At 71.4% G+C, this 55633-nt stretch carries 55 protein-coding genes and 2 pseudogenes (1 of these 57 running past the window's edge); 36 read left to right on the top strand and 21 right to left on the bottom strand.

The window, feature by feature from the left end:
• Positions 1-172 precede the first annotated feature (172 nt).
• The 4 genes from Q8791_RS07100 (at position 173) to Q8791_RS07085 (ending at position 3532) form a co-directional block, all read left to right on the top strand.
• Complete coding sequence (locus tag Q8791_RS07100) at positions 173-487, top strand: hypothetical protein (protein ID WP_330090784.1); 315 nt, start codon at positions 173-175, stop codon at positions 485-487.
• A 52-nt stretch (positions 488-539) separates the two neighbouring features.
• Positions 540-1445, top strand: a complete 906-nt coding sequence (locus Q8791_RS07095) for an NADP-dependent oxidoreductase (protein ID WP_330090783.1) — start codon at positions 540-542, stop codon at positions 1443-1445.
• Positions 1446-1496: 51 nt separating this feature from the next.
• Positions 1497-2219: an alpha/beta fold hydrolase gene (locus Q8791_RS07090; RefSeq protein WP_174546726.1), complete on the top strand. Its 723-nt coding sequence runs from the start codon at positions 1497-1499 to the stop codon at positions 2217-2219.
• A 170-nt stretch (positions 2220-2389) separates the two neighbouring features.
• On the top strand, positions 2390-3532 hold the full coding sequence (locus tag Q8791_RS07085) for a Gfo/Idh/MocA family protein (RefSeq protein WP_330090782.1): 1143 nt from the start codon (positions 2390-2392) through the stop codon (positions 3530-3532).
• 64 nt (positions 3533-3596) lie between these two features.
• Here Q8791_RS07085 and Q8791_RS07080 read toward each other — a convergent pair whose 3' ends face one another.
• Positions 3597-3818: a hypothetical protein gene (locus Q8791_RS07080; protein WP_330090781.1), complete on the bottom strand. Its 222-nt coding sequence runs from the start codon at positions 3816-3818 to the stop codon at positions 3597-3599.
• 38 nt (positions 3819-3856) lie between these two features.
• Here Q8791_RS07080 and Q8791_RS07075 point away from each other — a divergent pair, with 38 nt between their 5' ends.
• The 3 genes from Q8791_RS07075 (at position 3857) to Q8791_RS07065 (ending at position 5663) form a co-directional block, all read left to right on the top strand.
• The gene (locus Q8791_RS07075; protein ID WP_330090780.1) at positions 3857-4153 is read left to right on the top strand and encodes a hypothetical protein; all 297 of its coding nucleotides are present in this window, start codon (positions 3857-3859) and stop codon (positions 4151-4153) included.
• A 143-nt stretch (positions 4154-4296) separates the two neighbouring features.
• Positions 4297-4731 (top strand): SDR family NAD(P)-dependent oxidoreductase, encoded by a 435-nt coding sequence (locus Q8791_RS07070; RefSeq protein WP_330090779.1) that lies wholly within the window; start codon positions 4297-4299, stop codon positions 4729-4731.
• Positions 4725-5663, top strand: a complete 939-nt coding sequence (locus Q8791_RS07065) for an AraC family transcriptional regulator (RefSeq protein ID WP_330090778.1) — start codon at positions 4725-4727, stop codon at positions 5661-5663. Before Q8791_RS07070 ends, Q8791_RS07065 begins: the two co-directional genes overlap by 7 nt.
• 175 nt (positions 5664-5838) lie before the next feature.
• Here Q8791_RS07065 and Q8791_RS07060 read toward each other — a convergent pair whose 3' ends face one another.
• Positions 5839-6396, bottom strand: a complete 558-nt coding sequence (locus Q8791_RS07060) for a nuclear transport factor 2 family protein (RefSeq protein ID WP_330090777.1) — start codon at positions 6394-6396, stop codon at positions 5839-5841.
• A 41-nt stretch (positions 6397-6437) separates the two neighbouring features.
• Positions 6438-6773: a hypothetical protein gene (locus tag Q8791_RS07055; RefSeq protein WP_330090776.1), complete on the bottom strand. Its 336-nt coding sequence runs from the start codon at positions 6771-6773 to the stop codon at positions 6438-6440.
• A 173-nt stretch (positions 6774-6946) separates the two neighbouring features.
• Here Q8791_RS07055 and Q8791_RS07050 point away from each other — a divergent pair, with 173 nt between their 5' ends.
• Positions 6947-7744 carry a helix-turn-helix transcriptional regulator gene (locus Q8791_RS07050; RefSeq protein ID WP_330090775.1) on the top strand — a complete coding sequence of 266 codons (798 nt, stop codon included), beginning with the start codon at positions 6947-6949 and terminating at the stop codon, positions 7742-7744.
• Between the two features lie 98 nt (positions 7745-7842).
• The gene (locus Q8791_RS07045) at positions 7843-8124 is read left to right on the top strand and encodes a YiaA/YiaB family inner membrane protein (protein WP_330090774.1); all 282 of its coding nucleotides are present in this window, start codon (positions 7843-7845) and stop codon (positions 8122-8124) included.
• Positions 8125-8147: 23 nt separating this feature from the next.
• Here Q8791_RS07045 and bioB read toward each other — a convergent pair whose 3' ends face one another.
• Complete coding sequence (gene bioB / locus Q8791_RS07040) at positions 8148-9209, bottom strand: biotin synthase BioB (protein WP_330090773.1); 1062 nt, start codon at positions 9207-9209, stop codon at positions 8148-8150.
• Between the two features lie 304 nt (positions 9210-9513).
• Between bioB and Q8791_RS07035 the strand changes: the two genes are divergently transcribed.
• Positions 9514-10941 (top strand): sugar porter family MFS transporter, encoded by a 1428-nt coding sequence (locus Q8791_RS07035; RefSeq protein ID WP_330090772.1) that lies wholly within the window; start codon positions 9514-9516, stop codon positions 10939-10941.
• Positions 10942-11235: 294 nt separating this feature from the next.
• Positions 11236-12594 carry a sugar porter family MFS transporter gene (locus Q8791_RS07030; protein WP_330090928.1) on the top strand — a complete coding sequence of 453 codons (1359 nt, stop codon included), beginning with the start codon at positions 11236-11238 and terminating at the stop codon, positions 12592-12594.
• Positions 12595-12622: 28 nt separating this feature from the next.
• Here the strand turns inward: Q8791_RS07030 and Q8791_RS07025 are convergent, their stop codons facing one another.
• Complete coding sequence (locus Q8791_RS07025; RefSeq protein WP_330090771.1) at positions 12623-12871, bottom strand: SHOCT domain-containing protein; 249 nt, start codon at positions 12869-12871, stop codon at positions 12623-12625.
• Between the two features lie 468 nt (positions 12872-13339).
• Here Q8791_RS07025 and pabB point away from each other — a divergent pair, with 468 nt between their 5' ends.
• From pabB to helR, 4 genes and pseudogenes are all read left to right on the top strand, one after another.
• On the top strand, positions 13340-15439 hold the full coding sequence (gene pabB / locus Q8791_RS07020; protein WP_330090770.1) for an aminodeoxychorismate synthase component I: 2100 nt from the start codon (positions 13340-13342) through the stop codon (positions 15437-15439).
• A 78-nt stretch (positions 15440-15517) separates the two neighbouring features.
• A complete protein-coding gene (locus Q8791_RS07015) occupies positions 15518-16132 on the top strand; it encodes a serine hydrolase (RefSeq protein WP_330090927.1) in 615 nt (204 codons plus the stop codon).
• Between the two features lie 85 nt (positions 16133-16217).
• Positions 16218-16832, top strand: coding sequence for a DUF4291 domain-containing protein (locus Q8791_RS07010; RefSeq protein WP_330090769.1), 615 nt, complete (start codon positions 16218-16220; stop codon positions 16830-16832).
• 257 nt (positions 16833-17089) lie between these two features.
• Positions 17090-19242, top strand: a pseudogene (gene helR, locus Q8791_RS07005) (RNA polymerase recycling motor ATPase HelR).
• 14 nt (positions 19243-19256) lie between these two features.
• Here helR and Q8791_RS07000 read toward each other — a convergent pair.
• Positions 19257-21038 carry a bifunctional metallophosphatase/5'-nucleotidase gene (locus tag Q8791_RS07000; protein ID WP_330090768.1) on the bottom strand — a complete coding sequence of 594 codons (1782 nt, stop codon included), beginning with the start codon at positions 21036-21038 and terminating at the stop codon, positions 19257-19259.
• A 409-nt stretch (positions 21039-21447) separates the two neighbouring features.
• Here Q8791_RS07000 and Q8791_RS06995 point away from each other — a divergent pair, with 409 nt between their 5' ends.
• Together Q8791_RS06995 and Q8791_RS06990 are read left to right on the top strand one after the other, a co-directional pair.
• Complete coding sequence (locus tag Q8791_RS06995) at positions 21448-22401, top strand: ABC transporter substrate-binding protein (RefSeq protein ID WP_330090767.1); 954 nt, start codon at positions 21448-21450, stop codon at positions 22399-22401.
• A gap of 59 nt (positions 22402-22460) precedes the next feature.
• Positions 22461-24089: a thiamine pyrophosphate-dependent enzyme gene (locus Q8791_RS06990; protein WP_330090766.1), complete on the top strand. Its 1629-nt coding sequence runs from the start codon at positions 22461-22463 to the stop codon at positions 24087-24089.
• A 189-nt stretch (positions 24090-24278) separates the two neighbouring features.
• Here Q8791_RS06990 and Q8791_RS06985 read toward each other — a convergent pair whose 3' ends face one another.
• Together Q8791_RS06985 and Q8791_RS06980 are read right to left on the bottom strand one after the other, a co-directional pair.
• Positions 24279-24782, bottom strand: coding sequence for a GNAT family N-acetyltransferase (locus tag Q8791_RS06985; RefSeq protein ID WP_330090765.1), 504 nt, complete (start codon positions 24780-24782; stop codon positions 24279-24281).
• Positions 24783-25058: 276 nt separating this feature from the next.
• Positions 25059-25571, bottom strand: a complete 513-nt coding sequence (locus tag Q8791_RS06980) for a MarR family winged helix-turn-helix transcriptional regulator (RefSeq protein WP_330090764.1) — start codon at positions 25569-25571, stop codon at positions 25059-25061.
• 211 nt (positions 25572-25782) lie between these two features.
• Here Q8791_RS06980 and Q8791_RS06975 point away from each other — a divergent pair, with 211 nt between their 5' ends.
• Both Q8791_RS06975 and Q8791_RS06970 read left to right on the top strand, forming a co-directional pair.
• Positions 25783-26856 (top strand): alkene reductase, encoded by a 1074-nt coding sequence (locus tag Q8791_RS06975; RefSeq protein WP_330090763.1) that lies wholly within the window; start codon positions 25783-25785, stop codon positions 26854-26856.
• Between the two features lie 97 nt (positions 26857-26953).
• A complete protein-coding gene (locus tag Q8791_RS06970) occupies positions 26954-27421 on the top strand; it encodes a nitroreductase/quinone reductase family protein (RefSeq protein ID WP_330090762.1) in 468 nt (155 codons plus the stop codon).
• Positions 27422-27563: 142 nt separating this feature from the next.
• Here the strand turns inward: Q8791_RS06970 and Q8791_RS06965 are convergent, their stop codons facing one another.
• Positions 27564-28511 (bottom strand): LysR family transcriptional regulator, encoded by a 948-nt coding sequence (locus Q8791_RS06965; protein ID WP_330090761.1) that lies wholly within the window; start codon positions 28509-28511, stop codon positions 27564-27566.
• 97 nt (positions 28512-28608) lie between these two features.
• On the opposite strand from Q8791_RS06965, the gene Q8791_RS06960 reads away from it, so the two are divergent.
• Both Q8791_RS06960 and Q8791_RS06955 read left to right on the top strand, forming a co-directional pair.
• Positions 28609-28815, top strand: coding sequence for a hypothetical protein (locus Q8791_RS06960; protein ID WP_330090760.1), 207 nt, complete (start codon positions 28609-28611; stop codon positions 28813-28815).
• Between the two features lie 85 nt (positions 28816-28900).
• Positions 28901-29605, top strand: a complete 705-nt coding sequence (locus Q8791_RS06955; protein WP_330090759.1) for a metal-dependent transcriptional regulator — start codon at positions 28901-28903, stop codon at positions 29603-29605.
• 204 nt (positions 29606-29809) lie between these two features.
• On the opposite strand, the gene Q8791_RS06950 is transcribed toward Q8791_RS06955, so the two are convergent.
• Together Q8791_RS06950 and Q8791_RS06945 are read right to left on the bottom strand one after the other, a co-directional pair.
• Positions 29810-31318, bottom strand: coding sequence for a carboxylesterase/lipase family protein (locus Q8791_RS06950; protein ID WP_330090758.1), 1509 nt, complete (start codon positions 31316-31318; stop codon positions 29810-29812).
• The gene (locus Q8791_RS06945; protein ID WP_330090757.1) at positions 31315-32229 is read right to left on the bottom strand and encodes an MBL fold metallo-hydrolase; all 915 of its coding nucleotides are present in this window, start codon (positions 32227-32229) and stop codon (positions 31315-31317) included. Before Q8791_RS06945 ends, Q8791_RS06950 begins: the two co-directional genes overlap by 4 nt.
• Before the next feature lie 134 nt (positions 32230-32363).
• Between Q8791_RS06945 and Q8791_RS06940 the strand changes: the two genes are divergently transcribed.
• The 3 genes from Q8791_RS06940 to Q8791_RS06930 all read left to right on the top strand — a co-directional run bounded on the left by Q8791_RS06940 (position 32364) and on the right by Q8791_RS06930 (position 36527).
• Positions 32364-33224 carry a helix-turn-helix transcriptional regulator gene (locus Q8791_RS06940; protein ID WP_330090756.1) on the top strand — a complete coding sequence of 287 codons (861 nt, stop codon included), beginning with the start codon at positions 32364-32366 and terminating at the stop codon, positions 33222-33224.
• Between the two features lie 459 nt (positions 33225-33683).
• Positions 33684-34508 (top strand): class I SAM-dependent methyltransferase, encoded by an 825-nt coding sequence (locus tag Q8791_RS06935; protein ID WP_330090755.1) that lies wholly within the window; start codon positions 33684-33686, stop codon positions 34506-34508.
• Positions 34509-34628: 120 nt separating this feature from the next.
• Positions 34629-36527 (top strand): S9 family peptidase, encoded by a 1899-nt coding sequence (locus Q8791_RS06930; protein ID WP_330090754.1) that lies wholly within the window; start codon positions 34629-34631, stop codon positions 36525-36527.
• A 46-nt stretch (positions 36528-36573) separates the two neighbouring features.
• Here Q8791_RS06930 and Q8791_RS06925 read toward each other — a convergent pair whose 3' ends face one another.
• From Q8791_RS06925 to Q8791_RS06910, 4 genes and pseudogenes are all read right to left on the bottom strand, one after another.
• Complete coding sequence (locus Q8791_RS06925; RefSeq protein ID WP_330090753.1) at positions 36574-37551, bottom strand: phosphotransferase; 978 nt, start codon at positions 37549-37551, stop codon at positions 36574-36576.
• Between the two features lie 197 nt (positions 37552-37748).
• Positions 37749-37928, bottom strand: a pseudogene (locus tag Q8791_RS06920) (BldC family transcriptional regulator); the annotation flags it as partial.
• 203 nt (positions 37929-38131) lie between these two features.
• A complete protein-coding gene (locus Q8791_RS06915) occupies positions 38132-38362 on the bottom strand; it encodes a hypothetical protein (protein WP_330090752.1) in 231 nt (76 codons plus the stop codon).
• Positions 38359-38703, bottom strand: a complete 345-nt coding sequence (locus Q8791_RS06910; RefSeq protein ID WP_330090751.1) for an ATP-binding protein — start codon at positions 38701-38703, stop codon at positions 38359-38361. The genes Q8791_RS06915 and Q8791_RS06910 overlap by 4 nt, the downstream gene beginning before the upstream one ends.
• Before the next feature lie 396 nt (positions 38704-39099).
• Between Q8791_RS06910 and Q8791_RS06905 the strand changes: the two genes are divergently transcribed.
• The 4 genes from Q8791_RS06905 (at position 39100) to Q8791_RS06890 (ending at position 40676) form a co-directional block, all read left to right on the top strand.
• Positions 39100-39861 carry a Scr1 family TA system antitoxin-like transcriptional regulator gene (locus tag Q8791_RS06905; RefSeq protein WP_330090750.1) on the top strand — a complete coding sequence of 254 codons (762 nt, stop codon included), beginning with the start codon at positions 39100-39102 and terminating at the stop codon, positions 39859-39861.
• Positions 39858-40043 (top strand): DUF397 domain-containing protein, encoded by a 186-nt coding sequence (locus Q8791_RS06900; RefSeq protein WP_330090749.1) that lies wholly within the window; start codon positions 39858-39860, stop codon positions 40041-40043. The genes Q8791_RS06905 and Q8791_RS06900 overlap by 4 nt, the downstream gene beginning before the upstream one ends.
• Positions 40001-40213: a DUF397 domain-containing protein gene (locus Q8791_RS06895; RefSeq protein WP_330090748.1), complete on the top strand. Its 213-nt coding sequence runs from the start codon at positions 40001-40003 to the stop codon at positions 40211-40213. Before Q8791_RS06900 ends, Q8791_RS06895 begins: the two co-directional genes overlap by 43 nt.
• A 304-nt stretch (positions 40214-40517) precedes the next feature.
• Positions 40518-40676, top strand: a complete 159-nt coding sequence (locus tag Q8791_RS06890; RefSeq protein ID WP_330090747.1) for a hypothetical protein — start codon at positions 40518-40520, stop codon at positions 40674-40676.
• 162 nt (positions 40677-40838) lie between these two features.
• Here Q8791_RS06890 and Q8791_RS06885 read toward each other — a convergent pair whose 3' ends face one another.
• Genes Q8791_RS06885 through Q8791_RS06875 form a run of 3 tightly spaced genes read right to left on the bottom strand, consistent with a single transcriptional unit; the run spans position 40839 to position 42731 of the window.
• Entirely contained in the window at positions 40839-41249 is a 411-nt protein-coding gene (locus tag Q8791_RS06885) for an arsenate reductase ArsC (RefSeq protein ID WP_330090746.1), read from the bottom strand.
• Complete coding sequence (gene arsB / locus Q8791_RS06880) at positions 41242-42357, bottom strand: ACR3 family arsenite efflux transporter (RefSeq protein WP_330090745.1); 1116 nt, start codon at positions 42355-42357, stop codon at positions 41242-41244. Before arsB ends, Q8791_RS06885 begins: the two co-directional genes overlap by 8 nt.
• The gene (locus Q8791_RS06875; RefSeq protein ID WP_330090744.1) at positions 42354-42731 is read right to left on the bottom strand and encodes an ArsR/SmtB family transcription factor; all 378 of its coding nucleotides are present in this window, start codon (positions 42729-42731) and stop codon (positions 42354-42356) included. The genes arsB and Q8791_RS06875 overlap by 4 nt, the downstream gene beginning before the upstream one ends.
• Before the next feature lie 78 nt (positions 42732-42809).
• Here Q8791_RS06875 and Q8791_RS06870 point away from each other — a divergent pair, with 78 nt between their 5' ends.
• Positions 42810-43280, top strand: coding sequence for an ArsI/CadI family heavy metal resistance metalloenzyme (locus Q8791_RS06870; protein WP_330090743.1), 471 nt, complete (start codon positions 42810-42812; stop codon positions 43278-43280).
• 143 nt (positions 43281-43423) lie between these two features.
• Here the strand turns inward: Q8791_RS06870 and Q8791_RS06865 are convergent, their stop codons facing one another.
• Positions 43424-44014 carry a DUF7691 family protein gene (locus Q8791_RS06865; RefSeq protein WP_330090742.1) on the bottom strand — a complete coding sequence of 197 codons (591 nt, stop codon included), beginning with the start codon at positions 44012-44014 and terminating at the stop codon, positions 43424-43426.
• Between the two features lie 332 nt (positions 44015-44346).
• Positions 44347-46017, bottom strand: coding sequence for an alkaline phosphatase D family protein (locus tag Q8791_RS06860; protein ID WP_330090741.1), 1671 nt, complete (start codon positions 46015-46017; stop codon positions 44347-44349).
• A gap of 640 nt (positions 46018-46657) precedes the next feature.
• Between Q8791_RS06860 and Q8791_RS06855 the strand changes: the two genes are divergently transcribed.
• The 5 genes from Q8791_RS06855 (at position 46658) to Q8791_RS06835 (ending at position 52845) form a co-directional block, all read left to right on the top strand.
• Positions 46658-48673: a GTP-binding protein gene (locus Q8791_RS06855; protein WP_330090740.1), complete on the top strand. Its 2016-nt coding sequence runs from the start codon at positions 46658-46660 to the stop codon at positions 48671-48673.
• A 104-nt stretch (positions 48674-48777) separates the two neighbouring features.
• Positions 48778-49428, top strand: a complete 651-nt coding sequence (locus Q8791_RS06850; RefSeq protein ID WP_330090739.1) for an NAD(P)-dependent oxidoreductase — start codon at positions 48778-48780, stop codon at positions 49426-49428.
• A 90-nt stretch (positions 49429-49518) separates the two neighbouring features.
• Positions 49519-50007 carry a MarR family winged helix-turn-helix transcriptional regulator gene (locus tag Q8791_RS06845; protein ID WP_330090738.1) on the top strand — a complete coding sequence of 163 codons (489 nt, stop codon included), beginning with the start codon at positions 49519-49521 and terminating at the stop codon, positions 50005-50007.
• A gap of 326 nt (positions 50008-50333) precedes the next feature.
• Positions 50334-51632: an MFS transporter gene (locus Q8791_RS06840; protein WP_330090737.1), complete on the top strand. Its 1299-nt coding sequence runs from the start codon at positions 50334-50336 to the stop codon at positions 51630-51632.
• Positions 51633-51999: 367 nt separating this feature from the next.
• Positions 52000-52845 carry an alpha/beta fold hydrolase gene (locus tag Q8791_RS06835; protein WP_330090736.1) on the top strand — a complete coding sequence of 282 codons (846 nt, stop codon included), beginning with the start codon at positions 52000-52002 and terminating at the stop codon, positions 52843-52845.
• A gap of 167 nt (positions 52846-53012) precedes the next feature.
• On the opposite strand, the gene Q8791_RS06830 is transcribed toward Q8791_RS06835, so the two are convergent.
• A complete protein-coding gene (locus tag Q8791_RS06830; RefSeq protein ID WP_330090735.1) occupies positions 53013-54116 on the bottom strand; it encodes an alkene reductase in 1104 nt (367 codons plus the stop codon).
• Between the two features lie 61 nt (positions 54117-54177).
• Between Q8791_RS06830 and Q8791_RS06825 the strand changes: the two genes are divergently transcribed.
• Both Q8791_RS06825 and Q8791_RS06820 read left to right on the top strand, forming a co-directional pair.
• The gene (locus Q8791_RS06825; RefSeq protein WP_330090734.1) at positions 54178-54546 is read left to right on the top strand and encodes a MerR family transcriptional regulator; all 369 of its coding nucleotides are present in this window, start codon (positions 54178-54180) and stop codon (positions 54544-54546) included.
• A 165-nt stretch (positions 54547-54711) separates the two neighbouring features.
• Positions 54712-55633: the 5' portion of an MFS transporter gene (locus Q8791_RS06820; RefSeq protein ID WP_330090733.1), read on the top strand. It continues 389 nt past the right edge of the window; the window shows 922 of its 1311 coding nt (coding positions 1-922); its start codon is at positions 54712-54714; its stop codon lies beyond the right edge, outside the window.

Below are 55633 nucleotides of genomic sequence, written 5' to 3'. Positions count from 1 at the left end.
GTGCATTACTGCCGTGACGGATACGGCGACCGATCCGCGGGCACGGGCGGCCGACATAGGTTAGGACCCGCTGAAGGGTTCCTGAGGCCCACCCCCCTATCAGGGAGTCGTTGATGATTTCAGTCCCTCGTCACCATGGCCCTCGCGGCGCTTCGCGGCAGGCTCACGGCGTATGACCACCTCCGCGCGCGCCGCTGTTCTCGAAGCGCAGGACGGGCCCTTCGAATTCCGCGACATCGTGACCGGCACCGGCTGGAACAGGATCTTCGTCGGTACCGAGAACTGGATCAGCTCCATGGCGAACTACACCACCCGCCACGTCCTCGAGAAGGAGACGAGCGACGGCCGGCTCTGGTGGGAACGGCTGGCAGGAGCCACCACCCAGACCAAGTACCACGCGTACACCGTGCTGGAATCGATCCGCCTCGAACGGCCCCGGCCCGACTACCGCCTGCGGGGCGAGAATCCTCCGGTCTTCCTGACCTGACACCGTTCTGAACGGTGCGAGCAAATGACCCTTGTATATGAGAAGGATCATCATGAAAGCCGCCGTCATCACCTCGTTCGGCGAACCCTCCGTGTTGCGGGTTGCGGAGGCTCCGCGACCTGTGCCGGGTCCGGGTCAAGTACTGGTGCGGGTTCACGCCGCCGGTGTGAACCCGGCGGAGATCCTGGCACGCGCCGGAGCGTTCCGCCTGCGTGCTCCCGCCATCATCGGATTCGAGTTCGCCGGCGTCGTCGAGGCGGTCGGCCCGGGCGTCGACGAGGGCGTGGTCGGCGACCGCGTCGCCGGGTGGCCGGACTCCGCCACCCAGGGCTCCTACGCCGAGTACACGGTCAGCAGCAACTTCGCGACGATCCCCGACGGCGTTTCCTTCGAGGAGGCCGCGGCTACTGTCATCGGCGCCGACAACGCGGCGAGGGCTCTCGGGCTTCTGAACATTCGCCCGGGTAATACGCTCGTGGTCACCGGCGCGAGCGGTGCTCTGGGCGGCGCCGCCGTGCAGTTCGCGCGACAGCGCGGTGTGACGGTGATCGGCGTCGCCGGGACTGCCAACGCCGACTTCGTCAGGAGTCTCGGAGCGACCTCTGTCGCCCACGGCCCGGGCCTGGTCGATCGCATCCGTGCCGCCGCTCCGGGCGGGGTCGACGCCGCGCTCGACACCGCCGGCAAGGGGCTCCTTCCCGCCCTCGTCGATCTTCTCGGCGGCCCCGACCGGATCGTGACGCTCGCCGACCGCGATGCCGCACAATACGGCGTCGCATTCAGCCCCGGGGGCAGCGGGAACCGCGACCGCGGCCCTGTCCAGGAAGCCCTGAATCTGATCGCCGCCGGCGCATGGACCGCACGCATCGGCCGGAGCTTCCCACTCGACGAGGCCGCGGACGCTCATCGCCTCGTCGCCACGGGCCACACCCACGGCAAAGTCATCCTCCTTCCCTGACTCGGCCGACCGGCCATTCAACCACGACAACAAACAATTGGATAATCCAAAATGCCTGCAGTCCTCGTCCATGGTGTACCTGATACCCACCGGCTTTGGGACACCGTCCGTTCCCATCTTCAACGCGAAGATATTGTGACGATCGATCTTCCCGGGTTTGGCGTACCCCTACCAGCGGGATTCACGTCGACGAAAGAAGAGTATCTCGATTGGCTTATTAAGAAAATCGAAGAAATCGGCGAACCCGTCGACCTGGTCGGTCATGATTGGGGGTCTCTGCTCACGGGCCGTCTCGCTTCTATCCGACCAGATCTGGTGCGGACATGGACAGGCATCAGCGGACCAATCGATCCGGAGTATCCGTGGCACTATCTTGCCAAGATCTGGCAAACGCCAGGCGAGGGCGAGCAATGGATGGCGGACCTCGACCTCGAGGCGTTCGCAGCAAGCCTCAACGAGGCACAGATGCCGCGCGACGCGGCAAACGAATCGGTCCGGCATCTCGATGCCACTATGAGAGCAAGCATTCTCGCCCTTTACCGTTCGGCGATCGAGGTCGGGGCGGAGTGGAAGCCAGGTTTGAGCAACGTGACCGCACCAGCGTTAGTGATCTGGGGCCTGGACGATCCGTTTCTTCCTCACCGCTTCGCCGACGAGCTCGGTAATGCCACACGCGCACGTGCCGTCTTCAAGCTGCGCAGCTCGCACTGGCCGATGATAGAGCGTCCGGCCGATGTCGCGCGCGAACTCGAGGCCCACTGGGCTCACGTGTAAAACCTGCGCTTGGGTCACTCGGGCTCAAACCCCGCGGCCGCTACGCGAACGGCAATAATTGCTCGCTCGCCATGGTGAGCCCGAGTGCCCACGCATTTGTCCGGAAACGAATCATCGTGACGCAGCCCGGAGAGAGCGTTGCCGGGGCTGCACACGGCAGGAGCATCCTAATGAAGAATTCAGCAAATACCCGGATCGGCGTCGGCCTTATCGGGGCTAGTGCCGATCGGGGTTGGGGCGGAATTGCTCACGTCCCGGCGCTGCAGGCGCTCGACGCGTTCCAGATCCGCGCCGTCGGTACGACTCGTATGGAGAGCGCGAACGCGACCGCTCGTCGACTGGGCACCGATCTCGCCTTCGACACACATGAGGCTCTGGTCGTGCGACCAGAGGTCGACCTGGTGGTGGTTGCGGTCAAGGTGCCGGAGCACAAGCAGATTGTTTCCGACGCGCTGGCCGCGGGCAAGATGGTTTATTGCGAATGGCCGCTCGCAAGAAACCTATCGGAGGCCGAAGCGCTGGAGGGGTTTGCCCGCGAGCGACGGCTGCGGACGGTTGTCGGGTTGCAGGGCGGCCTGCACCCGCCGATCCTCTTCCTTCGCGACCTCATCGCGCAAGGCGTGATTGGCAAGCCGCTCAGCACGAGCATCCGAGCGCATTTGACCGACGACATGTGGGTCGGCCGATATGACCCGCCGGTCGAGTACATGGCTCACGCAAAGCATGGCGCCACGCTTCTGAGCATCATGCTCGGCCACGGGCTCGAACCGCTTGCGCGCGTGCTCGGCACGTTCGAGAGTCTGTCCGCCGTCGTCACCAATCAGCGCGGTGACGGCGTCCGCCTCTCCGATGGCGCGTCGCTGCCGAAGGACGCGCCGGATGAGATCGTCGTCGCCGGCGTTCTCGAAGGCGGGATCGTCACTTCGCTGCACTACAGTGCCGGGCAGTCTGCCGGCTCGGCGATGGTATGGGAGATCCAGGGCACCGAGGGCAGTGTGCGTGTGGAGTCGGCGTCGGGCTACATCCATTTCACCGATTTCACCGTCACGCTGCGCCGCGGCAGCGAGCCTGTCCAAGTGCTGCAGGTCCCCCCCGCTTATGCGGCTCCCGACCTGCAACTCGACGCACCCGCAGCGGGGGTCGCCCGCCTCTACGCCCAGTTCGCCGCCGACCTCCGCGACGGAACCGCCGATGCGCCGGATTTCGCGGTCGCACTCGATCGCCACCGGGTACTCGAGGCGATCACACGGGCCGCTGAAACAGGTCATCGGCAGCATCTGTCCCGCCCCGACCGAATGAACTCCAATCTTTGAACCCGGGAGAGGCACTGCCGCAGGACCCGAGGAGATGGCGATCCGCGAGCTAACCCTGACTTGATCACGGGGAGGTGGTGGCCAAGCGCATCCCGCACCCGGTGCGCGCCGAACCGGGCGCCCTGCTCCAGATCCCCGACCAGGCCCGCTTCTCCGAGCTGGAGCGGCTGCGCACCGAACCCGACCGGGTCTCCAGCCCCGGCCTGGTCCAGGCGCTGGACCGCACCAGCCAGATCGCCGGGATCGGCGCCGGGAAAGTGCAGGTGGACGACGTCCCCCAGGTCAAGCTGGAGACGCTGGCCCGACCGCCGGGAGGCCACGCTGTTGGCCACCGTCCGCCACCTGGAGACCGCATCGGTGGACGAGGCCCTGGACGTGCTCATCCACACCCCGCAGGCCACCGGCAGTCGGGTGGTCTCGCTGTCGGAGGTGTGGAACGCCATCGAGGAGGTGGTGCCGCGCGAGAAGTTGATGGAGACGGTCAAGACCATCACCCAGCGGACGCTGGCCAACCACATCCGCGACCTCGGTATCCCGGCCCAGGCCGCACGAACCGCGGCTCTGCGGCAACTCGTCCCCAGGCGCCCGCCCCGTCATCGCCCGCTCGCTGGGCTTCCTTGACGTGACCACCACCCGGATCGCCGCCGACGCGGGTGGCCCCTGGAACCGCTACGCCCCTGACCACGACTCTCCGTGATCTTTCAGCAGGAGCCTGGCCTCGAATAGGCGCTACTCGGATACGCCGCCCGGACCACGGGGAGACGGTGACCGACCCGGACCTGAACGCGGCGGTGAAGGCCGTCGAGGTCGACCTCATCGGCACCTGGCGGATGACCGTCGGGGCCCTGCGGCTGCTGGAGCGCGCGCCCCGGCCGCGTGTGGTCAACGTCGGCTCGGGTTCGGGATCCCGTACCGATCCCCGTTACGGGCTCGCCGTCTCCGGAGGGCGCCATGCCGGCCACGCCCTCGGCAAGGCCGCGGTCCACTCCCTCACCGCCGTCGTGGCGTCCGGACTCGCCGACACTCCCGTGATGGTCAACGCCGTGTGCCCCGGCTTCACCGCCACCGTCCCGGGTGCACGGGAGGCGGGGTCCCGGTCCGTCGCCGAGAGCGCTCCGGGCGTGCTGTGGGCGGCGACGCTGCCCGACGACGGGCCCCGGGGCGGTTTCTTCCGGGACGGGGAACCGCTGAGATGGTGACGGCACCACCGGGCGACCCCCTCGCGGACGTCTTCCACCACGTCGGGATCGACGGTGTGATCTCCGGGGGTTTCGCCGCCACCGCGCCCTGGGTGTCCTGCGGCGAGGTGGCCGAAGACGTCAAGATCATCGCGGTACTGAGCGGACGCGCCCTCCTCCGCACCGACGGGGCCTCGGCGGACCTGGGGGAGGGCGACGTCGCCGTCCTCGCGCGCCGCTCCCGACTCGCGCTCCACAGCGGGCCGCGACCGGGTGCGGCGCGCGAGATCCCGCCTCCGGTGGGGTGGACCGATCCCCTGGGCGAGGACGCCGCCGGACAGGCGGACACCGTCGTGGGCGCACACCTGCGGCTGAGCCCCACCGGGCGCGAGCTGCTGCTTCCGGGGCTTCCCCCGCTCACCCGGGTCGGCGGTACCCGGCCCGGGGCGCGGCGGCTGCGGACGGTGCTGGGGCTCCTGCTCGACGAGGCCCTCGGCGCGGAGGCCGGGGTCGCCTTCGCCTCCGCCCAGTACGCGCGGCTCCTCGCCCTGGAGTCCCTGCGCGCAGCCGCAGGGGAGACGGACCTGCCCCCGGGGTGGCTGCGGCTGCACGCGGACCGGCGGCTGCGGCCCGCCGTACAACTGATGCACGGCCACCCCGGCCGGGCCTGGCGGCTGGAACAGTTGGCGCGGGCGGCGGCGATGTCGCGGACCACGTTCGCGGAGCGCTTCCGGCGCACGAGCGGGCTCACACCCTTCGCCTACCTGCACCGCTGGCGCGTCCTCCTGGCCGAACAAGCCCTGCGGACCAGCGACACGAGCGTCGACGCGCTGTCCGCGCGGCTGGGCTACGCCTCCGCCGGCTCGTTCAGCACGGCCTTCCGCCGCACCACCGGCCTGTCGCCCTCGAGGTACCGGGGCTCGGGCAGCACCGGAACAGGATCCGGCGCGTAGCGCGGGTCTTCGTTCGGATGTTCCTCAACTCCCGTCCCGTGGCGGACCTCCTCGCCCTGGAGGCTGCCGCCGGGTTGCTTCTCCTGCTGCCGGGCGTTCGGGAGGACCACCCCTCGACGAGGGGCCGCTCTCCCGCTCGGGCCGGGGTCCGCCCGCTCGGGGCGAGGCGGGAGGGTCATCGGCCCGACCGGGAGGAAAGCCGTGGCGAGAGCATGCGTCCGACCGCGCGCAGCAGGGCCCGGAACTCGGCCCCGTTCGGGCGGACGCCCAGACCGGCGTACATGAGCGCGTTCCCGTACTCGGCCATGAGAACGATCCGACCGTTCTCGATGTCGAACCGTGTCACATAGGTGTTGCGGTAGGGCCGGCCCGTGCGCGCGACGACCATGTCGCCGACGCCGTGGAAGAAGATCTCACTGCCATCCGGGGAGACGATCCATGCGTGGTCGCGCCAGAGCAACGGGGTGAACTTGTCGAACAGGGCGCTCGTGTAGGCGAGGACCTCGCTCTTGCCCTTGACGTCTGCGACGCAGACGCCCCGCCTGCGACCCGCGATGATGTCCGCGACGCCGTCGGGGGTCGTGGCGCCCCGGGCGTGCATGAACAACTGCCGTGCGTCGTCGGCCAGGGTTCGGGCCACGGCTCCGATGTCCTTGGCCTCGACGGCGCGGATGAACTCCTGGGCGGCATCGAGCCCGGTGCGGCTGGCGGGTGTCGCGTTCTGGTCATTCATGAGGGTGTCCGATCGTTGCGTTCTGCGTGCGAGGATCCGGTTCAGGCGTCCCACGACAGCAAGGGCTCACCGAAGGCCCCGGGGAGCCCGAAGGACCCGAAACGGGGCGTCCACCAACGCGTGAACTCGGACTCGTAGGCGAGGAGCCGCTCGGAGAAGGCGGCCAGGTCGACGCCTTCGTCGAATTCGAGGTAGACGATGAACGCCGCGCTGCCGCCGTCATCGGGCTGGAGCCACATCCGTTCCCGGTGGTAACCGACCTCCCGGGCTCGGGCGTCCAGCCCGGAGAGGTGGTCCCTGTTCAGGGCGGTGAGGAGGTCTCGGAACTCCTGGACGCGGTTCTCGGGGACCGGAAGGGTCCACGCCGTACTGGTCATGCCGTCTCCTTGGCCGTGGGCGATCCGCCGCGCTCCGGGCGGTCCTGGTGAACCGGGTGCGTCTTCGATGATCCGGGAGGCCGAGCGGGGGAGGAAGGCCACGTGGAGGGTGGTACCGGCAAGGCCAGGCTCGCCCGCCGGTACAGGGCGTGGGGGCGGTGACAATGGGGGGTATGTCGAGCAGCGATCGGACCGAGTTCGGGGAGTACCTGAGGCGGCGCAGGGCCGCGATGAGCCCTCCGGCCCCACCGAGAGGTGTGCGGGCATCCCGTCGGCGGGTCCCGGGGCTTCGCCGCCAGGAGGTCTCCGATATCGCCGGTATCTCGGTGGAGTACTACACACGCCTCGAACAGGGGAGAGCGCCCCGTCCGTCGCGCGAGATCCTCACCTCGCTGGCACAGGCGTTCGGGCTCTCGGGCGCTGAACGCGATCACCTCTTCCGGCTGGGTGGCGAGTCCCCGCCGGAACCGGCCTCTCCCGCCTCCGTCATCCGACCGGGGTTGCTGCGTCTGCTGCGGGGCCTGGACGACACGATGCCGGTCACCGTGCATGACGGGCGGCTCGACCTCCTCGCTCGCAACAGGGCCGCGGAGGAGTTGCTCGGGACCTTTGCGAGCGACGGCCCTTTCGGGCGCAATATCGCCTACCAGGCCTTCACGACCGACGTGCTCGCGCACCTGCTCGGAGGCGAGGGTTCGGAGCGGTTCCTGCGGATCGCGGCCGCCGAACTCCGTATCGCACTGAGCCGCTACCCCGGCGACGCCTACCTTCGTGCCCTGGTCGCCGAGCTCGCCGCGACCAGCCGGAGCTTCCGCGACCATTGGGAGGAAGGGGAGGTCAGCGCTTCGAGATCCGCGATCAAACGGATGCACCACCCGGCCCACGGGTGGGGCCGCTTCGAGATCGAGGTGCTCCACGACCCCGAGCGGGACCACTGGATCATGCTCTACACGCCGCATGACGACGAGTAGTCCTGCGCACCGAAACGGCCCGGGGCCGTCCGGGCCGGTCCCGGCCGTTGAGTAGCGGTACTCAGGCGTGAGAGGGGCAGGCGGACCACCATGGGGACATGAGCACCTTCACCCCCCGGTCCACCTCCGCGTTCTACCTCCAGTCCGCGATCTCCTTCGGCGCCTCCTCGGTCGGCGTCGGCGCGGGCATCATCTACCTGCCCGTCGACCTCTGGATCCGCGCGTTCCTCGGGATCGGGCTGCTGTACGTCATCACGTCCACGTTCACGCTCGCCAAGTGCGTGCGCGACCGCCAGGAGGACGTGCTGGCCGCCGAGCTGGCCCAGAACTACCAGCAGGTCCCCCTCTGGAACGGCGTCGAGCAGCCCGTCCAGCGCTGAGGGCCCGGATCGCGGGCGTCCCGTCAGGTGTTGGGCGGAAGGGCGGTCCCCGCGCCCCGCAGCCGCGGCCTGAGCAGGTCGTGCCGTTCGGTGGGCAGGGTGGGCTCGCCCGCGCCCTGCACCACGAACCCGGCGTCCTCGATCATCTCCCGGTCGGCCCTGCCCGCCTGCCCCTCACTGGTGAGGTAGTCGCCCAGGAACACCGAGTTGGCGATGTGCAGCGCCAGCGGCTGGAGGGAGCGCAGGTGGATCTCCCTCCCGCCCGCGAGGCGCACCTCCACGTCGGGGAAGACGAACCGGGCCGCGGCCAGGATGCGCAGGCACCGCTGCGGTGTCAGTTCCCAGGTCCCCTCCAGAGGGGTGCCGTCGAAGGGCATGAGGAAGTTGACCGGTACCGAGTCCGGTTCCAGCTCCCGCAGCGCGAACAGGGCGTCGACCAGGTCGTCGTCACTCTCCCTCATGCCCGCGATCAGCCCGGAACAGGGGGAGAGGCCCGCGTGCTTGGCCTTCTCGACGGTGCCCACCCGGTCGGCGAACTCGTGGGTGGTGCAGATGTCGGCGTAGCGCTCCTCCGACGTGTTGAGGTTGTGGTTGTAGGCGTCGGCCCCCGCCTCTCGCAGGCGGTCGGCCTGACCCTCGGAGAGCAGACCGAGGCAGGCGCACACCTCGACACCGGGGTGCTCGGCCTTGATGCCCTCGATCGCGGGCGCGAGCCGGGCCACGTCCCGGTCGGTGGGGCCGCGACCGCTGGCCACCAGGCAGACGCGCGTCGCCCCGGCCCTGACCCCGGCGGCGACCGCCTCACGGGTCTCGTCGGGTTTGAGCCAGGTGTACTTGACGACGTCGGCCTGCGAGCCGAGCCGCTGGGAGCAGTAGAAGCAGTCCTCGGGGCACAGGCCGCTCTTCATGTTCACGAGGTAGTTGAGCTTGACGCGGCGTCCGAAGTAGCGGAGGCGGACCCGGAACGCCGCGGCGACCAGGTCCAGCAGGTCGTCGTCGAAACCGGACAGAACCGCGAGGAGTTCGTCCCGGGTGGGCCTCTGACGGCGGATGGCCTTCTCGGCCAGGGCGGGGAAAGTGGTCACGGTCCTGATCCTGGTGGGCCGGGCCGGGACGGCGCAGCCACCGGACGAGCCAAAAACACGGCGGAAGTCTTGTGCGGGACCGCCGTTTCCCTCCTGGCTCCGGCGGGGCGGCCGGTCCCGGAGGGGTAACCGGTCCCGGAGGGGTGACAGGGGTCCGTTCCCGCCGATCGCCGGGGGAGTCGGGTGCCGAGTGCGTCAAACGCCGGGCATTTTTTGGCCAGTGGGCGTTTTGTCCGTGACCTTCGTCGCGTGGTGTGCACACCCTGGAGGGCTATCGACCAACATGGCGCTGGGGGCAGTGGACGTGAGCGGAGCCAGTCAGTCCGGGGCGGGGAAGTCGCCCGCGGGGGAGAGCAACATCGTCCACGTGACGATGATCGCCGCGGCGGCGGCGATGGGCGGTTTCCTGTTCGGCTACGACAGCGCGGTCATCAACGGGGCCGTGGACGCCATCCAGCAGCGGTTCCAGGTCGGAGCGGCCACACTCGGCTTCACGGTCGCGTCCGCGCTCCTGGGCTGTGTGCTGGGCGCCGCGGTGGCGGGCGGTCTGGCCGACCGGTTCGGGCGCATCAGGGCCATGCAGGTCGCGGGCGTGCTGTTCGCGGTGAGCGCCGTCGGCTCCGCGCTTCCCTTCACGGTGTGGGACCTGACCGCGTGGCGCGTCGTGGGAGGCGCGGCCATCGGACTGGCGTCGGTGATCGCCCCGACCTACATCGCGGAGGTCTCTCCGGCCGCCTACCGCGGACGCCTGGCCTCGCTGCAGCAGCTGGCGATCGTCCTCGGCATCGCCGCCTCCCAGCTGGTCAACTTCGGGATCGCGCAGATGGCCGGCGGCAGTGCGCACAACACGCTCGGGCCGATCCAGGCCTGGCAGTGGATGCTGGGAGTCGAGATGCTTCCGGCCCTGGTCTACCTGGGGCTGAGCCTGCTCATCCCGGAGTCCCCGCGCTACCTGGTCCGGGTGGGGCGCGTGGACCGTGCCCGCAGCATCCTGACCGAGGTCGAGGGCGGCGGCACGAAGCAGGTGGAGCGCAGGATCGGGGAGATCCGCGAAGCCCTGGGCTCGGAGGTGCGGCCGCGGCTGCGCGACCTGACCGGACGCTACGGCCTGCTGCCGATCGTGTGGATCGGTATGGCGGTCTCGGCGTTCCAGCAGCTCGTCGGCATCAACGTGATCTTCTACTACTCCAGCTCCCTGTGGCAGTCGGTCGGCGTGGCCGAGACCGACTCGCTGCTGTTGAGCCTGTTCACCTCCGTCGTGAACATCGTGGGCACCTTCGTGGCGATCCTGCTGGTGGACCGGATCGGCCGCAAGCCCCTGCTGCTGGTGGGTTCCGCGGGCATGACGGTGTCGCTGGCCTTGGCGGCCTTCGCCTTCTCGAACGCGGTCGTGAACGGCGAGGAGGTCTCCCTGCCGTTCGTGTGGGGTGTGGTCGCTCTGACAGCGGCCAGCCTGTTCGTGCTGTTCTTCGCCCTGTCGTGGGGTGTGGTGGTGTGGGTGCTGCTGGGGGAGATGTTCCCGCTGCGCATCAGGGCTGCCGCGATGGGTGTGGCCACCGCGACCCAGTGGCTGGCCAACTGGCTGATCACCGTCACCTTCCCGAGCCTGCGCGACTGGAACCTGAGCGGCGCGTACCTGATCTACGCGTTCTTCGCGGCGGTGTCGTTCTTCCTCGTGTGGAAGTACGTCCAGGAGACCCGGGGCAAGACCCTGGAGGAGATGACCGGCTGACCGGTCGGCAGGCCTCTCCGGGCGGAGCCGGGCCACCGGGCCCCGCGCCGCCGGTTCGGACTTCCCCGTGCGGTCCTTCGCCCGGCGGGCCGGTCGACTGCGGGCCAAGCGTCGGACAACTTTGTCCCCGCGGGCGTTTTGTCCGTCCCCCCGGTCGGACGGCCCCCTTCACCCTGGCGGGATGACCGGCGGCAGTGTGCCACCGGGAAGGGAGCAGGGATGACGAGAGCAGGCGGACCCGGTGCCGGAGGGACGGAACAGGCGGGTGGGGGAGCCGGCCTCGCGCGGGTGACCATGATCGCCGCGGCGGCGGCGATGGGCGGTTTCCTGTTCGGCTACGACAGCGCGGTCATCAACGGGGCCGTGGACGCCATCCAGCAGCGGTTCGAGGTGGACTCCGCCGTCCTGGGCCTCACCGTGGCCTCCACCCTGCTCGGTTCGGTGGTGGGCGCGGCGATCACCGGATGGCTGGCCGACCGCCGGGGCCGGATCAGCACGATGCGGATCGCGGGCGTGCTGTTCGCCGTGAGCGCCCTCGGGATGGCGCTGCCGTTCTCCATCTGGGACCTCACCGCCTGGCGGGTGCTGAGCGGAGTGGCGATCGGCATCGCCTCGGTGGTCGCCCCGACCTACATCGCCGAGGTGTCGCCCGCCGCCTACCGCGGGCGCCTGGCCTCCATGCAGCAGCTGGCGATCGTCCTGGGCATCGCCGCCTCCCAGCTGGTGAACTTCCTCCTCGCGAGCCTGGCGGGCGGCAGCGCGCACAACATGCTCGGGCCGATCCAGGCCTGGCAGTGGATGCTGGCGGCCGAACTCGTGCCCGCCCTGGTGTACCTCCTGGTCAGCCTGGTCATCCCCGAGTCGCCGCGTTTCCTGGTGCGGGCCGGACGCGCCGACGAGGCCAGGGACGTCCTGTCCCGCGTGGAGGGCGGCGGCGACCGCCAGGTCACCCGGCGGATCTCGGAGATCCGGGAGGCCCTGGGCTCGGAGAAGCCCGCCCGTCTCCGCGACCTGCGGGGCCGCTTCGGCCTCCTGCCGATCGTGTGGATCGGCATGGCCCTCTCCGCGTTCCAGCAGCTCGTCGGCATCAACGTGATCTTCTACTACTCCAGCTCCCTGTGGCAGTCGGTGGGCGTCCCCGAGGAGGACTCCCTCCTGCTGAGCCTGTTCACCTCGGTGATCAACATCGTGGGCACCTTCGTGGCGATCCTGCTGGTGGACCGGATCGGCCGCAGGCCCCTGCTGCTGATGGGCTCGGCGGGCATGACGGTGACCCTGGCGGCGACGGCGTTCGCGTTCAGCCACGCCACGGTGGTGGGGGAGGAGGCCCAGCTGAGTTTCGGCTGGGGCCTGGTGGCGCTCACCGGGGCGAGTTCGTTCGTCCTCTTCTACGGCCTGTCGTGGGGTGTGGTGGTGTGGGTGCTGCTGGGGGAGATGTTCCCGCTGCGCTTCAGGGCGGCGGCGATGGGTGTGGCCACAGCGACCCAGTGGCTGGCCAACTGGCTGGTCACTGTGAGCTTCCCGAGCCTGCGTGACTGGAACCTGACCGGGTCCTACCTGATCTACGCGGCCTTCGCCGCGGTCTCGTTCGTCTTCGTGTGGAAGTACGTCCAGGAGACCCGGGGCAAGACCCTGGAGGAGATGACCGGCTGACCGGTCGCTCCCGCCGTCGACCGGGCGGTCAGCGCTCCAGGTCGATCTTGCGCTGGAGGAACTCCTCACGGTCGATCTCACCGCGCGCGTATCTCAGTCTCAGTTCTTCCTCCGCCGCGTCCAGGGCCTCGGGTCCGGGCGCGGCGGACTGCTGCCACCTCCCGGTCCGCGGGTGGTCGAAGCGCACGGAGCTCGACACCGAGGTCACCGCCCCGACGAGGAGGACGCCCAGCGCCACCATGATGAGGATCACGGCCATGGCCATCACGTAGGACATCGTCCACTCCCTGTCCGGTGGAGGAGCCGCCTTCCACCTCTGACTACCTGTCTACCCGGCCCGGGGCCCCGCCACCAGAGCCCTCTCGCGCCTGTGGACGGGGCACTCCCACCCGCCACCTCCGGGAGCCCGCAGCCCGGCCGGAGCGCGGTCCTCCGCCCATGCCCCCTGTCCTGAGGGAACGCCCCCGGGCGCCGAACGGACCACGGAGGTCGCGGACCTCGCGCCACGGGCCGGCACCGGACCCGTGAACCGCTGTGTCCCCCAGGGCCGTGAGGCGCCTGCCGGGGCCGGAGGTACGGGGATGCCCGGAGCCCGGGCGGTCAGCCCCGTCCCGGAAGCCGCCCCGGCGCAGGGCCCGCACAGCACTCACCGCGTTCCACCGTCTCGGAACCGCTGCCCCGGCGGGGCCGAGCGCGGGTGCAGCGCCGTAACCTGAGGTGTCAAAAATAGGACGGAAGGGGCGAAATGCGCGTTCTCCTCGTGGACAACCACGACTCTTACACGTACAACCTCGCCCAGCTGGTGGCGGGCGTCCTCGGGGAGTCCCCCCTGGTCCTCACCAACGACGACCCCCGCTGGGACGGTTTCGACGCGTCGGCGGTGGACGCCGTCGTCGTCTCGCCCGGCCCCGGCCGCCCCCAGAACCCACGCGACCTGGGCAGCGTCCCACGCCTCCTGGAGAACGAGCGCCTGCCGGTCCTGGGGGTGTGCCTGGGCCACCAGGCCATCGCCCACCTCGCCGGAGCCGACGTGGTCTCCGCGCCCCAGCCCCGCCACGGCCACCTGACGCGGGTCCGGCACACGGGCGGCGGCCTCTTCGCGGGAGTACCGCAGGACTTCACCGCCGTGCGGTACCACTCCCTCGCCGTCCCCTCGCCACTGCCCGATCCCCTGGTCGCGACCGCCTGGGCGGAGGACGACGTGGTCATGGCCCTGGAGCACCGCGATCTGCCCCGCTGGGGCGTGCAGTTCCACCCCGAGTCGGTGGCCAGCGACTTCGGCGCGACCCTGGTCGCAAACTTCCTGGACCTGGCCCGCGCGCGACGCACCGCGATCCGCCAGGGGGCCGCACCTCCGGGTGAGGCCGTGCCGAGCACCCCGCGAGTCGTGCCGACCGACGCCGGCGGGCGGGCGCCCGGGGCTCCGGAGACGACGGCGTCCCGGGCACACGCCGCGCCGCGGACCCGCGAGCTTCCCCGCGCGGTCGACACCGAGGCCGCCTACGCCCACCTGTACGGCGACGCCGAGTACGCGTTCTGGCTGGACAGCTCCCGTCCCCAGGGGCCCGCCCGCTTCTCCTTCCTCGGCTCGGCCACGGGCGAGGTCATCACCTACCGGGTCGGCGGCCCCGTCAGCGTGCGCGATGCCGACGGCACCGAGCACAGCGAGCCCGGAAGCGTCTTCGACGCCCTCGACCGCCGGATCGGCCGCCCCGAGCCCGGGGGCGCCCCGACCGCCGGCGCGGCCGGTCCCGGCCTGCCCTTCGATTTCACCGGGGGGTACGTCGGCTACCTGGGCTACGAGTGCAAGGCCGACACCGGAGGCGCCGCCGCGCACACGGCGTCCACCCCCGACGCCGTGTGGCTGCGTTGCGACCGCTTCGTCGCCGTCGACCACCTCCGCGGCCGTACCTACGCCGTCTGCGCCGACGACCTCCCGGACGGCGACGCCTGGCTGGCCGACACCCTGGCCTCCCTGGACGGACTCGCGCCGCTGGCCCCGCCCGCGTCCCCCGCGCCGACGGCCGACCTGGCCCCATTGCTGGACCGTCCGCGGGAGGGCTACGTCACCGACGTGAAGGAGTGCCTGGGTCAGCTCACGGCGGGGGAGAGCTACGAGATCTGCCTGACCAACCGGGTCCGGCTGCCCGGACACGGCGACGACCTGGACTTCTACCGCCGGATGCGCGCCGCCAGCCCCGCCCCCTACGCCGCCCTCCTGCGTCTGGGCGGTGTGAGCGTCCTCAGCGCCTCCCCCGAGCGCTTCCTGCGGGTGGACGCGGACCGCACGGCGGAGAGCCGCCCGATCAAGGGCACCGCAGCGCGCCACCCCGATCCGGCGACCGACGCGCGCGTGGCCGAGGAGCTGCGTACGGGATCCAAGACCCGCGCCGAGAACCTGATGATCGTCGACCTGCTCCGCAACGACCTGGGGAGGGTGTGCGAGGTCGGCAGCGTGGAGGTGCCCGCGTTCATGTACACGGAGTCCTACGCGACCGTGCACCAGCTCGTGTCCACGGTGCGGGGCAGGCTCCGCCCGGAGGTGTCCACCGTCGACGCGGTGCGCGCCTGCTTCCCCGGAGGGTCGATGACCGGTGCGCCCAAGGTGCGCACCATGGAGATCATCGACCGGCTGGAGTCCTCGGCGCGCGGTGTCTACTCCGGCGCACTGGGCTACCTGTCGCACACCGGCACGGCCGACCTGAACATCGTCATCCGCACGGCCGTGAGCGCCGACGGTGAGCTGACCATCGGGGCCGGGGGCGCGATCGTGCTGGACTCCGACCCGGAGGACGAGTACGAGGAGATGTTGCTCAAGGCCGCGGTCCCCGCCCACGGCCGCTGAACGCCGGCCCCGGCCGCGTCGGGCGATCGACGCAGAGGGCCTGCGGGCGCGGCGGAACCGACAGGCGGGACCCGCGTCCTGGACCCCCGTACCGTGGCGTCCATGCGCGAGAGGCAGGCGGACACTCCCGACAAGTGGTCCGTCGACTCCGACGGATGGGGCCTGGGCTGGACCCTGTACGACTGGGACGGCGTACCGGGCTTCGGGCACGACGGTGCAGCGACGGGCCAGTACTCCTACCTCCGCGTGGTGCCCGGCGCCGGGGTTGCCATCGCCCTGGTGACCAACGGAGGCGGGGCGCGGGCCCTCTACGCCGACCTGTTCCGCGAGCTGCTGGCCGCACTGGCCGACGTGCGCATGCCCGACCGGTTCGCCCCTCCGGAGCAGCCGCCCACCGTGGACACGGCTCCTCTCACCGGCACCTACCGCCGTCCGGGCGTCGTCATCACCGTCAGCGGGAGCGAGCGCGGACTGCGCATGGTCTACGAGTTCGTGGACGGCATGAGCCACTTCTCGCCGCCGGTGGTGGCGGACCTGGTGCCCGTGGCCGTGACGGCGACGGAGACCGTGTACGCGGCGTCCTCCGGCGGTCTCTCCTTCGGAGAGGACTGGATGCCGGTGGTCTTCGCGACACTGACCGACGGCACCCCGTGCGCCTACGTCGGTATGCGGGCCACACCCAAGGTCGCCTGAGGATCGGGGACGCCGAGGCCGCGGAAGCGCCCTCGTCCGAAAACCGCTTGCCCCGGCCGCGGCCGCGGCACCACCCTGGTCGGTCATGAACTCCCCCGACGTGCCCCGACACCAGATCCGCGCACTGCACACCGACACCACCGTCACCGTCTACCAGGCCTACACCCCCTCGATCGGGCTGCCCGCTGCCCGTGAGGGCCGCTTCCCCTCCTCCTGGAAGAGGGAGCGCATGACCTGGATCAAGCCTTCGTACCTGTGGATGATGTACCGCTGCGGGTGGGGACTCAAGAAGGACCAGGAGACCGTCCTGGCGGTGGAGATCAGCCGCGAGGGCTTCGAGTGGGCACTGCGCGACGCGTGCCTGTCGCACTTCAGGCCCGGCGTGCACACCGACCGGCAGACCTGGCGCCAGCGGCTGGCGGAGTCGTCCGCACGCGTGCAGTGGGACCCCGAACGCGATCTGCGCCTGGCCCCGCTGGAACACCGCTCCCTCCAGCTGGGACTGTCCGGGGAGGCCTCGCGGCGCTACGCCGACGAGTGGACCGTGTCGATCACGGACGTGACACCGCTGGTCCACCGGGTACACACACTGGTCCGGGAGGGCGACACGGCGGCGGCCTCCCGCCTGCTCCCCGACGAGCGCCCCTACCCGATCGCGCCGGAGGCGCTGGACCACCTGCGTCCGGCGACCGACGCCTGAGGGCGTCCGCCGCCACGCTCACGAGAAGGGCGAAGGCGCTGTCGCGCGGCAGCCGCGCCACCGGACCCGTGGGAGATCCGCCCGGGCCGGCGTCGCCGCCCCACGGCAGGGGCAGGCACCGGCGCACAAAAAAGGGAGGGAGTTCTGGGAACCCCTCTCCACTCTCAACTTATAGCGCACCCGGGGGCTTGCGGCAAGACCCCCGTCGTGCTGCAGAATCGTCGTCCGTGACCAGTACCAACGACATCGGAGACGGCGTGAACAGCCTCACCACCAGCGCGTTCGACCTCCCCGAGCACCTCGCCGCCAAGGCCGACCCGGCCCTGATCGCCGACGACGAGCGCCACTTCGCGTCCATCGCGCAGAGCCTCGAACAGTCGGTCTCCGACCTGTCCGACCGCCTCGACGCCAGGCGCAGCGCCCCCGTCGGCAAGGGCCGCGAGGTCCTCGACCGGGACCTGGAGATCCACCGGATGACGGCCCGCCTGCGCGCCCTGCGCCGCTTCGGTCTGGACCTGTGCCTGGGACACATCGTCGGCGACGACGGATCCGAGCCCGTCTACATCGGACGGCTCGGCCTCACCGACGACGAGGGGCGTCGGCTGCTGCTCGACTGGCGTTCCCCCGCGGCAGCACCGTTCTTCGCGGCCACCCACGCCAACCCGATGGGGCTGACGAGCCGCCGCAGGTACCGCTGGACCCGCGGCCGGATCAGCGACTACTGGGACGAGGTGTTCACCGCCGACGGGTTCGAGGGGCACGCCGCACTCGACGACCAGTCCGCCTTCATCGCCAGCCTGGGAAGCAACCGGTCGGCCCGGATGCGGGACGTCCTCGGCACCATCCAGGCCGACCAGGACGCCATCATCCGCGCGGGGTCACGCGGCGCCCTCGTCGTCGACGGCGGACCGGGCACCGGAAAGACCGTCGTCGCCCTGCACCGCACCGCCCACCTCCTCTACTCCGACCCCCGCCTCGGCCACCGTCGGGGCGGTGTGCTGTTCGTCGGCCCGCACCAGCCCTACCTGGCGTACGTCGCCGACGTCCTCCCCAGCCTCGGGGAGGAGGGTGTGCAGACCTGCACCCTGCGGGACCTCGTCCCCGAGGGCGCCTCGGCACCGGTCGAGGAGGACCCGGGCGTGGCCCACCTGAAGTCCTCCGCGAACCTGGTGAAGGCGATCGACGCGGCGGTCGGGTTCTACGAGAAGCCGCCCACCGAGGGGATGACGGTCTCGACGGACTGGTCGGACGTCTGGCTGGGCGCCGACGACTGGGCCGACGCGTTCGGAGCGCCCGGTACGGGTACCCCGCACAACGAGGCCCGCGAGGTGATCCTGGACGAACTGCTCGCGATCCTGGTCGACAAGCACGACGAGGACGACGTCTCGCCCGACCTCGTCCGGAGGTCGCTGCTGCGGGACACGGAACTGCTCACGACCCTGCACCGCGCGTGGCCGCTGATCGAGGCGACGGACCTCGTCGGGGACCTGTGGTCGGTTCCGGCCTACCTGCGCCTGTGCGCACCCTGGCTCAGCCCGGAGGAGGTCCGCAGGCTCCAGCGCGAGGACGCCCAGGCCTGGACGGTGTCCGACCTGCCGCTCCTGGACACGGCACGTCAGCGGCTCGGAGACCCGGAGGCGTCACGGCGCAAGCGTCGGCACGACGCCTCCGCGGCCGCCGAACGCGAGCGCATGTCCGGCGTCATCGACAACCTGCTCGCGGCCGACGACGACGGCGAGGGCATCGTGACGATGCTGCACGGACGGGACCTCCAGGACAGCCTGGTCGACGAGGCCGCACTGCCGGGCACCGCCCCGGACCTGCTCGCGGGCCCGTTCGCGCACATCGTCGTGGACGAGGCCCAGGAACTCACCGACGCGGAGTGGCACATGCTGCTGCTCCGCTGCCCGTCCCGGAGCTTCACCATCGTCGGGGACCGGGCCCAGGCCAGGCACGGGTTCACGGAGTCGTGGCATGAGCGCCTCGAACGGGTCGGGCTCGACCGGATCGACCTGGCCTCCCTGAGCATCAACTACCGGACACCGGAAGAGGTCATGGCGGAGGCCGAGCCGGTGATCCGGGCCGTGCTCCCGGACGCCAACGTGCCGACCTCGATCCGCAGCGGCGGCGTCCCCGTCCTGCACGGACCCGCCACGGACCTGGACGCCGTACTCGACGCCTGGCTCGACGGGAACGCCGAGGGGATCGCGTGCGTCATCGGCGACCCCGCGTTCCGGGCGACGTCGCGCGTCCGCTCGCTGCCCCCGGAACTGGCGAAGGGGTTGGAGTTCGCGACCTGGTCGTCCTCGTCGACCCGGAGAATTTCGGCGAGGGGACCGAGGGGGCGGTCGACCGCTACGTCGCGATGACCCGGGCGACCCAGCGGCTGGTTATCCTCACGAGCTCCTGAGGCCGGCCGGACGGTCAGTCGAAGAGGGGCACGCCCGCGCGGACCAACCGCCAGTTGACGGTGTGGAACTCCGCCGGGTCGATGGTTCCGCGGGCCGTGGCGTGGTCGATCAGTGCCTGGCGCACCTCGACCTGCTCGTTGTACAGCACCGGCGCGTCGGTGACGTGCGGGAAGCCGCCTCCGCCGGACTGGCGGTAGTTGTTCACCGCGAGCACGAACCGCCGGTCGTCAGCGATCTCCGCGCCCTCCAGGGTCAGCGAGGTGATCCTCTCCCCGGCGGGGCGGGAGACGTCGACCTCGTACTCCAGTCCGGCGATCTGGTCGAGGTTGTAGTCGGGGGTCCCGTCGGCGTTGGTGAGGTCCGCCGGGTCGACGGCGCCCGTGGACGGCACCTGCCGGTAGTACCGCACCGAGAACTCCAGGTAGTCCCGGATCTGCGCCCCGGTCACCTCGCTCGCCAGCAGCGTGTTGTCGTAGAGGTACAGTCCGGCGATGTCGCGGATGCTCACGTCTCCGGCGGGGAACACCGCCGAGCGGCTGAAGGGCGCCGCGATCGACAGGATCGGCAGGTCGGCCTCGGGGGTGCCCTGGAGGGCGGCGCGGACCGTCTCCATCTGCACGTACTGGATGAAGTCCACGATGGCGGTGTCCTTCCAGCAGGCCTCCGCCGCGCTCAGCTCCTCCACCGAGGTCGCCACCACCTGGTTGACGTACTCCACCGCCGTGGCGTGCTGGTCGGCGACCAGTGCCACGATCTCGGGGTCCTCCTCCACGGTGTTGCTGTTCAGGGTCAGTGCGCTTTTGGACGTCACCCGCCAGCGCCCCCTCTCGCGGCGCAGCGCCAGGTCCATCACCGACAGCCGGCGCCCCCAGAAGGAGGGCATGGTCATCAGGACCTCCTCCCCGGTGACCCTGTTGGTGACGAACCGTTCGGGAACGTCCTGGTGGGCGTGGCCGAAGAGGATCGCGTCGATCCCGGGCACCTCCTCGGCGACCATCGCCGAGGCGTTCTCCACGGGGAGGTCGCCACCGTAGGAGGAGGCGCCGCTGTCGCCGGCGTGGGCGCTGACGATGACGATGTCGGCGCCTTCACCGCGCATGATCGGCACCCAGTGGCGCGCGCTCTCCACCAGGTCGCGGAACTCCAGGCGCCCCTCGACGTGGTGGCGGTCCCAGATGGCGGTGCCCGGGTTGGTCAGTCCGAGCACGCCGACCACCAGGGGCTGGGTGCCGGGCTTGTCGAGGGTGTCGACCTTCATGCGCTTGAGCACGTAGGGGAGGTAGGCGGGTTCGTCGGTCCCCTCGCGGACGGCGTTGGCTCCCAGGACCGGGGCGTCCATCTGGTCGATCCAGGTGTCGAGGTGTTCGAGCCCGTAGTTGAACTCGTGGTTCCCCAGGGCGACGGCGTCGTAGCCGACGGCGTTCATCGCCCGCGCCATCGGGTGGGTCTCACCGGTCTCGGTGATGGGCTCGACGACGTTGTAGTAGGTGGCGAGCGGAGCGCCCTGGAGGGTGTCGCCGGAGTCGAACAGCAGGGTGTTGCCGAGCCCGCGTTCGGCCCGGATCTCCTTGATGAGGGCGGCGGCCTTGGCGATGCCGATGTGGTTGCCCTCGGCGTCCTCGAACTCGGCGTCTTTGAAGTAGTCCCAGTTCAGGCAGTATCCGTGCAGGTCGGATGTGCCCATGACGGTGATGAGGGCGTCTCGGGCGGACGAGGCCGCCGCCGTGCCGGGCCAGCCCGCGAGGGTGAGGGCCCCGGCGGCGCTCAGGCCGCCGATGACACCGCGTCGGGACATACCGGGATCCTCGGCCATGGGTTTCTCCTGGGGGAGCGGGGGTGTGCGAGCCCCCAGGGTAGTGAGACGTCCGGGGGAGGGGAACGGGGCGCGTGTTAACGATCGGTGCATGTTCACCCCCGGAGTCGGGCGAGGTGTACGGCCTGGGGATGACGGCGGCGTCGGGCGGTCGATCGGGGGGCAGCGGCGGATTCGTGCAGGGGCGAGCCCGGGCGCGGGGCGGGGACCTGGGATCACGACCTTGACCCCGGTGACCTGGATCACCTATGTTCGCTTTGAGCACACTTGTTCGCAAAACGTACATCCGTGGACTGTCGTGAGATCGGGTGCCGTGCACCCCGACCGGTTCCCCCGAACCGTCTGCGCGGTGAGCCCCCTTCCCGACCGCCGACCGACTCAGGAGACACAGATGCGCCGACAGTTGACGGCCCTCAGCGGAATCGCCGTACTCGTCCTCGCCACCGCCTGCTCAGGCGGCGGTGAGGAGGGCGGGGACGGCGAGCTGCGCCGGATCACCGCGGGAGCCATCCCCATCGTGGACGTCGCCCCCCTCCACCTCGGCGTCGACCAGGGCTTCTTCGCCGACCGCGGCATCGACCTGGAGATCCAGCCCGGCTCGGGCGGGGCCGCCGCCATCCCCGGTGTGGTCAGCGGGAACTTCGAGTTCGCGTTCGGCAACACCGTCTCCCTCCTCGTCGCCCGGGACCAGGGGCTGCCCCTGAAGGTCTTCGCCAACGGCGTCTCCAGCAACGGGGAACAAGGGGCGGACTTCAGCGCCGTCTTCGTCCGGGACGAGAGCCCCGTCGAGACCGCCGCCGATCTGGAGGGCATGACGGTCGCCGCCAACAACCTCCTCAACATCGGCGACACCACCGTCCGGGAGTCCGTCCGCGAGGCGGGCGGCGACCCCTCCGACATCGAGTTCGTCGAGATGGCGTTCCCCGACATGATCCCCGCACTGGAGAACGGCCAGATCGACGCCGCCTGGCTCGTCGAGCCCTTCACCACCGCGGCCCTCGACGCGGGCAACCGCGAGATCGCCTCCAACTTCGTGGACACCCACCCCGAGCTGTCCGTGGCTACCTACTTCACCTCCGAGGAGATGCTGGCCCAGGAGCCCGAGCTCATCGACGACATCGAGGCCGCCCTCCAGGAGTCCTTCGCCTACGCCGAGGCCAACCCGGACGAGGTGCGCCGCACCCTCGGCGAGTACACCGAGATCGACGCGGCCGCCCTGGCCGACATCCGACTGCCCCGCTGGCCCGAGGCGGTCAACGAGGAGTCCGTGGGCATCCTCGCCGACCTGATGCTGGAGGACGGCCTCATCGGGACCGAAGCCGACCTGGCCTCCCTGTACCGCTGACCGGCCCTCGCGCCGCTCAACCGGACCGACCAGTCACACCGACCGAGAGAAGGGGCACCGTGCCCGACCAGACGAGGCCGACCGTTCGCGAGCAGACGCTGGACGCCATGCGCGAACTGGACATGACCACGGTCTTCGCCAACCCCGGCTCCACCGAGGTCCCGTTCCTGGTGGACCTGCCCGACGACATCGACTTCGTCCTCGGGCTGCACGAGGGCTCCGTGGTCGGCATGGCCACCGGATGGGCCCTCGCCCACGACCGGCCCGCGATGGTGCAGCTGCACACCACCGCCGGGCTCGGCAACGCGGTCGGCGCCCTGGCCACGGCACGCGTCAACCGCGCACCGCTCGTGGTCCTGGTCGGCCAGCAGGACCGCCGCCATCTGGAGCACGAGCCCTTCCTGGCCGGACGCCTCGAAGGGCTCGCCGGGGACTACCCGGTCGCGGTCCACCAGCCCCTGCGGGCCCAGGACGTGCCCGGCGCGGTCGTGCGCGCCCACCACGAGGCGGCGCACGGCCGCGGCCCCGTCCTGGTCATCGTCTGCATGGACGACTGGTCGCAGCCGGTGGACCCCGAACAGCCCCGGGCCGCGGCGGTGCGGGTGGCCCGCCCCGCCCACGTGGCCCCCGACGACGGGGCGGCGGCCGAGGTCGCCGCACTCCTGGACGGCGCCGAACGCCCCGCGCTGGTGGTGGGGGCCGGGGCCGACAACGCCCCCGCGTGGGCGGCCCTGACCTCCCTGGCCGAACGCCTGGACGCCCCCGTCTACCAGGAGAGCTTCGGCGCCCGCGCCGGGTTCCCGCAGGACCACCCGCTGTTCGCCGGGCACCTGCCCGCCGAGCGCTCCCGTCTGCGCGAGGCGCTGCGCGGCCACGACGCGGTGTTCACGGCCGGCGCCCCCGTCTTCCGCCAGTACATCTACGCCGACGGCCCGCTCACGGACCCCGGCACCCGGCTGGCGATGGTCTCCGAGGACCCCGCCGAGGCCCACCGCGGGCCGGCGGAGCTCGCCGTCATCGCACCGGTCGCGGCCTTCACGGCCGTGGTCGCCGACCTGGTGCGCGAACGCCCCACGCCCCCTCCGACCCGTACCGCGGAGGCTCCCGAAGAGGGGGAGCTGCCGGCGGAGGGCGAACCCCTGCGCACCGCCCACGTCCTGCGGGCTCTCGCCGAGCGGATCACCCCGGACACGGTCGTGGTCGAGGAGACCCCCTCCAGCCGCCCCCTGCTGCACCGGCTGCTACCCGCCCGCTCCCCTCTGGGCTTCCTGTCGGCCGCCATGGGCGGACTCGGTTTCGCGCTGCCGGCCGCCACCGGGGTGCGCATGGCCTCCCCGGAACGCCCCGTGGTGGCGGTCGTCGGCGACGGGTCCGCTCTCTACCAGGTGCAGGCGCTGTGGAGCGCGTCCCGCTACAGCGCCGGCGTGCTCTTCGTCGTGCTGTCCAACGGCCGCTACGCGATCATGGACCGCCTCGCGGAGCACCGCGGAGGCAAGCCTCCCTGGCCCGCGTTCGGCGAGGTGTCCCTGGCGGCCCTGGCCCGAGGGCTGGGCTGCCCGGCGGTGGAGGTCGCCACCCACGACGACCTGGTGCGGGTCCTGGACGAGGTCGTCCCCGGGCTCGCCGACCGTGGCGAACCGCTGGTCCTGGACGTGACCGTGGTGCCGGATCCCACCTTCGCGCCCTGATCCCGGCCGCGACGGGACGGGCTCAGTCGCAGGACCGAGGAGGCGGGCCGCCGCCTCCGGCCGGAGCAGCCGTGCCCGTCCCCGCGGTGCGGGTTCTCCTCCACCGTCGTGGGTGACGCGCCGACCCGCGAGGAGCAGGCGGCGCAACCGCGGCTGGTCGCGGAGACCGCGGCGGAGGTCCGGCGCTGGTCATCGGCGGTCCAGGTCGCGGCGGTAGACGACGTTGGGCCGACCGGAGTCCGCGAACCGGCCCTCGCCCACCGCCCGCCACCCCGACGACTCGTAGAGGGCGCGGGCGGCCGTGTTGTCCGGAAGGACCTCCAGGACGACCGCGTCGGCCGTCCCCGACAGGCGCTCCAGGGTGGCGGCCAACAGGCGCCGCCCCCACCCGCGCCCCTGGCCGCCGGGGTCCAGCGCGAGGTAGGCCAGGTGCGCGGTGCGCGACGGCTCCGGGCCCGCGGGCGGGAAGCTCAGGGAGAAGCCCAGCGGATCGCCGTCCTGGTCGGGGCGCAGCACGAGGAGCAGGTGGGGTTCCTGGCCGAGCTTGCGCAGCACCCGCTCCCGGACGAGCGGGTCGGGCGGTGTCCCGTCGCGGTGGGCGAGGGCCCGGGACCACAGGTCGGCGCAGGCGGCGTACTCGTGCTCGGCGCCCGGGGCGACACCGGGCCCTGGATCGCGGTGGAGGGCCGTCATCTGCGGCATGCTAGCGGAGCCGTCCCCGACGGAGGCCGTACCCCGGTCGTGTTCGGGGCGGGAACGGGGCGCACTCGGACCCGGGGGCTGAAGTGTCAGCCGTTCTCATGATCCCGCTCGGGCGGCCGGGGCCACGTCTCTCCGGCGTCCTTCCGGCGTCCTCGGGTCAGGCCCCGGCGAGGAGGAACACCGGCACACGGCGACGGCGCCCGTGCTCCGCCGTCAGGCCGTGCGGGACCGCGGACGCGACACGGGCCCCGGGCCCGGGACGCCGGGTCACTCCTGCTGGGTGCGGACCCGCCCGAGGGTCTGCTCCAGGCTCTGCTCCATCCGGTCCAGCACGGTCAGGACCCCGTCGCGCTCGGCTCCGTCGAGGTCGCCGGCGACGCTGTGTTCGAGCTCCTCCCACACCCGCTCCACCTCGGCCCGCAGGCCCTGGCTGGCCGTGGTGGCCTCGACCATGGTGACCCGCCCGTCGGTCGGGCTGGGCGCGCGCTTGGCGAACCCGCCCTGTTCGAGCCGCTGGACGGTACGGGTCATGGTCGCGGCGTCCGTGCCGAGGAGCCGGGCGAGGTCGCTCAGCCTCTGCGGCCCCGCCTCCCACAGCTGCATCATGACCAGCTCCTGTGAGGGGTGCAGTCCGACGCGGCGCAGCAGTTGGCCCGCGAGCATGCGGTGCAGTCGCGCCACGCGCACGATCGCGTGGCTGACCGGCCCCGGCCGCTCGGTGACCGAGGGCCGGGGGGAGGGGCCGCACTCGTCGGAACGCCCTGCGGGTGTGCTGCACATGATGTCCCTCTCACGCGAACGCGTCGTCTTCCCGGTGCGGTTTCCTTGACCGGCCAGGTACTCGTGCAACCCTGCGTCACCACCATAGATTCCCTGGAGAGAAGACACATGCCCTGGAATAACCCGCCTCCGGGGGTGTTTTACTTGGCCGGACAACAAACCCCCCGGAGCAGGTTGTCCCGGCTCCGCGGCAGGAGAAGGCGAGAAGGACATGACCACGGCGTTCGAGGCCTACGACCTGGCGGGCACGAAACTGCGGAACCGGATCGTGATGGCGCCCATGACGCGCAGCCGCGCCCAGGAGCCGGAGCGCATCCCGACGGCGCTGACCGCCGAGTACTACGCCCAGCGCGCGAGCGCGGGCCTGATCATCACCGAGGGCATCCAGCCCTCGGCCGTCGGGCAGGGGTATCCGAACACCCCGGGGCTGCACTCGGCCGAACAGGTCGAGGCGTGGAGGACGGTCACCGACGCCGTCCACGCCGCAGGCGGGGTGATCTTCGCCCAGCTCATGCACACCGGCAGGATCGGCCACCCGGCCCTGCTGCCCGACGGGCTGGTACCGGTGGGGCCGTCGCCGGTCCGGGCCGAGGGCCGGGTCCACACCCACGACGGGATGGCGGAGTTCGTCACCCCGCGGGAACTGACCGAACAGGAGATCCTCCGGACGGTCCGGGACTTCGCCGACGCGGCGCGCAACGCGATCGCCGCGGGCTTCGACGGTGTCGAGGTCCACAGTGCCAACGGATACCTGCTCCACCAGTTCCTGGCGGTCAACAGCAACCGGCGCTCGGACCGGTGGGGCGGGTCCGTGGAGAACCGGATCAGACTCACCGTCGAGGTCGCCCGTGCGGTGGCCGCCGCCGTCGGCCCCCACCGGACCGGTGTCCGGCTCTCGCCCGGCGGCACCTTCAACGACGTCACCGATGACGCGGACCTGGCCGGGACCTACGTCCCGCTGGTGACCGAGCTCGCCTCGCTTGGCCTGGCCTACCTGCACCTGGTGGAGAAGGCCGGCCGGGAGCTCACCGGCCGGTTGCGCGCCGCGTGGCCGCACACGTTCCTCCTCAACCCCGGCACCGGCTCCCGCGTCCCGGCCGGCCCGGACGCGCTCGGCCTGGTGCGGAACGGTACCGCGGACCTGGTCTCCTACGGGGCCCTCTTCCTGGCCAACCCCGACCTCCCGGCACGTCTGGCCGCCGGGGAACCGCTCAACGAGCCGGACCGGGCCACCTTCTACGGCGGCGGCGCACGCGGGTATACCGACTACCCGGCCCTGGGCTGACCGCCGCAGGGGCAGGGCGATGATCCGGGCGGCGTCCGCACGCGCCCGACCGGGGGCCGCACCGACGGTCTCGACCACCTATCGAGAAGGAGTCACCATGGGCTTCGACACGCCCCAGGGCAGCCGCGGCGCGCAGCTGCCCCCCGCCGACCGGATGCGCCAGATGAACGAGGGCGTGATCGCCGACATCCGCGGGGGCGGCAGCGGGCCGACCGGGATGAACGCGCTCGTCCTGATCACCGTCGGCAGGAAGACCGGGCAGGAACGCGAGACACCGGTCGCCTACTTCCCTCTGGAGGACGGGAACTACGCGATCATCGCCTCCGCGGCCGGCGCCGCGAAGCACCCCGTCTGGTACCTCAACCTGGGCGCCCACCCCGACCGGGTGCGCGTGGTGGTCGCCGGGAGCGAGTTCCCGGTGACCGCCGAGGAAGTCACCGGTTCCGAACGCGACCGGATCTGGCAGCAGGTCATCACCGCCGCCCCGGGGTTCGCGCAGTACGAAGAGGCCACCGACCGCACGATCCCCGTCATCCGGCTCCGGCGCGGAGCCGGCGACGCCTGACGGCGGGGGCGAGGGACCACGGGTCGGGATCGGGGGCTCGCCCCGGCCCATGGCGGGCACAGGGCAGGGGGCCGCTCCGTGCGGAGCGGCCCCCTGCCGGTGTCCGCGGCCGGGGCCCGACGGCACTCCCCGGCGTCCGCCGTCAGGCGATCGCCGCGACAGCGGCGGGGGCTGTGGCTGTGGCTGTGGCTGTGGCGGCGAGCCTCTGGAGTTCGGTCCGGGCTGCGGCCACCGCGGGGTTCTGCCGCGAACCCTCGCGGATGCACGTGAGCAGCTTGCGCGCCGGGACGTAGGGGCCCTCCAGGGGGATGCGTGTGACCGGCAGGTCGGGGGAGATGTCCGCCATGCGGGGGATGAGCGCCACCCCCAGCCCGTGCGCGACCAGGCTGGCGACGGAGCCCCAGGCCAGGGCCTGGTGGGATCCGTCGGGGGTGAAGCCGACCGCCGCGCAGACCGTCATGGTGTGCGAGTGGCAGGTGGTGCCGGACGGGGGCAGGACCCACGACTCGGCGGCGGTCTCGGCGAGCGCGACGCTCGTGCGCTGCGCGAGCCGGTGGCGGTCGGACACCACGAGGTCGAAGACGTCGTCCAGGAGCGGGACCTGGTCGAAGCGGGCGTCGGTGACAGGCGGAGCGCCCGGGGCGGCCTCGATGACGGTCACGTCGATCCCGCCCCGGAAGAGCAGGTCCAGGCATTCGCCGGGTTCGGCCTCCAGGACGCGCACGTCCAGCCTGGGGTGTTCGGCGGTCAGGGCCGCGGCCATGGGTGCGAGCAGCCTGGACACGGCCATGGGGAACGCGGCCACCCGAAGGAGCCCGGAGGGCTCGGTGCCCAGTCCGCGCATCTCCGCCTCCGCCTGTTCCCACCGGGTGTGGATGGCGTCGGCGTGGTCGAGCAGGGTGCGCGCGGCGGGTGTGAGCCGCACGCCGCGGCCGTCGGGCTCCAGGAGCGTGACGTCGAGTTCCCTGCCCAGCTGGCGGATCTGCTGGGAGGCGGCGGAGGGGGTGAAGTGCAGGGCGTTGGCGGCGGCGGTCACCGTCCCGTAGTGGGCGACGGCCCGCAGGATACGGAGGCGCCTGAGGTCGATCATGTACTTGATTCTTCACATAACCATGCAGAAATTCAACCTGGACTTTAACAGTTCAGGGAGTGAGGCTGGTGTCAGACCCCGAAGGAGAAGGTGTGCGATGACCACTGTCTGCCCCCACTGCGGATGGCCCGACGATCAGCCGTTCCTGGTGATGTCCAAGCACGTCACGGTCCACGGACTCACGGTGTGGGTGCGCTGCGCCTGCGGCTCGGTGCAGATGCGCGAGATCGGCGCGGCCGGGACGCGGACCGTGTCGCGCGGACGCCCGGCACTGGGGCGGACCGGTCAGAGCTGCCCCGACTGAACCCGCCCTCGTTCCGCACCGGCACCGGCCACGGGACCGGTGCGGAAATCGTTGCCTGCGGGCGGTCCGCGATACGGTTGCGACCATGGGGAACACACCGACACGACCGTCCACGTCGGCTGAGGACTACGTGAAGGTCATCTACGACCTACAGGAGCGCGGCACCGGACCGGTGACGATCTCCGGGATGGCCGAACGCCTGTCGGTGTCCAACTCCTCGGTCTCGGGGATGTTGCGCAAGCTCACCGAACTCGGCCTCGTGGAGCACCAGCGCTACGGCGCGGTCAGCCTCACCGAGCCCGGAACCAGGGCCGCCCTGTCGGTACTGCGCCGCCACCGGCTGCTGGAGACGTACCTGGTCGCCGAGCTGGGCTACTCCTGGGACGAGGTCCACGACGAGGCCGAGATCCTCGAACACGTCGTGTCGGACAAGTTCGTGGACCGCATCGCCACTCACCTGGGCAACCCCGTGGTCGATCCGCACGGCGACCCCATCCCCACCCGTGAGGGGCACATCGTCGAGCGCGAGTCCGTGCTGCTGTCCAACGCCGACGAGGGTGTCAGCGGTGTCATCGTGCGCGTCAACGACACCGACCCCGAACTGCTCCGCTACCTGGCCGACATCGAGATCGGCATCGGGATGAACGTGGAGGTGGTCGAGCGCCAGCCCTTCGCCGGGTCCCTCCAGATCGCCGTGCGCCCCGGTGAGGGCGCTCCCGAGCGCGCCCAGGCCCTCGGCCTGGTGGCCGCCGAGGCGCTGTGGATCAGCCCCGACAGCAAGGGGCAGTGAGCGCAGGGAGAATGCGGCGCCGGCCGGTGCCGGCTCTCTCCATCCGTGGGTGGAGGGCGCCTGGGCGCGGGGAACGGCCCCGTGTCCGGGCGCCCACGCCAGACGCTCGGCCGGGACACCCCAGCCGTGCGTCTGGCCGAGCTCCTCACGGCGAACTACCGACTTTCCGTGTTGCGACGACCGCTGGAATCCGCCCTCACCGGCTCATCGCGACGACCACGCCGAGAGTTCGTCCCGACGGGGATCTCCGGACGAGGACGGCGGGACCTCGAGGATCTGGGTCACGCGTCGCCCGAGCGTGTACGGCTCCCAACCGGGTTCTCCCGAGGTGGCGAACAGCACCCAGCTTCCGTGCACGAAATCGACGAGCTCGACTGGGACGGGGCCTTCCCCCAGGAGTGCTCCCGCCCCGCGGACACCCGGGGCGTCGACTGTGTCGAACACGAAGGGAAGCTCCACGGTGTGTGCGCTTCCGAGTTCCCCGTCGAGGGTGTCCGGCCTCCAGGAGAACAGGGCAGCCCAGGTGCGTCCGCCCGGTCGTTCCGCGTGGGCGTCGGCCAGACGGCGCGATCCGTCTCCGAACAGCGCGTCGCCCAGGATGGCGGCACGTATTTCTCCCGCGCCGGCAGCGGGACGGTTGCGGCGGTACGCGGCTATCAGCCCCTCCGGGTCGGGGTGCACCCGAGCGGCGATCGAGAGGTCGGCGTCGGTCGAGGTCGTGAGGTTCCCCTGTGGGGCGAGGTAGAGGTTCCCCTCTTCGGCGTTCGTCGTGACGAACAGGTCGATGTGGTCCGCGGCTCCGCGCGCGATCGACATGGCGGGTTGCTCATCCAGGACGAGACCGATCGGGCTCAGGCCGGCCAGGGGATCGAACGCGGACGAGGTGGTCAGATCCAGCGCTCCCACGCTTCCGAGCACCTCGACCAGGTCTTCGTCCGGGACTCCGGCGAACCCGATCGGATCGGCCGCGACGCCCAGCCGGTCCGCGACGGCCGCCGTGACCCGGGCCGCCTGTTCTGGCGTGAACGCGCCCGTGCCGCTTCCGCTCTGGACGATCGCGCGCCGGAAGGTGCCTTCCGCCGCTCTCCGCGCGATCACTCCCGACACGATCGTGGCACCGGCGGATTGACCGAAGAGTGTGACGTTGTCCGGATCGCCGCCGAAGGCGGTGATGTTCCGCCGGACCCATTCCAGGGCTGCTGCGACGTCCAGGAGACCGCGATTTCGCTCAGCGCCGGGTAGATCGAGAAAACCGGTGACGCCGAGGCGGTAAGCGACCGTGACCAGCACCACGCCGTCCCGCGCGAAGGCCCTCCCGTCGTAGAGCGCCGCGTCGATCGCACCGGAGACGAACCCACCACCGTGGACGAATACCATGACCGGCAGCCCTCCCGCGGTCTGCGCCGGTGCCCACACGTTGAGCGTCAGGGAGTCCTCGCCACGGACCCATCCCGGTCCGAAGTAGGGACGCATGTCGAGCCCGCCGAAACCCTTCCGGTTCGCCTGCGGCGCGGTGGCCCCCGGGGACCTCGCGTCGCGGACACCCTGCCATCCCGGGTGGAGCTCGGGAGGGCGGAACCGTGCGGCCCCGGTCGGTGTCGCGGCGTAGGGGATTCCGCGGAACTCGAGCACGCCACCGACCGAGCTGCCTCGTGCCGCTCCGGATTCGGTGGTGACAATCGGGTCTGCCTGCGTGTCGCGGGAGGGGCTCATCGTTCGACGCTCACACGCTCGAACGGGGCCCACCCCTTGAGGGCGAAGGACTCGCCGTCGCGGACCAGTTCGGCCGCACCGTGGCCGCCGAGATGGGCGGGGAGAACGAGGGCGTTGTGGTCCGCCGCCCAGCCCAGGACGCGCCGACGCGTATGACGGGCCAGGACCGGATCCTCGCAGAAGCAGCTGTTGGTGTCGGGCTCCACGAACTGGAGGGCGCTGTGGACGAGGTCACCGATGAAGACGGCGCGGTCGGACCCGGATTCGAGCCTGATGACCGACGACCCCGGCGTGTGCCCCGGGGCGAGCTCAAGGGTGAGGTTCCCGTCGATCCGGTACGACCCGTCCCACAGCTCCACCAGCCCCGCCGCGGCGACGGGTGCGACGGAGTCCTCGTACACGTTCTGGTTGCCTCGGCCCAGATGGGGGCGGTGGGGTCCCTCGGGATCCCAGAACTCGAAGTCGCGCCTCGGCATCAGGTACGTGGCGTTGGGGAAGGTGGGCACCCATTCCCCGTCGCGCAGACGCGTGTTCCAGCCCACGTGGTCGACGTGCAGGTGGGTGTTCACGACGACGTCCACGTCCTCGGGGCGGACCCCGGCACGGGCCAGGTTCTGGAGGTAGGGGGAGTCGAGGTAGCTCCACACCGGAGAGTAGGGGCGGTACTTGCCGTTCCCGACCCCGGTGTCGATGAGGATCGTGCGCCCCTCACTGCGGATCAGCCAGGTCTGGATGGCGGAACGGCAGATGCCGCTCTCCGGGTCGAGGAAGTCGGGCGCCAGCCAGGACTCGTTGCGCTCCCACACCTCTGCGCTGCTCTGCGGAAAGAACTCCGTGGGCCTCAGCCCGACGGGTCCGTAGTACTCGTCGATCCTCGCGACCGTGACGTCGCCGAGGGTGATATCGGACATGTTGTGGCTCCCCATACCGTCGAACGTTCGATGACCTGCACTCTCCCGTGCTCACGGCCGTCGTATCCAGACCAGGCCGGAGGTACCACCGGCAGTGGTAGTCACGTGGAGGGATTCGGAGGCACACTCGACGCATGGACGGTGATACGAACACACTCGGCGAGTTCCTGTACGCCCGCCGCTCACGGCTGCGTCCCGAGGACATCGGTTATCCCAGGGACGAGCGGCGCCGGGTACGAGGTTTGCGGCGGGAGGAGGTGGCCTACTGCGCCGGGGTCAGCGTCTCCTACTACACCCGGCTCGAGCAGGGCACGCCGGTCAACGTGTCGGCATCCGTCCTCAACACGCTCGCGAACGCGCTGCAACTGGACTCCTTCGAACGCGAGCACCTCCTCCGCCTGGCCGGCCACCGTCCCACCACCGCGGCACCGGACGCCGCCCCCGCGGAACACGTGGACGAGGCGACGAACGAACTGCTGGATTCGTTCGGAACAACGCCGGCACTGGTGCTCGGCGCACGCACCGACGTGCTGGCCTGGAACCCCATGGGGCACGCCCTGCTGGCGCCCCACCTCGATCCCCTTTCTCCCGGCGACCCGCGAGCACGGCCGAACATGGCCCGCCTGGTCTTCCTGGAGGAGAGCACTCGTGTGCTCTACGCGGACTGGTATCGCAAGGCGCGGGCGGTGGTGGGGAATCTCCGTGCCGTGGCTGGACGGCGCCCGCACGATGCCGCCCTGGCGACGCTCGTCAGTGAGTTGTCGCTGCGAAGCCCGGACTTCGCCGAACTGTGGCACCAGCACGATGTCAGGCCGTGCGAGGCGAGCCGCTATGAGCTGCGTCATCCGCACGTGGGCCCGATCACGGTGGCCCAGCAGGTTCTCGTCGTCGCACGGGAGCCGGACCAGACCGTCGTGGTCGCGACCGTCGACCGACGTGACACGGCCAGCGCGGACGCGCTGACCCTCCTTGAGCGCTTGACCGCGGGCGACTGACAGGGGTTGTTGATCGAGTGACCTGTGTACTCCGCAGCTCCTGCCGTCCCGGGGTCACCGGGGGCTTACGGGGTTCCCCCGTGCGCGTGAGCGGATGTTCTCCGCCTGGGTCGAGCACGTGGGCACCATCGTCAGCGAGCCGCGGGTGCACAGGACACGTGCGAACTCCCGTAGGCGTCCACCGGCTCCTTCTCGGGAGAGGGCGAGATCGAGACCGGCTCGATCGGCAGCGGGTTCCCGGGCCTGCCGGGCAGTTTCAGCTCCGATGCGTGGACCGGTGCCCCCGACGGCCAGGAGACACCCCCTACCCCCGGTCGGTCCGCGGGGTGCGGGCGGTCTCCGCGCGGGTGCTTGCGCCGGACGGCTTCAGCGGCCTCGACCCCCCTCGATCCCGCGCGTCCGGCGGGCGGTGGCGGGTAGGGAACCGGTCATCGATCGCCGAGCGAGAGGATGCCGGGCATGGGTGGGGGCGACGTCGCCGACCAGGGCGCGGACAAGGTGCGGGTACGGCTGAGCAAGGTCGAGAAGACCCTGTTATGGACCGTCTACCACAAGGTTCTCGACTTCCGGAACGCCGAACCGGTCCTCGGCGACGTGTGGGCCGTGGACGTGATGGACCGCCTGGAGTTCGACCGCCGCGACCTCCTGGGCGTCGCGGGGGACCGCTACTTCGTCCTGCTCCGCGCCCGCCGGATCGACACGTGGGTCCGCGAGTGGATCTCCGCGAACCCGGGAGGGACGGTCCTCCAGCTGGCCTGCGGGCTGGACGCCCGCGCACTGCGGATCGGCGCCCCCGAACACGGCCGCTGGATCGACACGGACCTGCCGGACGTCGTCGCACTGCGCCGCCGGGTCCTGCCCGAACCCGCGCGCTACCGGCTCCTCGCCGGGTCGGCGACGGAGTCCGACTGGTTGGCGGAGATCCCCGCGGACGCGCCCGTCCTGGTGGTCGCGGAGGGCCTGCTGGAGTACCTGCGGCCGGAGGAGACCCGCGCGCTGCTCGGCCGTCTCCTGGAGCGCTTCCCCGCGGGCGGCGAGATGGTCTTCGACGTCGTCTCCCCGCCGGTGGGGCGCCTGGCGAAGGTGTTCGGCTATGACATGTACGCCGTGGAGGACCCCCGCATGCCCGAGCGCTGGTACCCGCGCCTGGCGCTCACCGGCGACTACGAGATGATCGGCGACCACGCGTCCGTGCCCGAGAAGGCCTTCCGCTCCCTGTACCGGGTGCTGTCCCGCTGGCCGTCGGTCCGGGGCATGATGCGGGTGCTGCGCTTCCGCTTCTGAGCGTCGGGGACCCCCCGGCACGAAAGTGACCGGGGTCACCCGCGTTCGCTGTTGAGTGTGCCGCGACGGCATCGATTGTCCTGGTCCTACCGCCTCACAGGAACGACGGAAGGACACCCGATGGCCATGCCCGGCCTCATCCCGGTCGAGGACCTGCTCGGATCTCCCGAGCGCTCCGGAGCGTCGATCTCGCCGGACGGGACCCGGATCGCCTACCTGGCGCCGTGGAGGAACCGGCTCAACGTCTGGGTGCAGGACCTCGACCCGTCCGGCCGCCCCGACGGCGAGCCGCGCTGCGTGACCGCCGACGAGACCCGCAGCGTGCTGCGCTACGAATGGACCCACGACGCGCGCCGGCTGATCTACTCCCAGGACACCGGCGGCGACGAGAACCACCACCTCTACCGGGTCGACCTGGACGTGCCGGCCGCGCCGGCCGTCGACCTGACGCCGTTCCCGGGAGCACGGGTGCTGAACCACAGTCAGCCGCACGGGCGGCCCGGGACGGTGCTGATGCAGATCAACCACCGCAAGGCCGACGAGATGGACCTGGTCGAGCTCGACATCGCCTCCGGCGAGCTCACCGTGCTCGCGGAGAACCCCGGCCATGTCCTGGACTGGCTGCTCACCCGGGAACGCGAACCGCTCTCCCTCACCATGGCCGACGACGGCGCCATCGTGCTGTCCCGCTGGAACGGGGGCGACCCGGACCCGATCGCGGTGTTCGACGGGGACGATCACCCGCTGGGCCTCTTCCCGATCGAACTCACCGCCGACGGGACCGGAGTCTGGGTCGGCTCCTTCACCGGCGGCGACCGGATGCGGCTGGCCCTGATCGACCTGGCCACCGGTGAGGAGACCGAGGTCGACAGCCACCCGGTCCACGACCTCGACGGCACGCGCCGCTCGGTCGCCCAGGCCGGGTCACCGCTGATCCGCAGCCGCCGGACCGGCGAACTGCTCGGCGTCCGCTACCTGGGTGAGAAGCAGGTGATCCGACCGCTGGACGCGGACTTCGCCGCCGTGCTGAAGGAGGTGGAGGCGCTGTCGGACGGCACCCCCGGCCACCTGTCCTCGGACGACGGCGGACAGCGGTGGGTCGTCTCGTTCACGCACGACCGCGATCCGGGTGCGACGTGGTTCTACGACCACGCCACCGGTGAGTCGCGGCTGCTGTTCCGGCCCTATCCCCGTCTGGACCCGGAGTCGCTGGCCCCGATGCGGCCGGTGACGATCACCGCCCGCGACGGGTTGGAGCTCCCCTCCTACCTGACGCTGCCCGTCGGGATCGATCCGACGGGGTTGCCGCTGGTCCTGCTGGTGCACGGAGGCCCGTGGTTCCGCGACGCGTGGGGTTTCGACCAGGCCGTACAGCTGCTGGCCAACCGCGGGTACGCGGTGCTCCAGGTCAACTTCCGCGGGTCCACCGGCTACGGCAGGGCGCACATGCGGGCCGCGATCGGCGAGTTCGCCGGGAAGATGCACGACGACCTGATCGACGCCGTGGACTGGGCTGTGGCGCAGGGCCACGCGGATCCCGAGCGGGTCGGAATCTTCGGCGGCTCCTACGGCGGCTACTCGACGCTGGTGGGGGTCACCTTCACACCGGACCGGTTCGCGGCGGCCGTCGACGTCGTCGGCATCTCCGACCTGGCGAACTTCATGCGGACCGTGCCGGAGTTCATCCGGCCTGCGCTGGTCAACAACTGGTACCGCTACGTCGGCGACCCCGCCGACCCGGATCAGGAGGCCGACATGCTGGCCCGCTCCCCGATCTCCCGCGTGGACGAGATCACCACCCCGCTGATGGTCGTCCAGGGCGCCAACGACACCCGCGTCGTGCAGGCCGAATCCGACAACATCGTCGCGGCGCTGCGCGAGCGCGGTGTCGACGTCGAGTACATGCTCAAGGCGGACGAGGGGCACGGCTTCCTCAATCCGGAGAACCAGATCGACCTGTACCGCGCGGCCGAGCGCTTCCTCGCCCGGCATCTGGGCGGGCGCTCCGGCGAAGCCTGATCCCGCGACGGCACCCGGCCCGGACCGGGGCCGCGACCACCTCCGGTCAGCGGCGCCCCCGCACGGTCCCGTCCGGGGAGACCAGGCCCCCGGCGAAGGGCATCGTCCGCCACTGGTCGACGGCCGGCGTCAGGTAGCCCACCAACGCGGGCAGTTGCGGCGCGAGCGTGAGGGTGGCGACGGCCCGCAGCATCCCCACCGCGTTCACGAAGGCCAGGACGTCCTCGTCCAACGCCCTCATACCGTTGCGGCGCGCGCCGCGGTCGTAGGCGGATTCGAGCTCCGGGCCGAGAGCTGCCAGGTCCCACTCGACGGGGCCCAGCGTGACCAGCTCGAAGTCGGAGTAGAGGTCCCCCGCCACCCCGGAGAAGATGTTCGCGGGCGGGGAGTCGCCGTGGACGGGCTGGAGGTCGATCCCCGGGAACACCTGCTCGAACGCCGTCCGTGAGCGCACGAGGGGTTCCAGGGTCCTCCACTCGCGGAGAGCGCGGTCCAGGTCGGCCGGCTCGATGAGGTCGGGGCGCTCTTCGAGTGTCGCGAGGTCGGCTGCGAGGGACTGGGGGTCGGCCGCGGACAGGAACGAGAGGCGGCCCGGGTAGTCGCGCATCGCGGCGTGCAGGTCGGCGATGATCTCGGCGTTCGCCGCGTAGTCGGGCTCCTTGGCCCGGTCCTCCTCGACGAACTCCCAGAACGTCATCGAGTGCCCGTCGCGCTGCACGGGTTCCCGCGGCACGAGGGGGCTGGGAGGGATCACGGGGGTCCCCCGGTCCGCCAGCCACCGCGTCACGTCCAGTTCGGAGCGCTGGCGGCGGGTGACGGAGTCGAGGTCCGACGTGTGCGGCAGGACGACGGGAATCCGGGCCACGACCGGTGAGGGAGCGAGGTGGACGACGACGGAGAACAGGTCGTGGAGCACCGTCGCGTCGTTCACGGTGAGTCCGAGGTCGCGTCCCGCTCCGACTGCCGCGTCGACTGCGGCGGCGGCGCGGCGGGCGATCTGTTGTGGAGTCATGAAATCGTTCACGGCCCGATCATCCCAGTCCGCGGGGCGGGTGAGCGGCCACGACCCCTTCACGTCCAGTTCCCCGCCTCTCCGGCCCCGGGTGGTCAGTCGCGGACGCGGAGGGCGGTGATGAGGTGGGCGATGCGCGCGGCTTCGGTGAGGGCCCCGGTGTCGGTGGCCAGGGTGTGGACGTCCTCGAGTGCGCGGATGATCTCGTTCTCCTCGGGATGGGCGGTGAGCAGGGCGGTGATCTGGGATGTGGGGTAGCGGCGGTGGCCGCCGAGGGTCTTGAGGGAGGTGAGGCGTCCGTGCTTCTCCCAACGGGTGACGGTCTTGGGATCGACGCGGAACAGGCGGGCGACCTCGCCGGGGGTGAGCAGGTCCCCGGTGGTTTCCAGGAGTCCGGTGGTGGCGGAAGGGGCGGGCACGATCGGTTCTCCTCGTGAACGTGTGGGTGTGCGGGTTGTACCGCGGGTGCGGGCTCGGTGAGCGGCGGGTCCGGCGGGGGAGCAGGGGTGGGGTCGGGCCGGGGAAGTACGCCCGACCCCGGTTCGTGGGCTGTCCCTCGTGGCGCGGTGCGCGAGATGAGGGGTCGGGCAGGTCAGGGCGGTCGACCTCTGGCCAGGGCTCGGGCCACGTAGCGTGCGTGGTCGGTGAGGTGGGCGGGGTCGCTGTGGCGTAGCGGGGTGATCCTGGCCGGGCCTCGGTAGAAGGCGATGTAGAGCCTCAGGGAGGGTGACCACATCACCCACCAGTACGGGGCGCAGGTGCGGTTCAGGGTCTCCGCCTGTTGGTAGTGGGTCCGGTCGTGGGCGGGCGTCCAGCGGCTCATGGGAGCTCGAACATCGCCCGCACGGTCAGGGGTCCTCCGCCGGTTCCTTCCCAGTCCCAGTAGATGGTGAGGTGTTCGACCAGGCGCAGGCCGGTGCGGTCGGGGCGGGTGCGCGGGAGGGGGTAGCGCGCCTGTCCTGGGCGGGGGCCGTCGTCGGTGACCTCCAACGCCAGCAGGAAGGGACCCCGGGTCAGGACGAGGCGTACACCGCCGCCGGGCAGGCCGCTGCGGGTGTGGGTGTGGGCGTTCTCCACCAGGACCACGGCGGCGGTGGCCACGGCGGAGTTGGTGCGGTCCCCGCTGCGGGCTGCGTGGTAGGCCCACCGTTGCGCGAAGGCCACATGGGCGGGGGTGTGGTTCAGCTCTATGCCGGATTTGGCGGAATCGGCGAGGCTTATCCTGCGGGGGAGTTCTGGCGCGGGTGTACGGGGAACGGTATCCTGCATTCGTCTCACCTCTTGTCATTTGCGGACATGTGGGGCATTTCGCCTCGGCGGTCGCTCTCTACTTCGACCGTCGAGGCTTTTCTTGCACTGGAAATCATCCACCAGAGAAGAATTGAGTCTTCTCGCCAAGCAGGCCCACCGTCCGGGGTGGAAAATATGACCCCCTGGGACCAGCCCGGCTTGCAAGCGGCCTGGGACTAGATTGCACCCCCACGTGGGGATCCCACAGCATTCGCATCAATCATGGGATCCCCCGCGTTCAGATGAGACAGGATTGCTAATCTGCCCTACATGACTCAAACCCCCTTTCAGGAATGCCTTGCGAAGTTCCGCGAGCTGGCCGGACTTACCCAGCAACAGCTCGCAGACCGCAGTCGGACTTCACATTCCAGCGTAAATCGATGGAAAGGGGGATCAGGTACGCCAAAAAAGGACAACGTTGCGCTCTTGGACGAAGCCCTTGGGGCCCAGGGGGCACTCTTGGCTGCTTGGCGGAGAACAACAGAGGGAACAGGGCTGCCAGAATGGGCCCGGGACCTCGTTTCGATCGAGCGTTCCGCGCGACACCTCACGCTTGTCACACCCGCTTTGGTGCCGGGGTACCTGCAAAGCTCAGAGGTCTCTCGCGGCGTGTTCCGGACGGCGCATCCACTCGCAACAGCGGAAGACCTCGCGCGTCTGGTCAAGCTGCGCACGGAGCGACTCGGCGAACTATCCGACCTCGAAGTGATCGCCGTGTTTCCTGTGGCAGCTGTGTCCGGCCTCCCGGCATCACTTCGCCGCACTCAAGCGGCTTACCTTTTGGAGTGGGTTGAGACGGGGCGCGTCGCAGTGCATCTCGTACCGGAGGGGACCATCCTGCTTGGCCCCACGTCCCCACTGATGCTCTTCCGCCTACGCACTGGGGAACTGGCTGTTGTCAGCGACCACGCTGACGGTAACGTGATTCACGAGGAGCCTACGCATGACAGGCTCTCCAGCCAAGCTACTTCCGCGCTAGCCGCCTCCCTGCCACTCGCACTCTCGCTAGACGTACTGAGGACACTCACATGAATACCGACACGCCCAGATGGCACAAGTCCAGCTACAGCGCCAACGGGGGCAACTGCGTAGAGGTCACAGAGGGCCTGGTGACCGGTATCCGTGACACTCAGAACCGGGAACTGGGACACCTCGCGGTGCCCGCCCCCGAGTGGACCGCGCTCATGAGTGCCCTACGCGGGAGAGCCGCCTAGTGGACAAGCGTTGGCACAAGTCCAGTCACAGTGCTAACGGTGGGGAGTGCGTAGAGGTGTCAGAAGGCGAGGCGGTCCGAGTCCGCGACACCCAGAACCGGGACCTCGGCTACCTAACGGTGCCCGCCCCGGAGTGGAGCGCCCTGGTGGGCGCACTGCGCGGGCGCTAGCCCAGTACACGGAGAACCGGACCCCGCCAGGCGAATTGGCGGGGTCCGGTTCTCTGTTCTCCTCGACCAGGCTATCCGGAAGACCGCGAAGCGCGCGGGCCGACGCCCCGGACCATGGCGGCGTCCCGGCCGGGGCCGACAACGCCTGCCACACAGGTGGAACGCGCTCTCCCGCAACCCCGAAGTCACGATTGTCGGAAGTCGGGGGGCGACGGGAAGAACAGTTTCGGGATTCCCCGTACAACGAGCCCTCGACCATGGCACCCTGCGCAGTGCCACACCGGAAACAACCGCTAGGACCTGCGTGAACGACGAATCCGAGAACGACCCCCTGACGGAGGCCGCGCGCTCCGAGAGCGCACCCGCACACAGCCATGACAGCGACCTTTCCCCCGAGGACGCTGTCCGGCGGCGGTGGCCGTACAGGGACCTCCCTCCGTGGATCGGACCCAGCGAGAACTGACCGGCCCGCGGTGGAGACTTCCACCGCACAGCCCGGTCCGGGCACGGGAAGGGCCCCGGGCGAAGACCGCTGGAACGTGAGTTCCGGTGCCCGGGGCCCGTCGTCGCCCCACGGTGCCCCAGCGGCCCGCAGAACGGGGCCGCAACCGTCCCTCAACGGCGGTCAGGCAGTTTCCGAAACCAGTTCCTCCAGCAGTTCCTCGACGTGGCGTCGGATCCGGTCGCGGATGGGCCGCACGGCCTCCACCCCCTGCCCGGCGGGGTCGGGCAGGACCCAGTCGAGGTAGCGCCTACCGGGGAAGAACGGGCAGGCGTCACCGCACCCCATCGTGATCACCACGTCCGAGGCCCGCACGGCCTCCCCGGTGAGGACCTTGGGGGTGTTGGCGGCGATGTCGATGCCGACCTCGGCCATCGCCTCCACCACCGCGGGGTTGACCTCCCCGGCCGGAGCCGAGCCCGCGGATCGCACCCGCACCCGGCCCGCACCCAGGTCCTCCAGGAACGCGGCTGCCATCTGCGAGCGTCCGGCGTTGTGCACGCACACGAACAACACCGAGGGTGTCTCAGACATCTGCGGGCCTTTCGTCGACGGGCCTCCTGCCGGTGGAGCCCTCGTCCGGGAAGAAGCGCCGGGCGGCCAGCGCGACGTAGACCAGGCCGATGAGCACGGGGACCTCGATGAGCGGGCCGACCACTCCGGCCAGGGCCTGACCGGAGGCGGCGCCGAAGGAGGCGATGGCGACAGCGATCGCCAGTTCGAAGTTGTTGCCCGCAGCGGTGAAGGCCAACGTGACCGCACGCGGGTAGCCCATGCCCAGCACGCGGCCCAGCGCGAGCGACCCGGCCCACATCAGCACGAAGTAGACGAGCAGGGGCAGCGCGATCCGGGCGACGTCCCAGGGGCGGGAGGTGATCGCCTCGCCCTGGAGGGCGAAGAGCATCACGATGGTGAACAGCAGCCCGTACAGGGCCCAGGGGCCCAGCCTCGGCAGCAGGCGGGACTCGTACCAGTCCCGCCCCCTGGCCTTCTCGCCCAGGCGGCGGGTCAGGTACCCGGCCAGCAGCGGGACGCCGAGGAAGACCACGACCGAGACGGAGATGCCGACGAACGACACCTCCAGAGCGGCCTGTTCCAGGCCCAGCCACCCGGGCAGGGCCACGAGGTAGAACCAGCCCAGGGCTCCGAAGGCGATGACCTGGAACAGGGAGTTGAGCGCGACCAGCACCGCGGCTGCCTCACGGTCCCCGCAGGCCAGGTCGTTCCAGATGATGACCATCGCGATGCACCGGGCCAGTCCGACGATGATCAGCCCCGTGCGGTACTCGGGCAGGTCGGGCAGCAGAAGCCAGGCCAGGGCGAACATCACCGCCGGGCCCGCCAGCCAGTTCACCGCCAACGAGGCCACGAGCAGCCGCCGGTCACCGGTGACCGCGCCCAGGCGGTCGTAGCGGACCTTGGCCAGCGCCGGGTACATCATGACCAGCAGCCCCACCGCGATCGGCAGCGGGACACCGGCGACACCGAACCCGGCCAGGGCCTCGCCCAGACCGGGGACCAGGCGCCCCAGGGCCAGACCGAACGCCATCGCCGCCAGGATCCACACCGTCAGGAACCGGTCCAGGGTCGGAAGGCGCCCGACAACCGCTGTGGCCGCGCCGGTGCGGGCGGGGGCGCTCACGTGCCCGCCGGGACGGAGCGGCGGGTCAGGATCGCTGCCAGGCGGTCGGTGGCGGCGGGCAGCAGCCGGTAGTACACCCACGTGCCGCGCCGCTCGGAGGCGATGAGGCCGGCCTCGCGCAGCAGTTTGAGGTGGTGGGAGATCGTGGGTTGGGCCAGGTCGAAGGCGGGGGTCAGGTCGCACACGCACACCTCGCCGCCGTCGCGGGAAGCAATCATCGACAGCAGCCGCAGCCGCACCGGGTCGCCCAGGGCTTTGAACACGCGGGCCAGTTCGACGGACTCGTCCTCGCCCAGAGGGGCGGTCAGCAGCCCCGGGCAGCAGTCCGCGACCGCGCCCGGGGACACGGGGGTATCGCTCTCTTGATTCGGCATACGTCTATGTTGACAAACTTCGATGCAAGGCGCAACGTTACATAGACAGATTTCGATCCAAGGCCTGTGGAGGTCCTCATGTCCCGCGCCCAGCTCGCCCTCAACGTCGCCGACCTCGAAGGATCGGTGGCTTTCTACTCCACGCTGTTCGGCGTCGAACCCGCCAAGCGCCGCCCCGGCTACGCCAACTTCGCCATCACCGAGCCCCCGCTCAAGCTCGTCCTCATCGAGGGCGAGCCCGGACAGGAGACCCGCCTGGACCACCTGGGCGTCGAAGTCGAGACCACCGAGCAGGTCGACGCCGCCGCAGGCCGCCTGAAGGAGGCGGGCCTGGCCACCTTCGCCGAGAACGACACCTCCTGCTGCTACGCCGTGCAGGACAAGGTGTGGGTCCACGGCCCCGGTCGCGAGCCCTGGGAGGTCTACGTGGTCAAGGGCGACAGCGACACCAGGGGCAGGGCCGAGGACGTCCCCGCCCCCGAGGCCGTCACCGGGACCGCTGTCCCGACCGGAGCCTCTGGCTGCTGCGCGGGCGGGCGGACCTCGTAGCCGACGAGGATCCCTCCGGCGGGGTGGGTCGGCAACGGGCCCACCCCGACCGGGGGCCGGTCACGCTCGGGCGATGGCGATGACGGGTGCCTCGACCCGCTCGGCCCTGAACGGGGCCCGTCCCCGGCAACGCCGCCCGGTGATCAGTGGAAGAACCCGGCGACGCCCCGTCCGGCCGCCACAGCGGTCCTGCACCACTCCATGCACGACTCCGCAGCCTCGAGGACGTAGGGGTCGAGGGCGGCCTTGCGCTCGTCGGTGACCGCCTCCCACTGATCGAGGGCCTTCCGGCACTCGGCGAGGCTCCACTCCCCGTAGCACGGCAGGAAGTCGGGCGCCGGAATCGGCGACGGCGCCCGGCCGTAGTTGAACTCCGCGACGCTGACCGCGGTCACGCCCAGTTCCGCCAGGCCCTCGTCGACCGTCTCCAGCCACCCGGACCTCATCGGGGAGAAGTGGTTATTGAACAGTGCGCGGCCGTGGAACTCGCAGATCCACTTGTAGGCGTAGCCGTACACGCTTCCGTGCTGGTCGTCGAAGGGGCCTCCCTCGATGACCGCGCGGATCGCGTCGCGGATGGAGGGCCCCTCGGTGTGGTCGAACTGGGAGTCGAAGTGGGCCAGGTGCTGCTTGAACCGGCCGCCGATCATCCGGCGCAGCTTGTCGTCCTTCGAACCGACGGAGCTGTTCAGGGTGTCGAGGTCGACCACATAGGTCATCAGGGCGTAACTCATGGCGGGAACGCTATCGGCGGCCGACGACATCGGGACGCGGCCGGGGCCGCGGGATTCCGCAGGGGGAGGACCGGGGCGCATTCCTCCTGCGCGAAGTGGTGCTCGGCGTCCTCCGGGGGCTGGACGTGCGGGCCCGCCTCCTGGACGCGGGGGTCAGGGCGGACGACATCGACCGGGTCCGGGGACGGCTCCTGTCCTGACCGCGTGCGCGGAGAGCCGCCCCCGACGAACCCTCCCCGCCCCGCCTGTCCCGGGCGCGTAGAGCCGGGGACAGGCGGAGCCCGTGCCCCCGCGCAGACATCCGCGGGAGCACGGCTCCGGGGGGCGGGCGCTCAGGCCTGGGGACGCACGCCCGGGACACCGTCGCCGATGACGAACCGCGCCCGGTCCTTGAGGGGAGCGCCCGGCGTGGACACGTAGTCCACCGTCCGGTAGTCGGCCGTCCACTCGGTCGGGGTCACGACGTTGCGGACGTAGCCGCGCCTGCGGTTGATGAACCTGATGTGCGGATTCTCGCTCAGCTGCACCGCGTCGCCCGGGTTCTGCTCGGCCCCGTCGCCACCGCTGGTGAACGAGGTGCCCACCAACTCCGTGGCGACCGTCGCCGACCCCGGGTCGTCGAAGTCCGCCTTCACGTCGCAGACGTAACCGGCGTGCACGTCGCCGGTGAGCACCACCGGGTTGCGCACCCGGGCGAGCGCGTCCCGGACGGAGTCCCGCTCGACCTGGTAGTTGTCCCAGGCGTCGTCGCTGAAGAGGGTGGCCGCGCCGTCCGCGAAGTCACGCTGGGAGAAGAACACCTGCTGTGCCAGCACGTTCCAGCGGGCCCGGGAGGACGACAGCCCGTCGAGCAGCCACCGCTTCTGGTCTGCCCCCAGGAGCGTGCGCGAGGGGTCTCCGCGCTCGGAGTCGGTGACCTGCACGTCCCGGTACTGGCGGGTGTCGAGCAGGTGCACGTCCACGAGGTCGCCGAAGGTCAACCGCCGGTACAGGTGCATGTCAGGACCGGCGGGGAGCTGGGAACGGCGCAGCGGCATGTGCTCGTAGTAGGCCTTGAGCGCATCGGCCCGGCGCTGGAGGAACCCCTCCGAGGGCTCGCCGCCGTACGGTGTCCCGTCGGCCCAGTTGTTCTCCAGCTCGTGGTCGTCGAAGACCACCGCCCACGGGAAGGCCGCGTGCGCCGCCTGGAGACCCCCGTCGGTCTTGTACTGGGCGTGCCGGACACGGTAGTCGGCCAGGGTCTGGACCTCGCGGGCGGGCAGATGTGGGCGGCCGGCGCTGCCGGCCTCCCCGGTCTCGTAGATGTAGTCGCCGAGGAAGACGACCAGGTCCAGGTCCTCCTGCGCCAGGTGGGCCTGCGCCGTGTAGTGCCCGTGGGTGTAGCTCTGGCAGCTGGCGAACGCGAACGCGAACCGGTCCGCCCGTGCGCCGGGGGCGGGGGTGGTCTTCGTCCGGCCGACGGGGCTGATCTCGGTGCCGTGCCGGAACCGGTAGTAGTAGGGCGTTCCGGGCCGCAGCCCCTGGACCTCCACGTGCACGGCGTGGGCGCCTCGGGGACCGGTCTCGATGATGCCGGAGCTGGTGATCCGTCCGAAGTTCTCGTCCCTGGAGACCTGCCACTCGACCTCCGTGCGCCGGTCGGGCATGCCGCCGAGGCCGTTCTCGGCCAGGGGGTCGGGGGCCAGCCGGGTCCACAGGACGACGCCGTTGTGGCGGGGTTCCCCGGAGGCGACGCCGAGGGTGAAGGGGGCCACGACCCGCCCCGACCGGGAGGCGGTGTCGGCGAGGGCCGCAGGCGCCCAGGACGAGGAGAGGGCGACGGCTCCCAGGGTGGCCGCGCCACCCACCAGGAGCTGGCGGCGGGTGGTACGGGCGGTCTCTCCGGCGGGGGAGGGGGAGCCCGCTGCGAGCGCCCGCGGCCCCGGCTGAGCGGTCGGCGGGGTCACCGTGGTGACGAGGGCGGGGGTGGGAGCGGGGGTGGTGGTGCAGGGGATTACCGGCATTCGCGGTCTCCTGAGGTTCGTGGAGCGCCCGACCCCGGTCGGGGGCGGGCGGGGACCGTGCTCTATCCGGCCACGGGAAACGGAACCTCCCAACCACCGCACGGTGAACATTGAGTCCACATGGGTGACCGGGAGGTGACGCACAGCTCCGAGGTCTACGTGCCCTGGGAGAACACCGATGCCACGGTTCCCCTTGCCTAGCTTGCGTATGGTTCGCGCAATCGAACTGTAAAAACAGGCGCCCATCGGAGAGTAATTTCCACGAGGGCAACTGAAAACTCCAAATACCCCAAAGTGCAATTTCGTGACACTTCTCCGCCCGGTGGTCCCCACCCCGGGTTCTCGGCCTTCGCCCCCCCGCACTTCGACCCAGGACCGCCTCCCCGGCGCGCGTTGGAGGCGGCACCCCCACCCACCCCAGGGGTCCGGTGCTCATGCGCCGACCGGTCCCGCCGACCGCACACCGGGGCCGCGCCGCACCGGAAAGGGACAGAACGGAAAACAGGTTGCGCGAAATCAGCGACGGGGCCAGGATCGGACCGTCAACCGACAGCCGCAGAGAGGAAAAACGGGATGCGCCGGTCCTACGGAGTTTTCGAGCCCATCATCCGGAAACGAATTCCCGAGGACACTTCCGCTCTTGTCATCCCTTCCAGCCACACTGAACATCGGTATCGTCGCGCACGTCGACGCCGGTAAGACCAGTCTCACCGAGCGCCTGCTCTTCGACGCCGGCGCCGTCGACCGGCTCGGCAGCGTCGACGCCGGGGACACCCGCACCGACTCCGGGCGCATCGAACGCGAGCGCGGCATCACCGTGCGCACGGCGGTCGCGTCCTTTCGTGCGGGCCCCGTCCAGGTCAACCTCATCGACACCCCGGGCCACACCGACTTCGTGGCCGAGGTCGAACGCGCCCTGTCCGTGCTCGACGGCGCGGTCCTCGTCCTGTCCGCGGTCGAAGGCGTCCAGGCCCACACCCGGGTCCTGATGCGCACCCTGCGGGGCGCGGGTCTGCCCGTGGCGCTCTTCGTCAACAAGACCGACCGTCGGGGCGCGCGCCCCGACGGGGTGTTCGCGGACGTGCGACGGCTGCTCTCCCCGGACGCGGTCGCGCTCAACCGCGTCTCCGGCGCGGGCACGCGCGACGCGCGCACCCTGCCCCTGGACCGGGACGACCCGGCGGTCGCCGCGGGGATCGCCGAGGTCCTGGCCGCGCATGACGACGTCCTGCTGGCCCGCCTGGTCGACGGCCTCCCGGCCCCGCCCCCGGCCCGGCTCGACTCCCTGCTGGCGGCTCGGGTGTCGGAAGGGCTCGTGCACCCGGTCCTGTTCGGTTCGGCCATCACCGGAGAGGGCGCCCCCGAGCTGGTCCGCGTCCTCACCGCCCTGTTCCCCGTCAACGCCCCCGACCCGGGGGACACCGGCCGGGAGCCGCAGGGCACGGTGTTCGCGATCGAGCGCTCGGCTTCCGGCGAGAAGACCGGGTACCTGCGGCTGCGGTCCGGCCGCCTCGCCAACCGCGACCACGTCGTCCTCCACCGAGACGGCTCCGACGGCTCCGACGACCGGGACACCACGCACCGGGGCCGCGTCACCCGCCTGGAGGTGGTGGGCTCCGAGTCCGACCGGGGACGCGCGCTGACGGCGGGCCACATCGGCCGCGTCCGGGGGCTGCCCGGCCTGCGCGTGGGCGACCGGCTGGGCCCGCCCGCGCCGGGAGGCCCCGGTCCCCGCTTCGCGCGGCCCTCCCTGGAGGCGCTCGCCCGGCCGGAGGACAGTGGCGACGGGCCCCGCCTGCACGCCGCATTGGTGGCCCTCGCCGAACAGGACCCGCTGATCAGCGTGCGGACCGTACCGGGGGAGGGGGTCTCGGTCCTGCTGTACGGGGAGGTGCAGAAGGAGGTCGTGGCCGCCACCCTGGCCGACGACTTCGGCGTGGGCGCGGTGTTCGACCGCAGCACCATCGTGCACGTCGAGCGCCCGAGCGGTGTCGGCGAGGCGGTCGAGACGGTCGGCTCGCAGCCCGCGGACGGGTTCGTGGCCACGGTGGGACTGCGGGTGGAGCCGGGGGAGGAGGGGAGCGGTGTGGCCTTCCGCCGCGAGGTGGAGCTGGGCGCCCTGCTGCCGTCGTTCGACCGCGCCGTGGTGGAGACCGTCCACGACACCCTGGCCCAGGGCCTGTACGGGTGGCAGGTCACCGACTGCGTGGTGACCCTGGTCCGCAGCGGTTTCGTGGCCCCGACCAGCACGGCGCGGGACTTTCGCTGCCTGACTCCGCTGGTGCTCATGCGGGCGCTGCACCGTGCGGGCACCCGGGTGATGGAGCCCGTGCACGCCTTCGAGTTGGAGGTGCCCGCCGACGCGTTGAGCGCGGTCCTGGCGGCGCTGGGCGGCGCGGGCGGCCACGTGCACGAGTCCCGTCCCCGGGGCGGTGTGTGGGTGCTGGAGGGGGAGCTGCCCGCCCGTGCGGTCCACGGGTTCCGGTCGGCGCTGCCCGGCCTGACGCGGGGCGAGGGATTCCTGGTGAGCCGCCGCACCCGGGTACGGCCCGTGGTCGGGACACCTCCGCGCCGGGCCCGTACCGACGGCAACCCGTTGAACAGGGAGGAGTACCTGATCCACCTCGGTCGGTCCGGTCCGGGCGGGCGCGCCTGACCAGCTCGGGCCCGGGAACCCCGGCGCCACCGGGGTTCCCGGCACCACCTGCCGTATAGTTTGTGTATACGAACTGTTTGGCGCCCTGGAAGAGGAAACCGGCCATGAACGACGAGAGCTCCGCCCGCATCACCGTCCTCGGCGCCACCGGAGGCACCGGGCGCCAGGTCGTCCACCAGGCCCTGGACGCCGGACACCCGGTCACAGCCCTCGTGCGCGACCCCGCCCGACTGCCGATCACCCACGAACGCCTGCACGTCGTCCGGATGGCGGCCCCCGACCCCGCCGCGCTGCGCGACCTCCTGGACGGGACCGGCGCCGTGATCTCGGGCCTCGCCGCCTCGGCCGGGGCAGGATCACCGGCCACGACCTGGATCGGCGCGGTCCTGACCGCGCTCGGGGGCCGTCCGGACACGCGCCTGGTCGCGGTGAGCGCGGCCCCGGTCGGGCCCCACGCACCGGGGAGCCCGCTGTTCTACCGGGCGGTGCTCTCGCCCTTGATCGGCCGGATCTTCCGGGACTCCTACCAGGACCTGGCGCGGATGGAGGCGGCGATGTCCGCCGGCGACACCCCGTGGACCGTGGTCAGGCCGCCCCGGCTGACCGACGAGCCCGCCACCGGCACGTACCGGCTCGTGGTCGGCGGGAACGTGCCCTCCGGATACAGGATCGGCCGCGCAGACCTGGCACACGCCCTCCTGCGAGTCCTGGACGACCCGGCGACCGTGCGCCGTGCCGTCGGCGTCGCGTACTGACCCGCGTCCGCCTCCCCGGCCGTCGCCCCTTCCCACGACGGCCCGCCCACCTGGGGCCGGCCCGCCCCGCCGGGTCGGTAGCATCGGTCCATGAGCCAGGACGCGGTCGGGGATGATGTCGGAACGCCGGACCGCGAGCTGTTCGAGGCGGCCCTGAGATTCGTGCCCCTGCTGGAGACGTATTACCGCCGCGCCCACTCCGAGATGCCCGACGAGCTGCGGCAGCTCTTCCAGGAGAACCGCCTCACCGCCCGGCACGGCTCGGTCCTCGCCCAGCTCACCCGCGGCCAGGAGCTCAGCGTGGGCGAGCTCGCCGCCCGCCTGGAGGTGGGTCTGCCCACCACCAGCGAACTGGTCGGCGACCTGTCCAGAGTGGGCCTCCTGGCGAGACGGCAGGACCCCGCCAACCGGCGGCGCGTCCTGGTGTCGCTGTCCGGGGAGCACCGGGCGCTCATGCGCGACTTCGCGAACCGGCGGGCCCAACCCCTGCGGAGGGCGTTCGAGCGGCTCTCGCCCGCCGAGCGGGAGGGGTTCGCCGCAGGGCTGCGGGCCTGGGCCCACGAGGTGCACTCCGCCTGACCGGCTCCGCGGCCGAGGCACGCCCCGCCGGTCCCTGCCCGAACCGCTCCCCTCCGGACACGTCCCCCCCGCCCTGATCGGCCGCCACTGGCGCCCGCCCGCCATGCCCCGGCACCCTTCCACCGGGCCTGAGCGCAGAGCGGCACGGAGCGAAGGGCCGGGCAACCGGCAGGACCGTCAAAGCACTGGCCCGCACCGGTACCGAGGCCTATCCTGGGTCCATGCGCAAGCGATATTGAGTTTCAGCCAGGTCTTCGGGCCGAACACGCGGACCACCGGGCGACCACGTCCCCGGTGCCCTGTTCCGCTCGACCGAAAGACCTTCCATGGCCACTCCGCCAACGCGCGCCCCCGGCGCGAGCCTGTCACGCCTGACCCGGCCCCTGTACGCCTACGCGGTCTTCGAGGAGTTCATCCTCCTCTATCCGCTGTACGCGATCCTCTTCGACGAGACCGGGCTGACCGTCGCCCAGATCAGCTCGCTGTTCGTGATCTGGTCCCTGACCTCCGTCGTCGCGTCCGTGCCCGCCGGGGCCTGGGCCGACGTGGTGCCCCGCCGCTACCTGCTGGCCGCCGCACCGCTCTTCGCCGCCGCGGCGTTCTCGCTGTGGCTCCTCCTGCCCGGGTACTGGGCGTTCGCGCTCGGCTTCGTCCTGTGGGGGCTCGGCGGCGCGCTCTCCTCCGGGGCCTTCGAGGCCCTGGTCTACACCGAACTCGGCCACCGGGACGCGGTCGACCGCTACGCCCGGGTCATGGGTGTGACCCGCGCGCTGGGGGTCGCCGCCGTCGGCGCCGCCACCCTGCTGGCGATCCCCGTCATGGCCCACGGCGGCTACGCCGCGATCGGTGCGGCGAGCGTGGCCGCGTGCCTGCTGTGCGCCGCGGCCGCGCTGGCCCTGCCCGAGCACCGGGGGGCCACCGCGGACGGCGACCCCGGCGACGGGCCCGCCGGCTACCTCGCCACCCTGCGCGAGGGGCTGTCCGAGGCGCGGGCGAGCCGGAGCGTGCGCGGCGCGATCGTGCTCGTCGTCGTGGTCACCGCGTTCTGGGACATGCTGGAGGAGTTCGTCCCGCTGCTGGCGGGAGAGGCCGGGGTTCCCACCGCCACCATCCCCTTCGTGGTGCTGGTGGTGTGGGTGTTCATCACCCTCGGCGGCCTGCTCGCAGGGCCCGCGTCGCGCCTCCCGGTACGCGTCCTCGCCGTCCTGCTGGCACTGGCGGCGTTCGCCATCGGGGCCGGCGCCCTGCTCGGCGGCCTCCTCGGCTGGGTGCTGATCGGAGCGGGATTCGGTGTCTGCCAGACCACGGGCGTGGTCGCCGACGCCCGGCTCCAGGACCGCATCACCGGTCCCAGCCGTGCCACGGTCACCTCGCTCGCCGGGCTGGGCACCGACGCGTTCACCGGCGCCTCCTACCTGCTGTACGCGGCGGTCTTCGCCCTGACGGGCCACGCCCTCGCCTTCGCCCTCTTCGCCACCCCCTACCTGGCCGTCGCCCTCGTCCTGGGACGGCACCGGGGCAGGAGCGTGCCGACCGCCGGTCCGGAGAACACGGACCGGCACCCCGCCGAGCCCTCCGTCCCGGAGCCCGCGGGGCACCTCCCCGACCAGGGAGGAACCCGGTGAACCGGGTGGAGGGCAAGGCCGAACCCGACGGCGCCCCGGGGCGTCTCCTCCTGTAGCCGGGCGCTCCGCGCCCCGGCACCCGTGGCAGGCGGCTCCGCCCGCCACGGGGCACCGTGCCCGAGGACGGCGGGCGCGGCGCACGGCGGGCCGCAGGTGCCGAGGGACCACCTGCGGCCCGTTCACCCCCCACCGCCCGATCCGCCGCGACGGGGCGGGCGCCGTCCCGGCTCCCGCAGCCGGGGGCGCCGCGTCCGTGCCGGATCGGCGCGCACACCCGCAGCGGCGGCGCCCTCAGCCGGCCGGACACACCTCCTCCGGCCCCTCCCGGTGAAACGGCGTCTTGCGCCGATGAATAGCATCGGTTCTTGTGGCACACGAGACGACGAACACCGCGAACAGTGACGCCCCGGACACCGCCTCCGTGCGCGGGATCGACGTGAGTTACACCGACCGCGGAGCCGGATACCCGATCCTGTTCATCCACGGCCACCCCTTCGACCGGACGATGTGGGATCCGCAGGTCAGAGCGTTCGCAGGGCGCGGATACAGGGTGATCGTCCCGGACCTGCGCGGGTACGGCCGCAGCAGCGTCGTCCCCGGGACGACCTCCCTGAGCGTGTTCGCCCGCGACCTGGCCGCCCTCCTGGACCACCTGGGCCTGGACGTGGTGGGCGTGGTGGGGCTGTCCATGGGCGGGCAGGTCGCCCTGGAGCTGTACCGGCTCTTCCCGGACCGCGTGGACTCACTGACCCTGGCCGCCACCAACCCGCGCGCCGAGACGGACGAGGGCCGCGTCTCGCGCCTCGCGATGGCGGAGCGGCTGCGCGAGGAGGGGATGAGGGGCTACACCGAGGAGATGCTGGTCGGCATGATGACCGCCGACAACGTGCGCGACCTGCCCGCCGTGGCCGACCACGTGCGCGCCATGATGTACGCCGCCCCGCCCGAGGGGGCCGCCGCCGCCCAGCGCGGACGCGCGCAGCGCCCCGACTACGTCCCCCTGCTCCGGCGCGTCTCCGCGCCGACCCTGCTCGTGGGGGGCCGACAGGACGGGTTCACGCCGCCGGACTTCACCGAGTCCATGCACGTGATGATCCCCGACTCCGTGGTGGAGATCATCGAGGGCGCCGGGCACCTGCCCAACCTGGAGCGCCCCGACCGCTTCAACGAGGTGCTGCGCCGCTTCCTGGACCGCTGCCGCACCCGCGTCTGACCCCGGGAGGACGGGCCGCGGGGAGCCGCCTCTCCCGGGGGACGCGGTGACGCCCGGCACCGCGTCGGGAGCGGTCCCCCGTCCGCCGGTCGCGTCCTCCACCGGGGGCGGTGTCCCGCCGCCGTGCCGCACCGCCCCCTCGGGGGTGCCCGCCCCGCGGACGGGGATCAACCGGCCAGGGACGGGTAGTCGGTGTAGCCGGTGGCGCCTCCCACGTACATCAGGTACTTGTCGCGGACGGCGTTGACCGGCGCCCCCGTGCGGATCCGTTCCGGCAGGTCGGGGTTGGCCAGGAAGGGCCGTCCCAGTGAGACCAGGTCGGCTCCGGCGTCCAGCATCCGCTCGCCCGCGGCCCGACCGCCGTCGGCGGGGATGCGGTCGGTGGGCAGGACGGGGTTGCCGATGAGGGTGCGCGACCAGCGGTCGCGGATCACCTTCCAGACCTGGTCGTCGGGGTCGGCGAAGGCGACGTGCAGGTAGGCCGGGCCCAGGGCGTCCAGGCGCTCGGTCAGCGCGGGGTACAGGGCGGCGATGTCCTCGGCGGTCTCGGCGATGCCGTTGGCGGTGTGGCCGGGGGAGACGCGCACGCCGACGCGGTCCGGGCCGATCTCGGCGACAACGGCCTCGACGACCTCCAGGACGAAGCGCATCCGGTTCTCGGGGGCGCCCCCGTAGGCGTCGCCGCGCCGATTGGTGCCGGGCGCCAGGAACTGGTGGAGGAGATAGCCGTTGGCGGCGTGGACCTCCACCCCGAGGAAACCGGCCTCCACGGCGCGGCGGGCGGTGGCGGCGAAGTCCGCGACGGTGCGGTCGATCTCGTCCTGGTCCATCTCCCGGGGGGTCACGGCCGGTTGGCGCCCGCTAGGGGTGTGGATGGGGTCGGGCAGGGCCACGGGGGAGGGCGCCACCGGTGTCAGCCCGCTGGTGTCGGGGTGGCCGACGCGGCCTCCGTGCTGGATCTGGAGGAACATGCGACCGCCCGCCTCCTCCACGCGGCGGGTGACCGCGCGCCAGCCCTCGACGTGCTCGGGGCGGTGCAGTGCGGCGATGTTCGGGTAGGTCTGGCCGACGGGGTTGGGGGTGGAGGCCTCGGCGATGATGAGGCCGGCCGAGGCGCGCTGGGCGTAGTACTCGGCCATCAGCGCGCTGGCGGCCCCCGACGGCTCGGCCCGGTTGCGGGTCATCGGGGCGATCACGAGGCGGTTGGGCAGGTCGACGCCGGCCAGGTGGGCGGGTGCGAGCAGCGGCGAGGTTCCAGATGCGGTGTTCATGGGGATACCGTAGGAGTTGACGCCAATGTCAACTTCAAGTGCTGAGAGTGTGAGGTAGCCCATGCGGATCGGTGAGCTGGCCCGGCGCAGCGGGGTGAGCACGAGGTCCCTGCGCTACTACGAACAGCAGGGCCTGTTGTCGTCGGAGCGCACACCGGGCGGTCAACGCGAGTACGGCGAGACGGCGCGGGACCGGGTGGTGCGCATCCAGGAGCTGTACGCGGCGGGGTTGTGCAGTGCCAAGATCGCCACGCTGCTGCCGTGCATGCGCGACGCCGACGGCGGCCCGGCGGAACCCGACAGCTCCCTGGTGGCGGACCTGATGGTGGAGCGCGACCGCATCGACCGGATGATCGGGGACCTGCAACGCTCCCGCGAGCTGCTCGACGGCGTCATCAAGGCCGCCTCCGCCGAGGGGGCGGCAGTGTAGGGCGGGTCCCGCACGTGCTCCCGATCCGGTGGCGGCGCGGATCACGCCCCGGCGGGCCCGAGCGCTCCCCGGGCCGACCGACGGCTTCTGCGGGGAGCAGATCCCGGCCGCCACAGGTCCTCACCGTGACAGGCTGACCGCGTTCCCCGAACGTGAGGCTCCCCCTTGGCGACCGAAGAGCACACCGCGCACCCGCGTTCCGCGCGCGAACCCCTGGGTCCCGGCTACTGGCGCCTGCTGTCCGCGAGCGCCCTGGGAAACCTGGGCGACGGCATCGCCCTGGTCGCCCTGCCCTGGTACGCGTCCACCCTGACCGACGACCCCCTGGCCGTGTCCGCCGTCGGCGTGGCCACCCGCCTGCCCTGGCTGCTGTTCGCCCTCCTGGCCGGGGTGGCGGGGGACAGGGTGGACCGCCGCCGCCTCATGGTCCTCTCCGGGAGCGGCAAGGCGCTCGTGCTCGCCGCCCTGACCGCCCTGGTGGCGCTGGACGTGGCCGGAATCCCCGTCGTGGTGGCGGCCGCACTGCTGGTGGGCGTGTGCGAGGTGTTCTTCGACAACACCGCGCAGACGCTGCTGCCCGCCGTCGTCCCCAGGGAACGGCTCGAACGCGCCAACGGCACCCTGTGGAGCGTGGAGGAGATCGCCGGCAGGTTCGTGGGCGCTCCGGCCGCCGGACTACTGATCGCGCTCTCCATGCCCCTGGCGTTCGGCGCCCAGTCCGCACTCATGGCGTGCGCCGTCCTGTTCCTGCTCTCCCTGCGCGGCGACTTCCGCCCCGGCCCGCCCGCCGGGGACGTCCCCCGCGCGTCCGTCCGGGACATGCTCGTGGAGGGGGTGCGGTGGCTGTGGGGGCACCGCCTGCTGCGCGCCCTCGCCGTCATCCTGGCCCTGTCGAACCTGGCCGCGTCGATGAACGGCGTCATCCTGGTGCTGTTCGCCCAGGACGTGCTGGGACTGGGATCCAGGGGCTACGGCCTGCTGCTCACCGCCGTCGCCGCCGGGATGGTCGTCGGCGCCCAGGTCGTGCCGTGGCTCATCCCGCGCTTCCCTCCCGGAGCCACCCTCACCGTGGTCCTCGCCGTGCAGG

It is taken from the genome of Nocardiopsis codii, assembly GCF_036327455.1.
GTDB lineage: Bacteria > Actinomycetota > Actinomycetes > Streptosporangiales > Streptosporangiaceae > Nocardiopsis > Nocardiopsis codii.
Note: the sequence above shows the minus strand (reverse complement) of the source record. Positions and strands in the feature narration are given on the sequence as shown.

Excerpts from the sequence above, each read along its gene's own strand:
- Q8791_RS06840 (WP_330090737.1), top strand. The coding sequence starts at position 50,334 with ATGGCCACTCCGCCAACGCGCGCCCCCGGCGCGAGCCTGTCACGCCTG.
- Q8791_RS07090 (WP_174546726.1), top strand. The coding sequence starts at position 1,497 with ATGCCTGCAGTCCTCGTCCATGGTGTACCTGATACCCACCGGCTTTGG.
- Q8791_RS07030 (WP_330090928.1), top strand. The coding sequence starts at position 11,236 with ATGATCGCCGCGGCGGCGGCGATGGGCGGTTTCCTGTTCGGCTACGAC.
- Q8791_RS06960 (WP_330090760.1), top strand. The coding sequence starts at position 28,609 with ATGACCACTGTCTGCCCCCACTGCGGATGGCCCGACGATCAGCCGTTC.
- Q8791_RS06850 (WP_330090739.1), top strand. The coding sequence starts at position 48,778 with ATGAACGACGAGAGCTCCGCCCGCATCACCGTCCTCGGCGCCACCGGA.
- Q8791_RS07065 (WP_330090778.1), top strand. The coding sequence starts at position 4,725 with ATGGTGACGGCACCACCGGGCGACCCCCTCGCGGACGTCTTCCACCAC.
- Q8791_RS06870 (WP_330090743.1), top strand. The coding sequence starts at position 42,810 with ATGTCCCGCGCCCAGCTCGCCCTCAACGTCGCCGACCTCGAAGGATCG.
- Q8791_RS06900 (WP_330090749.1), top strand. The coding sequence starts at position 39,858 with ATGAATACCGACACGCCCAGATGGCACAAGTCCAGCTACAGCGCCAAC.
- Q8791_RS06875 (WP_330090744.1), bottom strand. The coding sequence starts at position 42,731 with ATGCCGAATCAAGAGAGCGATACCCCCGTGTCCCCGGGCGCGGTCGCG.
- Q8791_RS06970 (WP_330090762.1), top strand. The coding sequence starts at position 26,954 with ATGGGCTTCGACACGCCCCAGGGCAGCCGCGGCGCGCAGCTGCCCCCC.
- Q8791_RS07095 (WP_330090783.1), top strand. The coding sequence starts at position 540 with ATGAAAGCCGCCGTCATCACCTCGTTCGGCGAACCCTCCGTGTTGCGG.
- Q8791_RS06830 (WP_330090735.1), bottom strand. The coding sequence starts at position 54,116 with ATGAACACCGCATCTGGAACCTCGCCGCTGCTCGCACCCGCCCACCTG.
- Q8791_RS06905 (WP_330090750.1), top strand. The coding sequence starts at position 39,100 with ATGACTCAAACCCCCTTTCAGGAATGCCTTGCGAAGTTCCGCGAGCTG.
- Q8791_RS06885 (WP_330090746.1), bottom strand. The coding sequence starts at position 41,249 with ATGTCTGAGACACCCTCGGTGTTGTTCGTGTGCGTGCACAACGCCGGA.
- Q8791_RS07025 (WP_330090771.1), bottom strand. The coding sequence starts at position 12,871 with ATGTCCTACGTGATGGCCATGGCCGTGATCCTCATCATGGTGGCGCTG.
- Q8791_RS06935 (WP_330090755.1), top strand. The coding sequence starts at position 33,684 with ATGGGTGGGGGCGACGTCGCCGACCAGGGCGCGGACAAGGTGCGGGTA.
- Q8791_RS07045 (WP_330090774.1), top strand. The coding sequence starts at position 7,843 with ATGAGCACCTTCACCCCCCGGTCCACCTCCGCGTTCTACCTCCAGTCC.
- Q8791_RS06945 (WP_330090757.1), bottom strand. The coding sequence starts at position 32,229 with ATGTCCGATATCACCCTCGGCGACGTCACGGTCGCGAGGATCGACGAG.
- Q8791_RS06865 (WP_330090742.1), bottom strand. The coding sequence starts at position 44,014 with ATGAGTTACGCCCTGATGACCTATGTGGTCGACCTCGACACCCTGAAC.
- pabB (WP_330090770.1), top strand. The coding sequence starts at position 13,340 with ATGCGCGTTCTCCTCGTGGACAACCACGACTCTTACACGTACAACCTC.
- Q8791_RS06950 (WP_330090758.1), bottom strand. The coding sequence starts at position 31,318 with ATGAGCCCCTCCCGCGACACGCAGGCAGACCCGATTGTCACCACCGAA.
- Q8791_RS06955 (WP_330090759.1), top strand. The coding sequence starts at position 28,901 with ATGGGGAACACACCGACACGACCGTCCACGTCGGCTGAGGACTACGTG.
- Q8791_RS06930 (WP_330090754.1), top strand. The coding sequence starts at position 34,629 with ATGGCCATGCCCGGCCTCATCCCGGTCGAGGACCTGCTCGGATCTCCC.
- Q8791_RS07085 (WP_330090782.1), top strand. The coding sequence starts at position 2,390 with ATGAAGAATTCAGCAAATACCCGGATCGGCGTCGGCCTTATCGGGGCT.
- Q8791_RS06940 (WP_330090756.1), top strand. The coding sequence starts at position 32,364 with ATGGACGGTGATACGAACACACTCGGCGAGTTCCTGTACGCCCGCCGC.
- Q8791_RS07060 (WP_330090777.1), bottom strand. The coding sequence starts at position 6,396 with ATGAATGACCAGAACGCGACACCCGCCAGCCGCACCGGGCTCGATGCC.
- Q8791_RS06980 (WP_330090764.1), bottom strand. The coding sequence starts at position 25,571 with ATGTGCAGCACACCCGCAGGGCGTTCCGACGAGTGCGGCCCCTCCCCC.
- Q8791_RS06845 (WP_330090738.1), top strand. The coding sequence starts at position 49,519 with ATGAGCCAGGACGCGGTCGGGGATGATGTCGGAACGCCGGACCGCGAG.
- Q8791_RS06965 (WP_330090761.1), bottom strand. The coding sequence starts at position 28,511 with ATGATCGACCTCAGGCGCCTCCGTATCCTGCGGGCCGTCGCCCACTAC.
- Q8791_RS07055 (WP_330090776.1), bottom strand. The coding sequence starts at position 6,773 with ATGACCAGTACGGCGTGGACCCTTCCGGTCCCCGAGAACCGCGTCCAG.
- Q8791_RS06995 (WP_330090767.1), top strand. The coding sequence starts at position 21,448 with ATGCGCCGACAGTTGACGGCCCTCAGCGGAATCGCCGTACTCGTCCTC.
- Q8791_RS07000 (WP_330090768.1), bottom strand. The coding sequence starts at position 21,038 with ATGTCCCGACGCGGTGTCATCGGCGGCCTGAGCGCCGCCGGGGCCCTC.
- Q8791_RS07010 (WP_330090769.1), top strand. The coding sequence starts at position 16,218 with ATGAACTCCCCCGACGTGCCCCGACACCAGATCCGCGCACTGCACACC.
- Q8791_RS06975 (WP_330090763.1), top strand. The coding sequence starts at position 25,783 with ATGACCACGGCGTTCGAGGCCTACGACCTGGCGGGCACGAAACTGCGG.
- Q8791_RS06825 (WP_330090734.1), top strand. The coding sequence starts at position 54,178 with ATGCGGATCGGTGAGCTGGCCCGGCGCAGCGGGGTGAGCACGAGGTCC.
- Q8791_RS06860 (WP_330090741.1), bottom strand. The coding sequence starts at position 46,017 with ATGCCGGTAATCCCCTGCACCACCACCCCCGCTCCCACCCCCGCCCTC.
- Q8791_RS07100 (WP_330090784.1), top strand. The coding sequence starts at position 173 with ATGACCACCTCCGCGCGCGCCGCTGTTCTCGAAGCGCAGGACGGGCCC.
- Q8791_RS07050 (WP_330090775.1), top strand. The coding sequence starts at position 6,947 with ATGTCGAGCAGCGATCGGACCGAGTTCGGGGAGTACCTGAGGCGGCGC.
- Q8791_RS06915 (WP_330090752.1), bottom strand. The coding sequence starts at position 38,362 with ATGAGCCGCTGGACGCCCGCCCACGACCGGACCCACTACCAACAGGCG.
- Q8791_RS06985 (WP_330090765.1), bottom strand. The coding sequence starts at position 24,782 with ATGACGGCCCTCCACCGCGATCCAGGGCCCGGTGTCGCCCCGGGCGCC.